Origin of the sequence: Shewanella inventionis, assembly GCF_014641855.1 — a bacterium.
Taxonomy (GTDB): Bacteria; Pseudomonadota; Gammaproteobacteria; order Enterobacterales; family Shewanellaceae; genus Shewanella; species Shewanella inventionis.
In genome coordinates, this window is the sequence record NZ_BMII01000003.1 from 124571 (window position 1) to 182241 (window position 57671).

General features: G+C 41.1%; 42 protein-coding genes (1 of these 42 cut by a window edge). 19 read left to right on the forward strand and 23 right to left on the reverse strand.

The genetic code is table 11. From position 1 onward, the window contains the following. Window positions 1-260, reverse strand: partial view of a M61 family metallopeptidase gene (locus tag IEW93_RS02825; protein ID WP_188736708.1) — the 5' end (the start) only. 1573 nt of this gene lie to the left of the window's left edge; only the first 260 of its 1833 coding nucleotides appear in the window; its start codon is at window positions 258-260; the stop codon falls past the left edge of the window. Between the two features lie 199 nt (window positions 261-459). Here IEW93_RS02825 and IEW93_RS02830 point away from each other — a divergent pair, with 199 nt between their 5' ends. From IEW93_RS02830 to xni, 4 genes are all read left to right on the forward strand, one after another. After that, window positions 460-2616, forward strand: coding sequence for a tetratricopeptide repeat protein (locus IEW93_RS02830; protein WP_188736710.1), 2157 nt, complete (start codon window positions 460-462; stop codon window positions 2614-2616). 177 nt (window positions 2617-2793) lie between these two features. Next, entirely contained in the window at window positions 2794-4350 is a 1557-nt protein-coding gene (locus tag IEW93_RS02835; protein WP_188736713.1) for a sensor domain-containing diguanylate cyclase, read from the forward strand. Window positions 4351-4412: 62 nt separating this feature from the next. Continuing rightward, window positions 4413-5777: a nucleotide 5'-monophosphate nucleosidase PpnN gene (ppnN, locus tag IEW93_RS02840; RefSeq protein ID WP_188736715.1), complete on the forward strand. Its 1365-nt coding sequence runs from the start codon at window positions 4413-4415 to the stop codon at window positions 5775-5777. Beyond that, window positions 5770-6534 carry a flap endonuclease Xni gene (xni, locus tag IEW93_RS02845; RefSeq protein WP_188736718.1) on the forward strand — a complete coding sequence of 255 codons (765 nt, stop codon included), beginning with the start codon at window positions 5770-5772 and terminating at the stop codon, window positions 6532-6534. The genes ppnN and xni overlap by 8 nt, the downstream gene beginning before the upstream one ends. Window positions 6535-6672: 138 nt before the next feature. Here xni and IEW93_RS02850 read toward each other — a convergent pair whose 3' ends face one another. Continuing rightward, entirely contained in the window at window positions 6673-9465 is a 2793-nt protein-coding gene (locus IEW93_RS02850; RefSeq protein WP_188736720.1) for a S9 family peptidase, read from the reverse strand. A gap of 355 nt (window positions 9466-9820) precedes the next feature. Between IEW93_RS02850 and IEW93_RS02855 the strand changes: the two genes are divergently transcribed. Further along, window positions 9821-10831, forward strand: coding sequence for an isocitrate dehydrogenase (locus tag IEW93_RS02855; protein WP_188736722.1), 1011 nt, complete (start codon window positions 9821-9823; stop codon window positions 10829-10831). A gap of 88 nt (window positions 10832-10919) precedes the next feature. Here the strand turns inward: IEW93_RS02855 and rlmM are convergent, their stop codons facing one another. The 4 genes from rlmM to IEW93_RS02875 all read right to left on the reverse strand — a co-directional run bounded on the left by rlmM (window position 10920) and on the right by IEW93_RS02875 (window position 14102). After that, window positions 10920-12008, reverse strand: coding sequence for a 23S rRNA (cytidine(2498)-2'-O)-methyltransferase RlmM (gene rlmM / locus IEW93_RS02860; protein WP_188736724.1), 1089 nt, complete (start codon window positions 12006-12008; stop codon window positions 10920-10922). An 86-nt stretch (window positions 12009-12094) separates the two neighbouring features. Further along, window positions 12095-12475 (reverse strand): DUF423 domain-containing protein, encoded by a 381-nt coding sequence (locus IEW93_RS02865; RefSeq protein ID WP_188736726.1) that lies wholly within the window; start codon window positions 12473-12475, stop codon window positions 12095-12097. After that, a complete protein-coding gene (locus tag IEW93_RS02870; RefSeq protein ID WP_188736728.1) occupies window positions 12476-13210 on the reverse strand; it encodes an alpha/beta family hydrolase in 735 nt (244 codons plus the stop codon). Next, window positions 13191-14102, reverse strand: a complete 912-nt coding sequence (locus tag IEW93_RS02875) for a transcriptional regulator GcvA (protein ID WP_188736731.1) — start codon at window positions 14100-14102, stop codon at window positions 13191-13193. The genes IEW93_RS02870 and IEW93_RS02875 overlap by 20 nt, the downstream gene beginning before the upstream one ends. 179 nt (window positions 14103-14281) lie before the next feature. Here IEW93_RS02875 and IEW93_RS02880 point away from each other — a divergent pair, with 179 nt between their 5' ends. After that, a complete protein-coding gene (locus tag IEW93_RS02880; RefSeq protein WP_188736733.1) occupies window positions 14282-14506 on the forward strand; it encodes a hypothetical protein in 225 nt (74 codons plus the stop codon). Window positions 14507-14619: 113 nt separating this feature from the next. Here the strand turns inward: IEW93_RS02880 and thiI are convergent, their stop codons facing one another. The 3 genes from thiI to pomA form a co-directional block, all read right to left on the reverse strand. Continuing rightward, complete coding sequence (gene thiI, locus IEW93_RS02885) at window positions 14620-16074, reverse strand: tRNA uracil 4-sulfurtransferase ThiI (RefSeq protein ID WP_188736735.1); 1455 nt, start codon at window positions 16072-16074, stop codon at window positions 14620-14622. 297 nt (window positions 16075-16371) lie between these two features. Further along, window positions 16372-17298 carry a flagellar motor protein MotB gene (locus IEW93_RS02890; RefSeq protein ID WP_188736737.1) on the reverse strand — a complete coding sequence of 309 codons (927 nt, stop codon included), beginning with the start codon at window positions 17296-17298 and terminating at the stop codon, window positions 16372-16374. 3 nt (window positions 17299-17301) lie between these two features. Next, window positions 17302-18069, reverse strand: a complete 768-nt coding sequence (gene pomA, locus IEW93_RS02895) for a flagellar motor protein PomA (RefSeq protein WP_188736739.1) — start codon at window positions 18067-18069, stop codon at window positions 17302-17304. Window positions 18070-18428: 359 nt separating this feature from the next. Between pomA and xseB the strand changes: the two genes are divergently transcribed. Genes xseB through dxs form a run of 3 tightly spaced genes read left to right on the forward strand, consistent with a single transcriptional unit; the run spans window position 18429 to window position 21472 of the window. Continuing rightward, complete coding sequence (gene xseB, locus IEW93_RS02900) at window positions 18429-18665, forward strand: exodeoxyribonuclease VII small subunit (protein WP_188736741.1); 237 nt, start codon at window positions 18429-18431, stop codon at window positions 18663-18665. A gap of 37 nt (window positions 18666-18702) precedes the next feature. Beyond that, window positions 18703-19584, forward strand: coding sequence for a (2E,6E)-farnesyl diphosphate synthase (gene ispA / locus IEW93_RS02905; protein ID WP_188736743.1), 882 nt, complete (start codon window positions 18703-18705; stop codon window positions 19582-19584). Window positions 19585-19606: 22 nt separating this feature from the next. Further along, on the forward strand, window positions 19607-21472 hold the full coding sequence (gene dxs, locus IEW93_RS02910; RefSeq protein ID WP_188736745.1) for a 1-deoxy-D-xylulose-5-phosphate synthase: 1866 nt from the start codon (window positions 19607-19609) through the stop codon (window positions 21470-21472). A gap of 96 nt (window positions 21473-21568) precedes the next feature. Here dxs and grpE read toward each other — a convergent pair whose 3' ends face one another. Next, a complete protein-coding gene (gene grpE / locus IEW93_RS02915; protein WP_188736747.1) occupies window positions 21569-22174 on the reverse strand; it encodes a nucleotide exchange factor GrpE in 606 nt (201 codons plus the stop codon). A 154-nt stretch (window positions 22175-22328) separates the two neighbouring features. On the opposite strand from grpE, the gene nadK reads away from it, so the two are divergent. The 3 genes from nadK to IEW93_RS02930 all read left to right on the forward strand — a co-directional run bounded on the left by nadK (window position 22329) and on the right by IEW93_RS02930 (window position 28135). Further along, window positions 22329-23207 (forward strand): NAD(+) kinase, encoded by an 879-nt coding sequence (nadK, locus tag IEW93_RS02920; RefSeq protein WP_188736749.1) that lies wholly within the window; start codon window positions 22329-22331, stop codon window positions 23205-23207. A 337-nt stretch (window positions 23208-23544) separates the two neighbouring features. Beyond that, on the forward strand, window positions 23545-25197 hold the full coding sequence (locus tag IEW93_RS02925; RefSeq protein ID WP_188736751.1) for an L-lactate permease: 1653 nt from the start codon (window positions 23545-23547) through the stop codon (window positions 25195-25197). A 133-nt stretch (window positions 25198-25330) separates the two neighbouring features. After that, a complete protein-coding gene (locus IEW93_RS02930) occupies window positions 25331-28135 on the forward strand; it encodes an FAD-binding and (Fe-S)-binding domain-containing protein (protein ID WP_188736753.1) in 2805 nt (934 codons plus the stop codon). 83 nt (window positions 28136-28218) lie between these two features. Here the strand turns inward: IEW93_RS02930 and IEW93_RS02935 are convergent, their stop codons facing one another. From IEW93_RS02935 to IEW93_RS02945, 3 genes are all read right to left on the reverse strand, one after another. Next, window positions 28219-29283 carry a CobW family GTP-binding protein gene (locus tag IEW93_RS02935; RefSeq protein ID WP_188736755.1) on the reverse strand — a complete coding sequence of 355 codons (1065 nt, stop codon included), beginning with the start codon at window positions 29281-29283 and terminating at the stop codon, window positions 28219-28221. After that, entirely contained in the window at window positions 29280-30554 is a 1275-nt protein-coding gene (locus tag IEW93_RS02940; RefSeq protein WP_188736757.1) for a DEAD/DEAH box helicase, read from the reverse strand. The genes IEW93_RS02935 and IEW93_RS02940 overlap by 4 nt, the downstream gene beginning before the upstream one ends. Before the next feature lie 527 nt (window positions 30555-31081). After that, window positions 31082-34150 carry an EAL domain-containing protein gene (locus tag IEW93_RS02945; RefSeq protein WP_188736759.1) on the reverse strand — a complete coding sequence of 1023 codons (3069 nt, stop codon included), beginning with the start codon at window positions 34148-34150 and terminating at the stop codon, window positions 31082-31084. 577 nt (window positions 34151-34727) lie between these two features. Here IEW93_RS02945 and yiaY point away from each other — a divergent pair. After that, window positions 34728-35876 carry an L-threonine dehydrogenase gene (yiaY, locus tag IEW93_RS02950; protein WP_188736761.1) on the forward strand — a complete coding sequence of 383 codons (1149 nt, stop codon included), beginning with the start codon at window positions 34728-34730 and terminating at the stop codon, window positions 35874-35876. Window positions 35877-36115: 239 nt separating this feature from the next. Continuing rightward, a complete protein-coding gene (locus IEW93_RS02955) occupies window positions 36116-36481 on the forward strand; it encodes a cytoplasmic protein (RefSeq protein WP_188736763.1) in 366 nt (121 codons plus the stop codon). Between the two features lie 79 nt (window positions 36482-36560). Here IEW93_RS02955 and IEW93_RS02960 read toward each other — a convergent pair whose 3' ends face one another. The 5 genes from IEW93_RS02960 to IEW93_RS02980 form a co-directional block, all read right to left on the reverse strand. Further along, window positions 36561-36929, reverse strand: coding sequence for an acyl-CoA thioesterase (locus IEW93_RS02960; RefSeq protein ID WP_188736765.1), 369 nt, complete (start codon window positions 36927-36929; stop codon window positions 36561-36563). A gap of 215 nt (window positions 36930-37144) precedes the next feature. Then, window positions 37145-38164, reverse strand: coding sequence for a low-specificity L-threonine aldolase (gene ltaE, locus IEW93_RS02965; RefSeq protein ID WP_188736767.1), 1020 nt, complete (start codon window positions 38162-38164; stop codon window positions 37145-37147). An 18-nt stretch (window positions 38165-38182) separates the two neighbouring features. Beyond that, a complete protein-coding gene (tpx, locus tag IEW93_RS02970; RefSeq protein WP_188736769.1) occupies window positions 38183-38764 on the reverse strand; it encodes a thiol peroxidase in 582 nt (193 codons plus the stop codon). A 115-nt stretch (window positions 38765-38879) separates the two neighbouring features. Next, window positions 38880-39713: a mechanosensitive ion channel family protein gene (locus tag IEW93_RS02975; RefSeq protein ID WP_188736772.1), complete on the reverse strand. Its 834-nt coding sequence runs from the start codon at window positions 39711-39713 to the stop codon at window positions 38880-38882. A 25-nt stretch (window positions 39714-39738) separates the two neighbouring features. Next, window positions 39739-40386, reverse strand: a complete 648-nt coding sequence (locus IEW93_RS02980; protein WP_188736774.1) for an OmpA family protein — start codon at window positions 40384-40386, stop codon at window positions 39739-39741. A 532-nt stretch (window positions 40387-40918) separates the two neighbouring features. Between IEW93_RS02980 and IEW93_RS02985 the strand changes: the two genes are divergently transcribed. Then, window positions 40919-42388, forward strand: coding sequence for a peptide MFS transporter (locus tag IEW93_RS02985; RefSeq protein ID WP_188736776.1), 1470 nt, complete (start codon window positions 40919-40921; stop codon window positions 42386-42388). 317 nt (window positions 42389-42705) lie between these two features. Here the strand turns inward: IEW93_RS02985 and IEW93_RS02990 are convergent, their stop codons facing one another. After that, window positions 42706-43827, reverse strand: coding sequence for a response regulator (locus tag IEW93_RS02990; RefSeq protein WP_188736778.1), 1122 nt, complete (start codon window positions 43825-43827; stop codon window positions 42706-42708). Between the two features lie 46 nt (window positions 43828-43873). After that, window positions 43874-44653, reverse strand: coding sequence for an MlaA family lipoprotein (locus IEW93_RS02995; protein ID WP_188736780.1), 780 nt, complete (start codon window positions 44651-44653; stop codon window positions 43874-43876). A gap of 340 nt (window positions 44654-44993) precedes the next feature. Here IEW93_RS02995 and IEW93_RS03000 point away from each other — a divergent pair, with 340 nt between their 5' ends. After that, entirely contained in the window at window positions 44994-47084 is a 2091-nt protein-coding gene (locus IEW93_RS03000; RefSeq protein ID WP_188736782.1) for a hypothetical protein, read from the forward strand. Window positions 47085-47087: 3 nt separating this feature from the next. Then, window positions 47088-47399 (forward strand): EscU/YscU/HrcU family type III secretion system export apparatus switch protein, encoded by a 312-nt coding sequence (locus tag IEW93_RS03005; protein ID WP_188736784.1) that lies wholly within the window; start codon window positions 47088-47090, stop codon window positions 47397-47399. A 25-nt stretch (window positions 47400-47424) separates the two neighbouring features. On the opposite strand, the gene IEW93_RS03010 is transcribed toward IEW93_RS03005, so the two are convergent. Continuing rightward, entirely contained in the window at window positions 47425-47763 is a 339-nt protein-coding gene (locus IEW93_RS03010) for a hypothetical protein (protein ID WP_188736786.1), read from the reverse strand. A 597-nt stretch (window positions 47764-48360) separates the two neighbouring features. Here IEW93_RS03010 and IEW93_RS03015 point away from each other — a divergent pair. Next, window positions 48361-49335 carry a DUF3187 family protein gene (locus tag IEW93_RS03015; RefSeq protein ID WP_229706558.1) on the forward strand — a complete coding sequence of 325 codons (975 nt, stop codon included), beginning with the start codon at window positions 48361-48363 and terminating at the stop codon, window positions 49333-49335. A gap of 211 nt (window positions 49336-49546) precedes the next feature. Here IEW93_RS03015 and IEW93_RS03020 read toward each other — a convergent pair whose 3' ends face one another. Then, the gene (locus IEW93_RS03020; RefSeq protein WP_188736788.1) at window positions 49547-50506 is read right to left on the reverse strand and encodes a GGDEF domain-containing response regulator; all 960 of its coding nucleotides are present in this window, start codon (window positions 50504-50506) and stop codon (window positions 49547-49549) included. Between the two features lie 3 nt (window positions 50507-50509). Next, window positions 50510-55399 (reverse strand): PAS domain S-box protein, encoded by a 4890-nt coding sequence (locus tag IEW93_RS03025; RefSeq protein WP_188736790.1) that lies wholly within the window; start codon window positions 55397-55399, stop codon window positions 50510-50512. A 330-nt stretch (window positions 55400-55729) separates the two neighbouring features. Here IEW93_RS03025 and IEW93_RS03030 point away from each other — a divergent pair, with 330 nt between their 5' ends. After that, window positions 55730-57352 carry a methyl-accepting chemotaxis protein gene (locus tag IEW93_RS03030; protein WP_188736792.1) on the forward strand — a complete coding sequence of 541 codons (1623 nt, stop codon included), beginning with the start codon at window positions 55730-55732 and terminating at the stop codon, window positions 57350-57352. Window positions 57353-57671 lie beyond the last annotated feature (319 nt).

Sequence of the window (57671 nt, forward strand, 5' to 3'; positions counted from 1 at the left end):
CGCCCTTTAGCGTCAGTGGCCTCAAACAACCTAACACCATCCGCAACGGGGAGTACTTGATATCGTCCTGTTCGCCACACAGGGAGGTTGACCTTAAATTGTGTAGCCTCTGTTTTAGGAAATGAAACGCTAACTTGCGCTAAATGATGAACAGGCTGATTGATATCAATATGGTAATCAACATCAGCCATCAACTGAGTCGAAAAACACATTGAAAAAAAGGCGCTTGAAATTAAAAAGGCAAGATTAGTAGGTTTCACTCTAGGTTCCTTCTGGTATGATTCGAGTTGTTTTTATTTTAAATTACGAACAATTATAACAAGCTACGCTTATTTACAAAGTGCCCATTAACGACTCATTACAAAAAGCATTAGAGAGTCGATAAACAAAATGGGATTTGTATACCGTTACCGCCCGAACAGCGTTAATTTAAGAAACACATTAAAAGGTTTAATTGCTATGCTGCGACTCGCTCAACTTATCATGATCATCTCATTATTTATCAGCGTTGCCGTTGCCGCAAAAGATCTTCAACAACAAGAAATTGAATTTAAAGAAGACCCAGGCAAACTGTTAGTTAAACTCTCAAAATCGACAGAGTTTCCACTGCATTTCACCAGTAAAGAAGAATTTATCCAAGTCGCCAACGACCTAGGTTTTGAACCGGTTGAATTACAACGAGACTTAGAAGTACTCGCACGAGTCAACCTTGAAACCAATTTATCGTCCACAACAAAATATGAAGATGCAAAATTGCTAATCGAGCAACTTGATTTAATTGCCAATACGGCTTTTGATCAAGCCATGGTGACTATGCTAAAAGCCAGGTTAAGAGGACGTGAAAATAAAGAGTATCAACCAATTGTTGCTCAATATATGGATGCATTAAACAGAATCAATACTGACATGAGCCCCCAGGCAACCTTGTTCAAATACATTCTCCACGAACACCTAGGTGGCCTTAATATGATGTTGCTGCAAAGTGCGCCAGCATTATCTCACTTCAATCGTTATCGAGAAATTGCTTACCAATTGCACAATGACTATTTTATTGCAGAAGCCGAAACCGCGCTGGGTAAATACTATAATCGCAATGGTGATAAAGCCAAATCATTACAGCATTTTAGTGAAGCATTTAGATTAGCAAACAGTATTCATTATCCTCAATTAAAATCACAAACACTGATAAACCTTGCCCGCACATATCGTGACTTAGAACAATGGGATGACGCGTTAAAATATGCCCATGAAGCGGCCGAAATCCAGCAGGAATTAGGATTAGACACCTACCTAGCAGAAACCTTAAACGTGATAGCTATGGTGTACGAAGGGCAAGAAAATTGGAACAAAGCCGTTGATTATTATTTAAATGCACAACAAGTTAACGAGCGTGTAGGCAACATTATTGCCGTTGGTATCAATTTTCATAATCTGGGGGGGATCTATTCAAAACTGAACAACATTCCTTCTGCGCTCAATGCATTACAAGGGGCAAACGAGATTTTTCGCTCATTAAAAACCCACCATTATCTGGTTCATAATGAATTACTCTTTACCAAAATTTATCTAGAGCAAGGTAAATGGGCGGAAACCATAGATCACGCCAACAAAACCTTAGAGCTTGCTAAAAAACTTAAACAAACAGACATAGAAATTGAAACTCTGGGTTATTTGTCTACCGCTTACCGAAAAACCAATGACCTCAACGCGGCAATTAATAGTGTTGATGCGATCATTGCACTAACAAAAGACAACGAAGATACCCCAAAAGAATCAGATAATTATTCTGAATTCACTCAACAAAAGCTCAAATTTGAATTAACACTTGTCAATAACAAACTCGAACAACAAGTTAGTAAAAACAAACATAATCAATTGGTGATGATTTTATTGGGGCTAATGCTCGCGTTTACGCTAGCCATTATCATATTCATTTGGCGTAAATTAGTCTTAAAGAAAAAATTACACCTTGAGTCAACGGCCTTAAATCGTATCGAGCCCATCAGCCAAACGCCAGGATACAGAGCGTTTATTGAAACATTAGAGTCAATGGATCCGACACAGCCTAAAACACTGGCATTGATTAACATCAATGAGCTTAACAATATTGATATACAGCTGGGCCTCACCGAAGCTCAAACCTTGATGCAACAGCTGACAACACAAATGAGCCAAAATTTAGATACAGAAGTCTTTATAATCCGCTCGGGTTTGTTTGCCTGTTATTTTAATCAACAGCATGACGCTGAATATATTTATGATGCAGTAGTAAAATGTCTTGAAAAATTAAAGACAATAAAAACAGCTATTCCACATTTTGCCAATTTACACGATGCCCACCAGGCTAGCATTGGCCACATCAACCTACCGCTATTGGCTAATCCAGATGTTAATATCAGTGCTCAGTTGCATTTTGAAACATTACAGTACGCATTAGCGGCGGCAATCGGCATTAACGAAAAACCCAATTATGTGTCATTAAGGCCACTTAATTTTGCACCCGCAGCTATTTTTATGCCGCCGTTATATTTAAACCTGACTCAAGCATTAAATAGAGGCATTATTCGTGCGGAGAGTAATCGTAATACCTTAGATATCAATTGGCCAAAATGCTAATTGATGAATAAACTAGCAGTTATGACTGAAATATTCGACTTTCATCGCAATTCGATTTGTTGAACAACATTAATGCGATAACATCACTATACTAAACAGGTTACGAGTTCATCCTTACCACTTGGTTATGGCACGAGATAGTGAATAGCTATCAAAATAATAGTAGGCAATGCAATAATGAAAGAGTCAGATACCGCAATTTCGCAAATAACCTTAATGAAGCAAAAGCTTCATGCGGCGAAGCTTGCTCTGGATGAAATAACCACAGATCGTAACGACAAATTAAAAACGCTGATCCAATTTATTAGCCACTTAAGCCTTGCTTGCAAAGGCCAAAATATCGAACTCGACAACAAATTAGCTAAGTTACGTCATCATATGCATAACTTTGAGCAAATTGATGACGCATTGCCAGAATTAATCGATATTGAACGTTTACTAAAAGCGCAATATAGCCACACCATGAGCCGCCTTGAAGACAGCCGATTAGGCCTAACAAGAGTAATTCGTCAAATACAGCGCATTAATTCAGCACCAGACAAACTCAAAAAAGAAATCACCTACTTTAAACAAGATCTGGGCAAACCTTTTCATACCGTTTGGGAATACATTCCTAAGGTTGAAAAACTTATCTTTTTTTATGAAGAAATTTTAAAACAAGAAATTTCAGGTGCCGATCATTACGATATCTTGCCTCAACACATACAATTGGCCAGAGAATTAGCGGCAAAAATTGCTGAAGTTGAGTTCAGAAAAGATCAACGAGATCAAATACTCGTCATCAAAGAAGTATTGTTAGGTGACATTAATGTTGATGGTTTACTTGAGGCCTACCAAACTATTTTGAGTTTACTGCTCGACAATATCGCCCGAGAAAAAACCGCCTCACAAGACTTTTTATTTGCGTTAAATGATGCACTCACTATTGTTAGAGATGTTGTGAACAACACCTACAATAACAGCCAACGCAGCGAACAATTAAAAGGCCAATTAAACAAAGAGATAAACCTGCGCGTCAATAATGCTGACGCCATAGTGGTCGATATCGATAATATTACAGAACTTAAAACTCAACTTACGGTGCAATTATCTTCGCTTCGAGATGCACTCTCTCGCAAAGAAGCACTTGAACAACGCGAGCAGGCAATCCTTCGTAAGTCCATTGACTCAATGCGCAAAGAGCTAAACGCAATGAGTAACGAAGCCAATACCTACAAAGAAAAACTATTTGAGCACCAAAAACTTAACTTGCTAGACCCATTAACTCAACTGTCTAACCGCACAGCGCTAGAAGATAGAATGGAGCAAGAATATCGCAATCATATGCGCTATAAAACACCATTATGGATTGCCATAACAGATATAGATCATTTTAAATCCATTAACGATAATTTTGGTCACAGCACCGGTGATAAAACATTACAAGTTATCGCAATGGCACTTAAAAACTCATTACGAGACAGCGAGTTTGTTGCAAGGTATGGTGGAGAAGAGTTTGTTTTACTCTTGCCCGACATTACCGATGAGCACATCTCACTCATGCTTAATCGTGTAAGAGAAAAAATCAAAAATATTCCGTTTAAGTTTAAAAATCAGAGAATTACAGTTACATTATCTATAGGTGCTGCTCAAGTAATGGAAAATGAGACGCTCGAAGAGGCATTCGAACGAGCCGACGCAGCATTATACCAAGCAAAAAACAACGGCAGAGACCGAGTCGTTATTGATATCTAATCCACTGCGTAAGCAATGCTTTTGGACTTGATATCACACACTCGAGTCCAAAGGAGTTGCTTATGATAGTAAAAATTAGCCCACGCGGTAGCCTAGATCAACTTTCTCAATTAGAAGTCGAACGCCTAAGACAAGGCGCAAAAAGTGACCTTTATCAGCTTTATCGAAACTGCTCGCTGGCCGTATTAGCCTCCGGCTTAATTAGCGATAGCTCCGAAGAATTATTTGCTCGTTATGAGTCTTTTAATATCAATATTCTTCAGCGTGAGCGTGGCATTCAAATCGAACTCATCAATCCACCAACTCAGGCCTTTGTCGATGGTGAAATCATTGTCGGTATTCAAGAGCACTTATTTGCGGTACTTAGAGACATTATTTACATCAGTAATAAATATGAAAACCTAAAGCACATCGATTTTACCAATGCTAATCACATTACCAATGTTGTGTTTGATATTTTACGCAATGCTCAGGCCATCTCACCAATGAAAGACCCCAATGTTGTCGTTTGTTGGGGCGGCCACAGTATTAATCCTGTCGAGTATCAATACACACGAGATGTTGGCTATCAGTTAGGGCTTAGAGGTGTTGATATTTGCACTGGTTGTGGCCCTGGAGCCATGGAGGGCCCCATGAAAGGCGCCACCATAGGCCATGCAAAACAACGAGTCTTAAATGCACGATACATTGGCTTAACAGAGCCTAGTATTATCGCCGCAGAGCCGCCCAATCAAATTGTCAATGAGCTGGTTATTTTACCCGATATAGAAAAACGTCTAGAAGCGTTTGTTCGCATAGGCCACGGTATTGTGATTTTCCCTGGTGGTGCAGGTACAGCAGAAGAGCTACTGTATTTATTAGGTATTTTGCTTCATAAAGACAACAGTCACACACCGTTCCCGTTGGTGTTAACCGGCCCAGCTGAAAGTGCCGAGTACTTTACTGAAATAGATGCCTTTATCGGTGCAACACTTGGTGAACAGGCCCAAAGTAAATATCAAATCGTCATTGCCAATCCTGAAAAAGTCGGCCAAATCATGAAACAAGGCATGAGTGAGGTAAAAAGTTACCGTAAAAACAAAGGTGACGCCTACCAGTACCAATGGTCACTCAAAATTGAACCAGAATTTCAATTACCCTTTGATCCAACCCATGAAATTATGGCAAATTTAAACTTATACTTTCAGGATAACAAAGCAGAACTTGCCGCTAATTTACGTAAGGCATTTTCGGGCATAGTTGCAGGTAATGTAAAAAGTGACACCATTAAACTTATCCAGCAACATGGACCTTTTAACATCCAAGGCGATGAGCAATTGATGCACATGATGGATAAAGTGTTAACGGCATTTGTTAAGCAACAACGGATGAAATTACCAGGTAGCGCATATGTGCCCTGCTACAACATAATAAAAAACAATGAATAAACTGCTGATAATTGATGGATTAAACCTAGTTCGCCGTATTCATGCGGCGCTGCCAGACGAAAACGACATAACAAGCGTGCAGCAACGCACGCTAGCTGCGTCACAAAAAATGTTACTTCAGCATCAACCAACCCACGTTATCGTAGTGTGGGATGGCAATCAGACCTCTTGGCGCAAAGTACTGTATCAAGACTATAAAAAAGGCCGTAAACCTATGCCCCCGGCATTAAGTGAGGGGCTGGCGCAAATTAAAGCCACATTAGCAACCAATGACATTCATTCTTTTGATGCGCAATCAGAAGCAGACGATGTGATCGCCACTATCGCCACAAAAGTGATTAACAATCAAGGTGAAGTCGTCATTGTGTCAACTGACAAAGGGTTTAGCCAATTACCAAGTAAAAACCTGACATTGTGGGATCACTTTAACCAACAAACATTCGATATTCACCAATATGAGAAAAAACTGGGTGTTGAGCAATACCAACTCCTCGATTTTATTGCACTAGCGGGCGACAGTGGCAACAAAATCCCAGGCATTGCCGGTATTGGGCCTAAATCAGCCGCTGACTTACTCAACAAGTTCAGAACATTAGCCAACTTATACCGTTCACTTGATAACCTCGGTGCTAAACAGGCGCAAAAGCTTGCACAAGGCAAAGAAATGGCGCGCATAAGCTATAAACTGGCACAACTACAAACCGACATTCCACTCAACGTAAACTTAAAACAATTTAGGGTAAAACACGCTGAGTAAAGCGCTTAACGGTTACAAAAAGGCCTCAGCATCAATGATACCGAGGCCTTTAATTTTTAAACTTAGCTAACCGCCATTAACCTGAATTAGTCTGAGTTAACCTAAACAATTCACCTTAAAACGCATTGTCGCTGCTGTTTATTCGGCTTTTTTATACTCCTGATAGGCCTCACCCTGTGTTAGCCATTGTGGTGCAGGCTCGCCTTTTAAATAATGGTCAAAGTATTGTTTCATTTTAATACTGTAGTCCAACTTATTAGGGTATTTTTTCAAGTGATGAGGCTCATCTTGATACTGTAAAAACACCACGTCTTTACCAGCACGGCGCATAGCCAAATACAGCTCAACACCTTGCTCCCAAGGCACCGCATCATCTTTATCACCAAACATAATCATCATAGGAGTTTGAATACGATCAGCATAAAAAATAGGTGAGTTTTCAACGTACTTTTGTGGCGCAGCAAATAAACTGGCCCCAATCCGGCTTTGGCCTGTTTCGTATTGAAACTGACGAGCCAAACCTGAACCATGACGAATACCGCTATAAGCACTGGTCATATTAGACACAGGCGCACCAGTTACCACGGCCTTAAATATATTGGTTTGTGTCACGGCATAAGCACTTTGATAACCACCCCAAGAGTGCCCCTGGATCCCAACTGCATTTGGATCCGCCACGCCCATCTCAATAATCTTTTGCACGCCCGCCGTTAATGCTTTTACTGACGAAATCCCCGGATAACCTATCTCAAAACGAATATCGGGTAAAAATATGGCGTAGCCATTATCAGCATACCAAGCAAAATTAGGGCGATGATTAAGCTTCATATCTGGAAATGCATGCAATCTGTCGCTCATAAAGCGATAAAAATACACCATGGTGGGGTACGTTTTACCAGCTTGGTAGTTAGCAGGTTTAATCAATACACCGTCCATTTTAACGCCATCACCATCACGCCAATGAACCAGCTCAGCATTACCCCAAGCAAAGTCATTACGCTGTGCATCAAGTTCAGTTAACTGAATAGCATTTGACACATTATCGATATCTGCGCTGTACAGATCTGGGTACAAGTCATAACGCTGCATAGAAAACAGCACAGTGTCAGCATCTTTTGCTCTGGCAAGTAACGTCAGCTTGCTGTCACCTTTAGTCAGCGCCGTCACGCCTTTTTTACCTACTGTCGCGCGATAAAAAATATCAGCTTTCGTGCGGTGACTATAACCTTGCAGCAGTATATCTTGGCCATCAGAAATCACCGCAGGTAAACGCTTTTCTTTTGCTAACCCAACAACTCTAAATTGAGTGGCGGTGTTACGCCCTTTGCCGTCAGTTAACATCAACCCTTTATGTGATCTTGTATCAAATTGCCACATATCGTATTTATCATAAACAGTGAGTCCGCTATCATCAGCTAACCAAGGCCCAAAACCATATCCAGGGGCCTCAATAGGATAATCATGGTCTTCATCAGCAAATGGAGTACTGATTTTTTGGGTTAAATTAACGTTACGCCCTGATTTGATATCGAATAAATACACCCCGCCATGCCTGTAATAGGCTAAATACTTAGCATTAGGTGATAAGGTTGGCATGGCATCACTTGGTTGCTGGGTGAGAATGTGTTGCTTATTTCCCGTTTTAAGATCAACAAGATATACATCACGGTAGAAACCAGCCCAAGTGATCATTTTTTGATACGGCACATCAGAACTCGCCACTAAATAATCGCTTTGTTCGCCATAAGCTACATCGGGTACGCGCTCATCAGCTAATTGGACTATTTTGTTGCTTTGCAAATGAAGCACTGCAAGATAGGTACGTTTTAATTCATCAGCGTACTCTTTCACTTCCTGTGGCTTAATTTTAGGATCGTCACCATGCCAAATTCGTAATTGTTTTTGAGCTGTAATAATCTCAGGATTTAACACATCAGCAGCATCATTGAATGCTGGCAGCTGAGCTTGCTGAGCCACACTTGCAACGCGGCCAACAAATAAACGTTGGTTATCTTTTGAAAACTGCAAACTTGAATATTGATTGTAACTCCAACCATTATCTTGGCCGAAGGTTTGCGACTGTTTAGTCGTGGTATCTAACAATAGCAGCGTGTGTTCGCGCCCATAACGCTCAACCGATGCATCACCTTTAGTCAATGCCACAAAACGTCCATCAGCACTGATAGCTAATGACTCAAGTTGCTCACTGTCACTATTAAATAGCGTCTCAATGTTGAGCGAATCGAGTTTAACTAAAGACAGTTGGTGCACTGCTGCCTGCGGCTGATTTTGCAGTACTGCTAAATAATTACCTGCTTTGTCAAAGGCAAATTGAGTCACATTGTTTAGCGTAATTTGCTCATTGGTGGACAGTTTGATTAACGATACATCGGTACCAACATCTTTTTCATCAACATCATTTTTTGTCTTTTCTTTAGTTGACGCTTTATCTGTTTGCGTTAACGGCGCCTTGGCATCCTCATCCTCGTTAATCGGTTTATATTTAATCAGTAAATATGCACCATTTTCGCTAAAACGAGTCGACTCAACATTATCAAACTCTTGTTGCGTGCCGCTCTGTGTGGCTAACAACACTACTTGATGAGGCAAGTCATCTTTTTTTTCAGTTTCGCGTTTAAATAAAGGCGCTTCAATGTCGGCAACAACAAAGCGGCCGTCCGCACTCACTTTAACATTGCTACCATGGTCAATTTGGTATTGTTTGCTGTTATCTGTAAAGTGCACCAATGCACGGCTATTACCGCGATCAGGCTTGGCTTGCACAGCCATGACTTTACCATTATCTGAAATTACAGGCTGTTGCAGCGTTTCAAACTGCATAATGTCATCAATAGTTAATGCCCTTTGCTCAACAGCAGATGCACTAAAAGACAGGCACAACGCCAGTGGTATTAGGTTAATTACTTTCACAGTTCCCTCTAATTATTATCATTATGGATGTTCTGTTGTTTCAAAGGCAGGCAAGCTGCACTGTTAGGCTGATGCTCATTCGGTCAATATTCATTCGACCAAAGTCGTCTATATAAAAAAACCTCAGAGAATAAGCTAGCTCAATCAAACTTATCGAAGGTTTATAGTAAAACAATCGGATTAGGATTGACTTAAAAATATCGAAAATAATGTGATAACTTTCACTATTTTCTGTAAATAAACATTAAAAGTCGTTAAAATGCGCCGCAGAAAAACGACGGGGTTTATCGTCGTCTGACCGTAGCAAAAATGCGGTTCAACTCTTGCACTAACCACAATCGTGGAAGGACTATTCATGTCAAAACGTACAATTACCGTAATCCCAGGAGATGGGATTGGACCTAGCATTATCGATTCAGCCTTAAAAATCCTCGACAAAGCAGGATGTGACTTTGAATACGAATTCGCTGATGCAGGATTAACAGCGCTAGAAAAACACGGTGAATTATTACCACAACGCACCTTAGACCTTATCGAAAAAAACCGTATTACCTTAAAAGGTCCATTAACTACACCCGTAGGTGAAGGCTTTACTTCGATTAACGTCAGCCTGCGTAAAAAATTCAGCCTTTATGCAAACGTTCGCCCGGTGAATTCATTTAAAGGCACTCAAGCGCGCTACGAAAATATCGACATTATTACCGTTCGTGAAAACACCGAAGGTATGTACTCAGGCTTAGGCCAAAAAGTGTCTGATGATGGCCAAACTGCAGAAGCAACTAGTATTATTACGCGTCTAGGTGCTGAACAAATTACCACGTTTGCTTACGAATTAGCGCGTAAAGAAAACCGTAAAAAAGTGACCATTGTTCATAAAGCCAACATCATGAAATCAACTTCAGGTTTATTTTTGAAAGTGGCACGTGAAGTGAGCCAACGTTACCCAGATATCACCACAGAAGAAATGATTGTTGATGCAACGTGCATGAAATTAGTCATGAACCCTGAAAACTTCGACGTAATCGTAACCACCAACTTATTTGGTGACATCTTATCAGACTTATGTGCAGGTCTAGTTGGCGGTTTAGGCATGGCGCCAGGTGCAAACATTGGTCGTGATGCCGCTATTTTTGAAGCCGTACACGGCAGTGCCCCAGACATTGCAGGTAAAAACCTTGCCAACCCAACATCCGTTATTTTAGCCTCAATTCAAATGCTTGAATATTTAGGCATGTCAGACAAAGCTGAAATGATCCGCAATGCGGTTTCAGCCGTGATAGAAGAAGGCGACCGCACCACTCGCGATTTAGGCGGCACGCATGGCACAACCGACTTCACCCAGGCGGTACTTGACCGTTTAGGTTAAACACGGTTTTTACAAGCTTTCGAGCTTAACAAAAAGCCCGCTGATGGTGACATCAGCGGGCTTTTTATATTAATCAATACTGGGATAATTAAGCGTAACTGACGCCTTTTTCTGGAAATAACCACAAATGTACAGTCACTTCATCACGGTCGTGATACAGGTGCTTACACTGCATTTTAAAGTCGATTTCGTTCTCAGTTAAAATGGTGGTCATGGTTTCTAAAATGGTGCTCACTTCTTTGTAGCGGCTCTTCATCGGTAATTTAAGGTTAAAGATGGCTTCTTTAAACCAACCATTAATCGCCCAAGCTTCCATTAGTTCGGCAACGCGCGCTGGTTTTTCTACCATGTCACACACTAACCAATAAATGTTTTTACGCGGTGGTTCAAAACGAAACCCATCGGCGCGATAATGTTTAACCTGCCCAGTTTCCATTAATTTAGGATCCATCGGGCCATTATCAATTGCAGCTACCATCATACCGCGGCGCACTAACTGATATGTCCAGCCACCTGGGCAAGCGCCTAAATCGACAGCGTTTAAGCCACTGCGGCAGCGTGTTTCTTGCTCTTCTTTAGTTAAGAATACCCCAAAAGCTTCATCAAGTTTTAAACTTGAACGACTCGGTGCATCTGCGGCCATTTTTAAACGTGGAATACCCATAAAGTGAGGTGAGCTATTGTTACTCAACGAATAACCCGCATAGGCTTTACCAGGTCCAATAAAACACACATGTATAATTGGACGGCGGTCGTTTTCAGCACCAAGCAAAGCGCCACTCTTTTTTAACCCTTGGCGCAGCGGTACCGTAAATTTACGGCAAAAAGCTGACAGTTCTTTTGACTCGTTGGTGTCAGGTGTTTCAACTCGTAATTCACCACACTTAGACAATTCAGATAATGCAGCAACAATTGGACTCACCCGATCTTGCTCTGGCAAATCCACCAATAACTCACTGGCAGCAAACATTTGCCGAGTAAAAATTAACGAACTTAATGCTAGCTCTTTGGCTAAGGTGTCGGCACCGTCTTCTTCAAAACATTGATAAATCACATAAGCATCGTTGGTATTGGTTTTAACAAAACCACCGACATTAAGCTCTGCTGCACGTTGTTGAATTTCTGCCGCACAGTCTTTTTCGTAGCCTGAACGACAAAATAAGAATAGGTTTTTCATTTGAAGCCTTAACGTAAGGAGGGTCGCATACAATAGCGAGACAATATTCCCGCTATTATAACCAAAAAAACATAAGAAAGGAGAATTTAGCCGCGCGCTTTTGATTGCCAAATGGCTATTGCAAATAACAACCATCCCATTAGCAAACACAAACCACCTAAAGGCGTGATAGGTCCAATCCATTTCGCCCCCGTAAAGGCATACAAATAAAGCGAACCTGAAAACAACACCATCCCGGCGATAAAACTGTAGGCCGCCCAGCTCAGTAGTTTTGAGCTAATCCATTGTCCAGAAAAGGCTAACGCAATAAGGGCAAAGGTATGATAAAACTGATAGTCGACCCCAAGCTTAAAAATACTCACTAGCTCTGGTGGGGCAATCGATTTAAGCCCGTGGGCAGCAAAAGCCCCTAACGACACAGCTAAAAAACCGCTTATTGCTGCGATAAGTAATATACCCTTATTCATTTATTCAGCCTTTTGCAAAAAACATACATCTTGAGTGTTAATAAAATCACTAATGCTGCAAACAGCCAATTGTAAATGACCTTCTAAGGTGTGCCCTGAAGATTTTCTCGGTTGTAAGCTGTGATCGCCATCATTCATCCAGCACAATTGAGTCTTTTCTGATAGTGTCCAATGATGAACCTGTTCACGGCCGCCAAACTTATCCCGTTCACCTTGAACGATAAGTATTGGTAATGGGTTAGTCTGGATCGGCGACAATCTCGGCTCGCCCCCTTTAAGGGGCACAAACGGATACCCCAAACAAACAACCGCGCTAATTTTTGATGCAATATTTTTTGCCACAGATGACACAAAACAATATTCATTACTGGTTATTATTGCCGACATCCGGGCGCCCATTGATTTTCCCATCAACACAATGCGTTTAGGGTTAATCAAACCTTGATCGATTTTTTCGCCAACATCTATCAATACCTGCTCAAAATGATTGAGTAATTTAGAGGCACGATCAGGTGGGCGACGTTTGCCATCTTGCATATTGACTTGCATGTACAAAAAATTAAATCGATACACTTGAAAGCCTGCATCGACCAACTTATTGCTCATACTCACCATAAAGTCATGGTGCATATTCGCACCCGCACCATGAGCAAAAACAATTAAGGTATCGCTAATATCGCCCTGGAGAATATAATCTTGCGCCAGTGCATCTTGATTATCCGGTAAGCAGCTCACTGCGTGACTCCTCAGCAAACATGTCTACCATCCATTCCCTAAAAGCGGAGATTTTACCTATTTCAGAGTGATTTTGTTGGCACACCAAATAATAAGCATCTTTACTCACCAGCACTTCAGAAAACGGACAAACTAACCGCCCTGCTTTAATGTCTGGCCTTGCCAATACACTGTATCCTAAAGCGACACCTTGTCCGTGAGCTGCTGCCTGCAACACTAATGACGAATGACTAAAAATGGGACCTTGATTAACATTAATGTCTGTTACCCCACATTGCCTAAACCATGCCTGCCAATCCTGGCGGCTCGAATCATGTAATAAGGTATGAAATTTTAAATCGCTCGGCTGAGACAAGGGTTTAGGGCCGTTGAGTAATAAGGGAGAGCAAACGGGGATCAACACTTCATTGCGCAGCTTATCAGCCCGTAAACCGGGCCAATTACCTTGGCCGTAGTAAATCGCTACATCGACATCATCGGTTAATGAACTTGCGTCGCTGTCTACGGCTTTAATGCGTACGTCGATATCAGGGTTTTTCTCGCTAAATTTTGCTAAACGAGGCACTAACCACTGAATAGCAAAACTTGGCGACATGCTCACCGTTAACGAGCCAACTGCACTGCGTGCAAGTAAACGATTAGTGGCTTCACCAAGCTCAATAAAAATATCTTTAATATCGAGAAAGTAGCTTTGCCCCTCTTCTGTTAACAATAATGATCTATTCTTACGCCTAAACAGCTTTAGCCCTAAAAAATCTTCTAATGCTTTGATCTGATGACTTACGGCAGCTTGAGTGACGAACAACTCTTCTGCGGCGCGGGTAAAGCTCAGATGCCTTGCTGCGGCCTCAAATGCTTTAATGGCATTTAAGGGAGGCAATCGTCTAGACATAGTGATCAATCTCTCATTTTATGATTAGTTTTTCTAATGATTATCGTTATTTTTTGTCGTTTGTAAAGAACACTGTGTTTGGTTAAATTAGCATCATTGAAAATACAGTTGGACAATCTCTACGACGTAAACGGGATAGTCCGGCAAATGTGAAAAATTAGCCTGGAGGCTCACCCCTTATGTTCAATCTAAAAACGGTTATTGCATTAACCCTAACATCGATTATTAGTGTTGTTTCTGCCCAAGCAACAGAGCTTGAGCCAATCAATATGACAGATTTACACGCCGAGCTTTCTCAAAGCATTGAAGAAATGCAAATTGACATTAATGACGATGTTAACAGCATTTTAGTTGCAGACAATGAAGAAGCACAACAAACTTCTAAAGCAACTCAAGCAAACTGATGCAAACTCAGTATTCAGGCATAAAAAAACCGCATTAATGCGGTTTTTTTATGTTTGTAAATCATAGGCTAACCCAAAAAATTAATTGAAGGTTAGCCTATATAGCCTCACGCTTACGGACGATAAACTTTAACGTTTGTGTAGCCTTGCTCAATTAAGTATAGCGCTTGCAATTTACTCATTACACCACGATCACAATACAACAAGTACGTTTTACTCTTGTCTAAATCGGCAAACTGAGTCGAAAGCTTAAAAAATGGAATGGTTTTAACCATCACGTTCTCGATTTCTAACGGCGCACGTTCTTCTTCTTCCGGTGCGCGCACGTCAATCACAACTTCACCCGAGCTGACCTCTTTTACGGTTTCAGTTTCAGTCACCTGCTTGTTCATTTCGGCTTCGATATCACGGATATCCATAACAACGGCAGCATCAACGACGCGATCAATTAAGTCTTCAGAGAATTTAAGCTCTTCTTTTTCAACTTTTGACAAAATAGCTTTAACTGTTGGCTTTTGCGAAATCACCCCACAATACTCTGGAATTGACTTGGCAAAATCTTCAGTGCCAATCACACGGCTTTGATTAATAATATCTTGCTTGTCCATAGCAATAAGTGGACGCAAAATTAATAAATCAGTACTGCGATCAATTACATTTAAGTTGGTTAGCGTCTGGCTAGACACCTGCCCTAAGCTTTCTCCGGTAACTAAAGCTTGAATACCATACTTGTCAGCAATACGTGTAGCAGCGCGCATCATCATACGTTTTAACACAACGCCCATTTGACCATTATCAATACGCTCTAAAATTTCAGCGACAACTGGCTCAAATGGCACAGAAACAAAACGTACCTTATGTGACTCACCGTACTTTTGCCACAAATGGAAAGCCACCTGCTTTACACCGATTTCGTGCTGAGCACCACCGAGATTAAAGAAACAGTAATGGGTACGAGCGCCCTTTTTAATAAACTGAAAACTTGATACGCCAGAGTCAAACCCCCCCGATATCAACGACAACACATCTTCTTGAGTCGCCATCGGAAAACCACCTAAACCAGGAATACGGCGCTCTACCATATACAGTTTATCTTGGTCTATCTCCAGATTAACGGTGACCTCAGGGTTTTTAAGTCTAACGCCCAATGCATCTGTGTGCTGGTTTAACCCACCGCCAACATAACGTTCAACGTCAATCGAGTTAAAATCATGTTTACCAGAGCGTTTAACACGCACGCAAAATGTTTTACCCGCTATTTCGTCACGGTATTTTGGCAGAACTTGCTGATAAATATGATCTATCGATTCAAAGCTGTGTTCACTTACCTGTACAACGTGAGCAATACCTGGAATGCAGGCTAAACGCTCTGCAAAAGCGTCACCTAACTCAGGTTTATCGGCTGGTACTTTCACTAAAATACGATCATATAAACGTTGTACTTTCGCCTCTTCATCGACTTTTTTAAGTACGTTACGAATATTCGTCTCGAGCATTTTGGTAAAACGCATTCTTACCGACTTGCTCTTCATCATTATTTCAGGGTACAGCTTTACAATAAACTTCATGGGGCGTCCGCAGGCATAACTCATCCATTAGCACAGCGTTAACCAGCTAAAAGGAGTTGTAATACATTGATTATATAATTGAAAAACAGCTTACAGGGTTTATCAAACTCAGCCTTATCTACAAAGCTGAGTAAAAACGTAAGCAATAATTGGCGGATTATACCAAAAGCTGACTATTTACCAAACATATTCACTTGTAATCATGCAATTTGTGAGGGAAATACGGTTAAGTAACAAGTTAACAACAAAAAACGCGCAATCTGTTTAGATTGCGCGTTAAAAGGTAAAATGAATAACTTACTGAGACACGGTTATCTCATTGGACTCTTTTGCTTTACCTTGTTCAATCGAAATTTCAACTCGGCGATTACGCGCCTGGTTTTCATTTGTATTATTAGGAACTAATGGCCTATTTGACGCTTCACCCACGACTTTCATTCGGGTTTCATCAAAACCAGGCACACGCCTTAACTCATCAGCCACAGCAACAGCACGTTGGCTAGATAGCTCCCAATTTGAACTGTAAAGTTCATTACTAATGTGCGCGCCATCAGTGTGACCAGACACAGTTACAATGCCTGGTACATCTTTTAAAAGCGACCCAATTGAGCGCACAATAGGCTTAAATTTTGGTTGTAAAAAACCAGAACCAGAGGCAAACGAGCCTTTTTCACGGATCCTAATAATGATTTGTTGCCCTAGAGACTCAATTTCAATGGCACCATCAACGATTTCTTCGTTGAGTTTTTCGGCCATTTTTTTCACTTGTTCATTAATATTTTCTTGAGCTGAGGCGGCATCTTTTTTCAATGATTCTGCTTCTTGCTGTGCCGTTGCAGCAGCATTACCGCCACGTTGTTCGCCACTTTGCTTTTGCGTACCACCTGCACTGTCTTCTTCGCCCGCTTGATATTCAATCGTCTGCTGAGTCATTTCATTCGTTTGCTGATTAATAATTTCAATCGGCGTTGGATCGGGACGACCCGGGCGAAATTCAAGCGCAATCACAGAGGTCCCTTTCGGGATATCTTTGACTTCTACTTTGTTTTGCACACCAAAAGCGTACTTCATCGAGCCCGCAATTTGCTTAAACTTCATCACGTCCATTTCAGAAAACGCTAACAATAAAACAAAGAAGCACATCAGTAATGACATTAAGTCAGCAAAGGTTGCCAGCCACATAGGTGCACCAGCCGGTGGACAATCACACTTGGCCTTAGCCATGAGTTACTCTCCGTCCGTTGTATCAATTTTGCGCTGTTTTTCCGCAAGGTAGTTCTTTAAAAAGCCTTCAATAACCCGAGGGTTTTGACCATCTTGAATGGCCAACACGGCATCCATAATTAAATTACGGTTTAATAATTCCTCGTTCATACGCAGTGACAGTTTATCGGCCATAGGCAGTGCAATCATATTGGCGATAACAGCACCATATAGTGTGGTCAACAAGGCAACAGCCATAGAAGGCCCAATCGATTTTGGGTCATCCATGTTTGACAGCATTGCCACTAGCCCCACAAGCGTACCAATCATTCCCATTGCCGGTGCAACATCACCCATGGCTTTAAAGATACTAATACCTGTTTTATGGCGCTCTTCTGTTAAAGCTATGTCTTTTTCCAGCGCATTGCGTACCACATCACCATCGTGGCCATCCACTAACATATCTACCGCTTTTTGCATAAAGGTATTGGTAATAACGGCTTCTTCTAAGGCTAAAAACCCCCCTTTACGCGCTGCATCCGCCATGGTGACAGATTGCTCAATCAAATCCTCGGGTTTATCAATTTTAAAAATAAAGGTTTTCATGCCAATTTTAATCGAACCTAAAAATTGCTTTAGGTTAAACTTCATCATTACAACAAACAAAGAACCCATGATAACAATCAAAATTGATGGCACATCGATAAATAAACCGATACCACCACTGGTTACCATTGCGCCAATAATAAACGCAAAAGCACCGATAATACCTATTAGGGTAGCTAAATCCACAACCTCTCCTCAATCGCAGCGATGATCCTGCTTATTTATGTATGTGCTTTGTTAATGCTATCGATGATGACGTTTTAGCATAATTCTGTCGACACAATTCACAACTATGACAATACTGTAAAAGTAATCATGAAATTTGCCAACAAGATGTTAGTCGAAATTACGCTACCAATATTGCTATCTTTTGAAACTCATAACTGATTATCGGACAAACTCGGTCCAAGTTTAGCCTGTTTTTAAGGTTTCTAAAAAAAATTCAACAACAAAGCGTGCTGTCGAGCAAATAATAGACGACTGTATTTGACCGATGCGTTAGCCTGATATACCTTGTCACTCGCGCCAAAAGAGGAATATGAATCGTGGCTAAAAAACCAGAAAATCTCAGTTTCGAACAATCCTTAACAGAACTCGAAACAATTGTTGCTAATTTAGAACAAGGTGAGGTCTCACTAGATGATGCGCTCAAACAATTTGAACGCGGGATTACCTTAGTGCGTCAAAGCCAAGCTAAGCTAGAGCAAGCCCAACAAAAAGTGTCTATTTTATTAAATGAAAATGATGTTGAGTTAACGCCATTTTCTGTCGAAAGTGAATAATCATCAATCATTTAGGTTGAATTATAGGTCTTGATACGTGTTAGCTGAAGCAATAAAAACTTACCAAAAACGAGTCGATGCGGTACTGAGCGAGCATTTAAACCAACTTGACGAAGCCGCACCTCAACTAAAAGCGGCCATGCAACACGGTGCACTACTGGGCGGTAAGCGTATCCGTCCTTTTTTGGTTTACAGTGTAGGCGACATGTTTGGGGTTGACGTTAACGTCCTTGATAAAGCCGCGGCTGCCATTGAATGCATTCATGCTTATTCTTTAATACACGACGATTTACCGGCAATGGACGATGACGCGTTGCGCCGTGGGCAACCCACAGTACATATTGCTTTTGATGAAGCCACCGCCATTTTAGCAGGCGACGCCCTGCAAACTTTGGCCTTTGAAATCATCACATCGCCATATGAAGGATTAACCCCCAGCCAACAATTAGCCATGGTCAACGTGTTAGCTAAAGCTTCGGGTTATCAGGGGATGTGTGGTGGGCAGGCAATTGATCTCAGCGCGACTAATCACAGTATAGATTTACAACGCTTAACCGAATTACACAATAAAAAAACCGGGGCATTAATTAGCTGCGCCGTAGAAATGGCGTTAATAGCAGCTAATGCACCCGCAGAACAATATCTGCTGATGATGCAATACGCTAAAACTTTAGGGTTAGCGTTTCAAGTTCAGGACGATATTTTAGATATAACATCAAGTACACAAGAGCTTGGAAAACCTCAAGGCAGTGATGAGCAATCCAATAAAAGCACCTTCCCTAAACTCCTAGGTCTACCTGGTGCAAAGGCCTGTGCAGAACAACTAATACAAGATGCACTATCAGCGCTGACTAAATTGCCATACAATAGCCAGTTAATTGCAGACTTCGCCCGCTACATTATTGAGCGAAGATTATAATAAAGAGTCAGAAAATCTCGCTATGAGTTTCGATATTTCTAAATTCCCAGTACTAGCGCAAGCTAATACGCCTGAAGAATTAAGGAAGTTACCGCAAGGATTACTTCCGCAAGTGTCTGATGAACTTAGACAATTCTTACTTCAGTCTGTTGGTATTTCCAGCGGACATTTTGCGTCTGGCTTAGGCACGGTTGAATTAACCGTGGCGCTTCACTACGTGTACAACACGCCAGTTGACCGTTTGATTTGGGATGTTGGCCACCAGGCATATCCACATAAAATATTAACCGGTCGTCGAGAGCGCATGCACACCATTAGGCAAAAAAATGGTTTGCACCCCTTCCCTTGGCGTGAAGAAAGCCAATACGACACTTTTAGTGTTGGCCATTCTGGCACTTCAGTTAGCGCTGCGTTAGCGATGGCTGTTGCTGCTGAGAAAGAAGCGGCTGGCCGTAAAGTGGTCGCGGTTATTGGCGACGGTGCAATGACCGGCGGTATGGTGTTTGAAGCGATGAACCACGCGGGTGACCTCCATAAAGACATGTTAGTTGTATTGAATGACAACGAAATGTCTATTTCAGAAAACGTCGGCGCGTTAAATAATCATCTTGCTCAGTTAATGTCTGGTCGCTTTTACACCACCATCCGCGAAAACAGCAAAAAAGTGCTTAAAGGCATGCCTGTGATTAAAGAAATGGCAAAGCGCACCGAAGAACACCTTAAAGGTATGGTTGTGCCTGCAACCTTATTTGAAGAGTTAGGTTTTAATTACATTGGTCCAATTGATGGCCACGACGTAGACTCGCTTGTTGAAACCATGCGCAATATGCGCAACCTAAAAGGCCCGCAAATCCTGCATATCATGACCAAAAAAGGTCGTGGTTATGAACCTGCAGAAAAAGATCCTATTGGTTGGCATGCCGTACCTAAATTTGATCCAAGCCAATTTAAAAAACCTGCAACTAAGCCTGGTTTACCGACTTTTTCACAAGTATTTGGTAAATGGTTATGCGATGTCGCCGCTCAAGATGACAAACTAATGGCAATAACACCCGCCATGCGTGAAGGCTCAGGTATGGTTGAGTTTTCACAACGATTCCCGAAACAGTATTTTGATGCAGCTATTGCCGAGCAACATGCTGTGACACTCGGTGCAGGTTTTGCGTGTGAAGGCCTTAAACCAGTTGTGGCCATCTATTCAACCTTTTTACAGCGCGGATATGATCAATTAATTCATGATGTTGCCTTGCAACGCTTGCCTGTACTCTTTGCTATAGACCGAGGCGGCATTGTGGGCGCGGATGGCCCAACACACCAAGGAGCGTTTGATTTAAGCTTTATGCGCTGCATCCCTAATATGGTGATTATGGCGCCGTCAGACGAAAACGAATGCCGGCAAATGCTTTACACGGGCTACTGCTACCAAGACGGCCCAACAGCCGTTCGATACCCTCGAGGTAGTGCAACTGGTGCAGAGCAGGTTGAAGAAATGACAGCAATGCCGATAGGCAAAGGGGTACTAAAACGCCAAGGCAAAAAGATTGCCATCGTTAACTTTGGTACCACATTAGCGGCAACGCTTGAAGCTGCTGAACAACTCGATGCCACAGTGGCAGACATGCGATTTATTAAACCACTTGATGTAGATTTACTCGTCGAACTGGCAAACAGCCATGATTATATCGTCACGGTTGAAGAAAATGCCATTATGGGCGGCGCTGGCTCTGGCGTGCTCGAAGCCTTACAAAAGATGCGAATTGTGAAGCCTGTATTATTGATAGGCTTGCCTGATGAGTTTATTAAGCATGGGGCACCCGATGAAATTACAGCAGAGTTACAACTTGATGCTGCCGGAATTTTGTCGCAAATCAATGCGTTTGTGTCTTAAAGTGGCATATTGTTACGGTTAATGAACATAAAAAAAGGACTGAAAATTCAGTCCTTTTTTTTATCTATAATTTCGTAACGTTTACGCTTTTATGGTCTACGCTTCTACGTCTACGCTATTACCGCCTTGCGAAACCATCACCATTGCAGGGCGTAATAAACGGTCATTTAGCAAGTAACCTTTCTGCATTACCATCATCACGGTGTTAGCAGCAAACTCGGCACTCGGTTGCATGCCAATAGCTTGATGATGCTCAGGGTTAAATGCATCACCTTGAGGGTTAATTTGCGTTACACCAAACTTCTCAACAGAAGTCAAAAAGCCCTTCATGGTTAACTCAACACCCTCATAAATGGCCTTAGTGGCTTCATTTTCAGGATCGGTTCCTTGTAAAGCACGCTCCATATTGTCAATCACTGGCAATAATTCGTTAGCGAACTTTTCTAATGCAAACTTACGCGCTTGTTCTACATCTTTTGCAGCACGAGTACGAATATTTTGTGTTTCTGCCGCTGCACGAATTTCAACATCTTTACGTTCGGCCAACTCTGCTTGAGTTTCTGCTAATTGTTGCTCTAATTCTTCAATGCGAAAATTTGCTTGGGTCAATTCATCCATCAAACTTGCTTCATCAGCCACGACTTCAGGTGTTACCACTTCTTCCACTTGATCTTGCGGTGCGTTGTTCGATTCGTTGCTCATTTTCACTCCAGCTAAAAAATGCAATATTGGATATGCTAATAATGTGACTATTTACTGATTAATTAACAGCAAATAGCACACTTTTAATAAGTTTGAGTATATTATGGGGATCAATTCTTATGTTTCAAGTCCTAAAGGCACAACAAACTCGAATATGACTAAATTGTTCAACACAATCGGACTCATCGGCAAACCGCATCATCAAGGGACAAATCAAACCCTAAGGCGATTGCATCATTGGCTCAGTGTTCAGGGCTTTAATGTGATTGTTGAAGAACGTGTCGCAGCCGAGTTAGGCCCTGAGGTTTGCTCAATGGACCTGCTCGAAATGGGTGAACATTGCGACTTAGCGATTGTGGTCGGCGGCGATGGCAATATGCTAGGGGCGGCAAGAGTATTAGCTCGATTTGACGTGGCAGTAATTGGAGTAAACCGAGGAAACCTTGGTTTTTTAACGGATTTACCACCCGATAATTTTGAAGATGCATTATCTAAAGTCTTAGACGGGGAGTTTGAAACAGAACACCGATTTTTACTTGAAGCAGAAGTCCATCGTCACGGTAAGATCACCTCAAGTAATACCGCAGTTAATGAAGCGGTACTGCATCCTGGCAAAATTGCTCATATGATCCAATTTGAGGTGTATATTGACGAGCAATTTATGTATAGCCAGCGCGCCGACGGCATGATTGTCTCGACACCAACAGGCTCAACGGCATATTCATTATCTGCTGGCGGCTCTATTTTAACCCCTAACTTACAAGCGCTAATATTAGTGCCTATGTTTCCGCATACCCTGTCATGCAGGCCCATCGTGGTCGATGCTTGCAGTACGATTAAGTTAGTCGTTTCACCCAATAACGGTGAAAACCTTGAGGTCAGTTGCGATGGCCATGTGCATTTAGCCGTGTTACCTGGCGATGAAATTTTTATTCGCCGATCTAATGAACGCTTACGCTTAATCCACCCCAAAGGTCATAATTACTTCCATGTCCTGCGCAATAAATTAGGCTGGGGCAGTAAACTTTTTTAACTTATGACCCCTGTCACATACCTTAACGCCCATGCGTGAAACGCTTCACATTAACACTCACTAATACACGTTATCTTAAAGCCATTCGTTTCTCCAAATGACATGGCTTTTTTTATACTTTTATACATCCCCAAAAAACGTGATCTAAAACCAATATCTAAAATACTGCTACAGGATGTGGATCCCACTTCTTTAAGCGAACTTGCTTTCTCGAGTTTTAGATGATCTCGATCAACTCTTTTAACACTTAAATAACGTCTATTACGCCCTAGTTAGCCAGAAGCTAACACAAATAATAACAACTCAATACCCACTAAATAGTGATACAGAGGTATGCATGACAATATTACAGTTACTCGCAAGCTTAACGCCCATTATTAGCGTAATGGTATTTTTAGTACTAATGCGCTTACCGGCATCAAAAGCAATGCCCATATCAATGATTGCAACAGGTCTGGCAGCAATCTTTATATGGCAAATGGACACGCAATTACTTGCTGCGTCTGTTGTTGAAGGTCTTCTATCTGCACTAACACCGCTTACCATTATTTTTGGTGCGGTGTTTTTGTTAAACACCCTAAAATTCTCTGGTGCCATGGATACCATACGTTCAGGTTTTACTAACATCAGCGCAGATGCACGCGTGCAAGTTGTCATTATTTGTTGGTTATTTGGCTCATTTATTGAAGGTTCAGCAGGCTTTGGTACGCCAGCAGCAATTGGTGCACCATTACTTGTATTACTCGGTGTCCCTCCGATTGCAGCAGCGGTTGTTGCCTTAATAGGTGACTCAACTGCAGTATCGTTTGGCGCAATTGGTCTGCCAGTATTATTTGGTATGGAGCAAGGTCTAACCGAAGGTGGCGTTAACATGGCTGCTGCGCAATTTGCAGAACATGGCGGCACATTTGTTGGTTACGCACAGTTCATTGCTAAGCACATGATCACTATCGATTTAGTTACCGGCTCACTCATTCCATTGGTTATGGTGTGTGTATTAACGGGCTTTTTTGGTCGTAACAAATCAATCAAAGAAGGTTTACAAATCTGGAAATTCGCTATTTTTGCAGGTTTAGCCTTTACCGTACCAGCATGGTTAATTAACTATTTTGCTGGTCCAGAGTTTCCATCAGTGATTGGTTCTCTTGTAGGTATGGCGTTGGTTATCCCTGTTGCAAGAAAAGGTTGGTTATTACCTTCTCAACCTTGGTGTGACTTTAGCGAAAATGACAACAAGTCAGATGATGAGTTAGCCATTGATCAAACCCCCGTTAAATTCTCACAAATCGCAGCTTGGTCTCCTTACATCATCATGGCAGCCTTGTTAGTACTGTCTCGCGTGGTGGGTCCATTTAAGAGTTGGTTAACAAGCTTTAACATCAGCTGGACCGGCTTGCTAGGAACCGATCTTAAGGCCAGTTTTGCTACCTTCTATGCCCCTGGCATTTTCTTTGTTGCCGTGTGTTTGTTCGGTTTTGTGTTATTCAAAATGAAACCTAAAGCAATGAAGCAATCATTTACTGTGTCTTGCAAATCAATGCTACCTACCATCATTTCATTAGGTGCTTCTGTACCTATGGTGAAAATCTTCCTTAACTCAGGCGACAACGGGGCCGGTCTTGCTTCAATGCCTGTTGCACTTGCAGATTTACTGGCAAATAGCATGGGTGCGGTATGGGCTTGGGTGTCTCCTGTTGTCGGTATTTTTGGTGCATTCCTATCAGGATCTGCCACCTTCTCTAACATGATGTTCTCAGGCTTACAGTATTCAGTGGCAGACAACATTGGTATGAACCACGCGTTAGTATTAGCACTTCAAGGTATTGGTGCTAACGCCGGTAACATGATGTGTGTGATGAACGTTGTGGCTGCAGCAACTGTTGTTGGTATGGCAGGACGTGAATCAGAAATTATTCGTAAAACAATGCCTATCGCATTAGGTTATGCCCTTGTTGCCGGTACCATTGCAACAATTTGGGGCGGTTTTTAATTACAACGGATATCAATAACGAAATACCCAATATCATGGAGTTGCTGGCAGTAACGGCAACTCCATAAACAAGGGTATAACCGATTGTAGGCATAGCAGCCTACAAAACATTACAGTGTTAAGAGAGCATGTTATGACTATAAACTATCAAGCGGTAATGGATATTTTAACGTCTCAATTGGGCAGTAAATTTGTTACCAATGATCCTGTACGTCGTTTTGCTTGGTCCACTGATGCGAGTTACTTTCGTATCGTACCTGAAATTGTGGTTCACGCAGACACGTTAGATCAAGTCAAAATCACCTTAAACGTTGCTAGAGCGAATAATGTACCTGTCACCTTTCGTGCGGCTGGCACTAGCTTATCTGGACAAGCAATTGGCGAAGGTATTTTATTAATACTTGGCCACGATGGATTTAGAACCATTGACATCAGCGAAGATAAATCGTCTATCTCATTGGGTGCAGCGGTGATCGGTTCAGATGCTAACGCAGCATTAAAACCTTTTAACAAGAAAATAGGCCCCGACCCTGCAACTTTAGCCTCAGCACAAATTGGCGGTATGGTTGCCAATAACGCTTCTGGTATGTGTTGTGGTACAGCGCAAAATAGTTACCAAACCATTAAGTCAGCTAAATTAATGTTTGTTGATGGTACAGAACTCGACACCGGTTGCCCAAATTCTAAAGCCGCATTTAGCCAATCACATTCAACACTTATTGCCGCATTATGCGATTTAGCCGAGTTAACTCAAAATAATCCAACACTCGCTGCACGAATTCGTAAAAAATTCTCGATTAAAAATACCACAGGTTACAGTATTAATGCGTTGGTGGATTTTTCTGATCCGTTTGACATCATTAACCACTTGATTGTTGGCTCTGAAGGCACATTGGCTTTTGTTAATGAAATCACTTACCACACGGTAGAAGAAGCGAAATTTAAAGCCTCTGCCATGGCGGTATTTTTTAATATGGAAGATGCCGCTAGCGCCATCCCTTTAATTAAAGGTGACAGTGTTGCCGCTGCAGAGCTTCTTGACTGGGCGTCAATTAAGTCAGTAACAGGTAAAACCGGCATGCCAGAATGGCTAAGCCAATTACCTGAAGGCTCGGCAATTCTGTTGATTGAATCACGTGCTAATGACGCTCAAACTCTCGATACATACACCAACGATGTTATCCAAAAAATTGCCCACATAAAAACCGAACGTCCAATTGAGTTCAGTAAAGATCCGGCAGTGTTTGGCCAATATTGGGCCATGCGTTCAGGCTTATTCCCTATTATTGGTGGCGCGCGCCCTAAAGGCACGTCAGTGATTATTGAAGACGTGGCATTTGAGCTTGAACACCTTGCCAGTGCTGCGGCAGATTTAACTGCACTATTTCATAAACATGGTTATCCTGAAGGGGTCATTTACGGCCATGCATTAGCAGGTAACTTCCACTTTATCATCACCCCAACGTTCGCTTCACAAGAAGATATCGATCGTTTCCATGCCTTCATGCAAGACGTGGCCGACATGGTGATAAATAAATACGATGGTTCAATGAAAGCGGAACATGGTACTGGGCGTGCTGTAGCGCCATTTGTGGAAATGGAATGGGGTAGCGATGCTTACACCCTAATGAAACAAATTAAACAAATTTTTGACCCTAATGGCTTACTCAACCCTGGTGTTATTTTAAATAATGACCAACAAGTCCACGTTAAAAATATTAAGCCATGCCCAGTGGTGGATGATTTTGTCGATAAATGTATTGAATGTGGTTTCTGTGAAAAAACCTGCCCAACATCAGCTCTAAACTTCTCGCCACGTCAACGTATTGCTGTTTTACGTGAGATTGAACGTTTAGAGCAATCTGGTGATAAACAAGCGGCTGCAGAAATGCGCGCCAGTGCGAAGTACGATGTTGTTGATACCTGTGCGGCCTGTCAGCTTTGTACTATCGCCTGCCCGGTTGATAACAGTATGGGACAGTTAGTGCGTAAATTGCGTACCCCTTACATTACCACCACAGAACAAAAAGTGCTCGACTTCCAGGCCAAGCACTTTGGCGCGGTAAACCAAGTCATTAGTACAGGATTTGATATTCTAGGCATTATTCATAAAGTAACGGGTGACACTATAACCAATTCAATGATGAATGCCGGTCGTATGATCACCAAAGAAGTGCCTTACTGGAATCCAGATTTCCCTAAAGGGGGTAAAGTTGCTAAGCCATCGGCGCATAAGCCTGGCCAACAAACAGTACTTTACTTCCCAGCGTGCGGTGGCAGAACCTTTGGCCCGACACCAAAAGATCCCGATAACCGTACACTGCCTGAAGTGGTTATCACACTACTAGAGCGTGCCGGTTACAATGTGATTGTGCCAGACAATACTCGCCATTTGTGTTGTGGCCAGATGTGGGAATCTAAAGGTGATTTTAAAAATGCCGATGCAAAACGTGATGAACTCATCGATGCACTCAGCAAATTGTCTGACAACGGTAAAGTGCCAGTCGTCGTTGATGCCTTGTCTTGTACATACCGTACATTAACAGGCAACCCGAAAGTTGCGATTACTGATCTAGTTGAGTTTATGCACGATAACTTGCTACCAAACATGAAAATCACCAAAAAATCTAATGTCACCTTACACCAAGGCTGTAGTGCCCGTAAGATGAAGTTAGAGCCAAAACAACAGGCCATTGCAGATGCATGTGCCAACCATGTTGTATTGCCTGCTGGGATTACCTGTTGTGGATATGCGGGTGAAAAAGGCTTGTACAAACCTGAAATCAACGCAAGCGCACTGCGTAATATCAAAAAACTCATTCCGGCTGAAACCAAAGAAGGTTATTACGCTAACAGAATGTGTGAAGTTGGCTTAACCCAACATAGCGGTATTTCGTATCGTCACCTTGCTTATTTATTAGAAGAGTGTACTCGCTAACCGCGTAAGCCTTTGTTAAAAAGCACAAAGCAAAATGGGCATTGATGTTATATCAATGCCCATTTTTTATTGCGCTAATCACATCAATAAAAACTAAAAAGCTGTTGTTGAAGCAGATCTCCATCGAGCGGTTTATCGCTGATAATTTCAATGCGCGAGTCAAGCGCGTCATCTAATTCATCCAGGGTTAGCTTATCATCCACCATATTAACACTCAAAATACCGTCAAAGGTGATGACAATGGCTTTTAACCTCAGTACGGCTAGCGATTTAACCGAGTCAACCCAGTCCATAAACAGTTCAAAATCAAAATGTTGCTGACTATCGATAATCCAGCCATAACTGTAGCAGCCTTCGCCTTGATTGGTTTTGTAAACATAACCCTGCACGGCAAGCTGTTGTTGCAGTTCATTATCAAGCAAGGTGGCGCCCACCTGTGGCATAAACCATGGCTCAGCAGAACGCGCAAGCATACTGGGAGGCTTAGCGGCTGCAACCTGCATTTGAGCGCGGTGGCTGGGCTGATTAAGCAAAGCGACAATTTGCTCGACTTGCGAGGCGTGAATAAAGTGATTATCGCTAAGCATAATGGCAGTGTCTGCCCGGCCTAACGCCGTCATAAAGTTCACTAAATTTGGCAGATTTTGCTCATCATAATGTTGAGCTTTGTTAGCTATCACAGTGTCAGCAATCTGCAACTGTTGTATAAATATGTCATGGTTGCAATAACGGCTATCACTGACTTTACGGGCATCCACCAGACAAAGACTGGTTTGCAATGTGATGATATTTTGCAAATGTGGCGCTTGTAACAGCTTTACAATTTCAGCAGGATGGCCAAGCCCTGTTGGCTCAATCAATAATCTATCAGGTTTAGCCTGTTGAATAATTTGATTAATCGCCACTTGCGTTGGCACACCTGCTGCACAACAAAGGCAACCACCTGGCACTTCTTTAATCACCACGCTGGCTGCATCTGAGGCGCTATTTAATAAGCCACCATCTATCCCTATTTCACCAAATTCATTCACTAACACAGCCCAAACTTCATTGTTGGGTTTATGGGCCAATAGGGCTTTAATAAGCGTGGTTTTACCAACGCCTAAAAATCCAGTAATAATGTTGGTCTTTATCGGTTTTGTTATCATTTTTTCGCTTTAGCGTATTTGCCTTTACGGCTCGGTTTCACATCGCCTTGTGATGGTTTTCCTCGGCGATGTTTAAATACTTTTTTCGGTTTATCTGGGCTAATGTCACGGTATCTTGCCGGTAAAGGGGCGCCTTCTTCATAGCCATTAGGAACTTGCATAGCTAAAGATTGGCCAATCAATTGTTCAATTTGACTTAATAACTCAAGTTCTTGTGGGCTGACTAATGAAATGGCCTCACCAGCAAGCCCTGCTCTGCCGGTTCTGCCAACTCGGTGAACATAATCCTCACACTCTTCAGGCAATTCAAAATTGATTACCCGAGGCAAGGCTTGAATATCTAAGCCACGTGCGGCCAAATCGGTAGCAATCAACACACGCAGCTGACCTGCTTTAAACTCTTCAAGCGCGCGATTACGAGCCCCCTGGCTCTTATCTCCGTGAAATACAGCAGATTTAATACCATCTAAAGACAATTCACGAAACAAATGTTCAGCGGTTTCTTTGCGGCTGGTAAATACCATCACTTGCTGCCAGTTATGCTTTCCAATCAACTCAGAAAGTAATTCGGCCTTACGACGAGTGTCTACTTTATAAACTTGTTGAGCCACATTCGCGGCTGTAGTTTGCGTTTCAACGTGAATATATTCAGGTTCGATAAGCATTTTTGCAGCAAGGCTTTTTACCTCTTCAGAAAAGGTGGCCGAAAACATCATGGTTTGATGTTGCTTGGCAATTAAGCGTTTTACTTTTTCAATATCTTTAACAAACCCCAAATCAAGCATGCGGTCAGCTTCATCAATCACCAAATGGGTCACAAACGAAAGATCTAATTCATGCTGTCCAATAATGTCAAATAAGCGCCCAGGCGTGGCAACTAGCAAATCAACACCTTGCTCTAATGCTTTACGTTGCGGATTAATACTGGCGCCGCCATAAATCGCTAAACTCGTTACATCGCAAAATTGGCCATACTGAATAAGATTTTGTTCAATTTGAATAGCAAGCTCACGTGTGGGCGTCATAATAAGCACCCGCAACCTTGCTACAGGGCTTAAGGCTTGCGCCGATTGTGATGCTATTAATTGGTGTAACAATGGCAGCGCAAACGCTGCTGTTTTGCCGGTGCCTGTTTCTGCACTGGCTAAAATATCGCGCCCGTTGAGCGCTAGGGGGATAACCGCTTGTTGAACAGGAGTCGCTGTATGATAACCTAATGGTTCAACAGCATTTAACAGTAATGGCGATAACCCTAGCGAAGAAAATGACATAACAGACTCAATAAACAATAAAATAGACCACTATTGTATACTAGGGCGGTTTGATCTTTGTTTATTTTTTATGTTCAGAGCAAAAATGGCTTTAGGCAAGACACATTGCTGTGGGCATAGCCGTGAGCTTTTTGGTGAGCACAGCCGAGCTTAGCCTGGGCATGTTGATGAGCATAGCCGTGCTCATAATTGTAGGGCTCGTTATGGGCTTAGTGATGGGCTTAGTGATGAGCATAGCTTTAAGAATAGCGCTAGGCATAATTGCCCTACATCGAGATTATTCAACGCGGTATAAAACAACGTTAGCCTTAACTCGACGGGCTGAGGCTATTTTCAAGCCATACTGCACACTAATTTACTTATTTAGCCAGCTAAATGGCGTTCATTTGCAATTGTCTGACAGAAAAAACCAACTGCATAATTTTCAACAAAGATAAAAATGCCCTAGTTTTTATTGTAAACGAGCAATGCAGTTAGAATCACAAAGAATTGTTAAAAGACGCTTGTTATCCAGAAGTTCAGGTAAATTAATGCGTAACCAAATCAGTTAAGAGCATGGGCTTAATGACTGAGCGGATAAATTGTTGTTCAAATTCATCGCTACACAAGGCAGGTGAAAACAAATAACCTTGGCCATAATCACAACCTGCAAACTCAAGTAAATTTCGCTGCTGCTCAGTTTCAATACCCTCAGCAATGACTTTTATGCCCAGTTTATGTGCCATGACAATAATGGCTTCACACAAACTTAAATCATTGCTATCAGGAGTAAGGTTATTAACAAAAGACTTGTCAATTTTAAGGTAATCTATACTGAATTTACGCAAGTAAGATAAAGATGAATATCCAGTACCAAAATCATCTAACGACACTTCAAGCCCTGCATCGCGATAAGCCAACAACTTGGCTTCCACATTTTGTTCTTTTTCCAGTAATAACCCCTCAGTAATTTCAATACAGATATTTTTGGCATCCACCTGAAGCTCAGCCATTTGCGACAACCAGTCGTTAACATCTGTCGTTTCATCCCTAAACTGTATCGGCGATTTATTGATACTGATTTGAATATCCATATTAAATTGTTTTTTCCATTTGGCCGATTGAGCAACAGCCTCTGCAAATACCCAATTACCAATTTCGATAATCATTCCGGTTTCTTCAGCAATTGGAATAAACTCCGCTGGAGGCACAAACCCCATAGTGGGATGTTTCCAGCGGATAAGCGCTTCCGCCTTTACAACGCGATCAGTACTAAACTCAATAATAGGCTGATAATATAATTCAAATTGCCCCTGCAACACGGCGTTTTTAAGATCTTGGACTAATTGCATGCGTTTTTGCGCATCATTTTGCATTGCTGGTGTAAAATAATTAAACCGATTACGCCCGTGTGCTTTCGCTGAATACATCGCCTGATCTGCATTTTTCAGTAACGCTTCTGTGGTGATGGCATCATCAGGAAACAAGGTAATACCAATACTGCCACTAATATAGGCAGTATGTTCACCTAGCGTGTAAGGTTCGGCTAAACGTTTAAGAATGTGAGTAGCAACTCGTTCAACACCATGATTATCATCAAGATTGGTTAACACTATGGTAAATTCATCCCCACCTAAACGTGCCACAACGTCAGACTCGCGCACGCAGGCTTTAAGGCGCTCAGCGGTTTCTAATAACAACACATCCCCCATATCGTGGCCTAATGTGTCGTTAATTTCTTTAAAGTAATCCAAATCTAAAAACATTAAAGCAAAGTGATTGTGCTGTCGGTCACTGTGGAGCACTTCTTTACTTAAAAATTCGAGCAACATTCTTCGGTTTGGCAAGCCTGTAAGTGCGTCATAGTTTGCCTGCCGCCAAATTAATTCTTCTGTTTGTTTTTTCTCGGTAATATCAGAAAATAATGCCACAAACCGAGCAGACTTGGCCCTTGTTTGAAAAACGGAGTTAATGGTTAACAAAATAAGGTAGTTTTCACCATTTTTACGGCGCATCCACACTTCGCCTTGCCAACGGCCAAGTTGTTTAAGCTTTTTATCTAGTTGTGCGTAAAACGTTTGCGACTGCAACTCAGATTGAAACACCCGTAAATTTTTGCCTTTAATTTCTTCTTTATTAAATCCTGTGATCAACGAAAATGCCGGATTAGAATCAATAATTGTACCGTCTGAAGTAAAGACGCTCATTGCCTCACTGGAGTTTTGATATACCGATGCGGCAACGCTTAGTGTCTCCTCCGCTTGCTTAATATCGGTAATGTCATTCAAGGTGCCACACACGCGAAGCGGTTTACCCTTTTCGTCAATATCAACCACTTTACCCGTTTGTAAAATCCATCGGGTTTCACCAAATAAGTTAGTCAGTTGATATTCAATCCTTTGGCTAATACATCGCCCCTTGCGGATATTGCTTATTGAGCGCAAAAACCTAAATTTGTCTCCTGGATGAATGGCATCTAGCCAAGTTTTAGGAGATTGATTCAATGTCGCCATCGAACAGCACAAAATATCTGCACTGTAACGGTTGATTTTCATGGTTTGGTTGTCAATATTCCAATCCCATACACCTAATTCACTGCTATCAAGTACTAAATCTAGCTGCTCTTTACTTTGCAGCAAAGCCTGTTCTGCCTTCTTTTGTTTAGTAATATCAAGAAAACCGGCAATCACTAAAAAACCGTTGTCTTCGACATTGCGCTTACAAGCTATGGTGATGTGGGTGTAAACAATAGAGCCGTCTTTAGCCACAAATCGCTTGTCCATTTCGTACTCATCAATTTCGCCTTTAACCATCTTGTCGAATAAAAGTAGTTCTTTATTTAAATCGTCTGGGTAAGTTAGTTCTGCCCAAGTCAGGGTTTTTAATTCACTCTCACTGTATCCAAACATTTGGCATAAATATGGGTTAACTTTGAGCCAGTACTTAGCTTTTGACGTGATAGAAATGCCAATGTTACCAATATCATATTGATTTCTATAAAGTAAATCTTCCTGCAATTTAAGTTGGGCATCGCGTTCTCTAAACACTATTTGAGTCAATAGATGCCCTACTACCATGGTCAAAAATGGGAATATAATGAGCATGGGTAAAGCAATACTCAAAAGGGCATCGATTGCTTGTTCTCGCGGCAAAAACACCAGAGATAATAATAAAAAAGCGTGTACACAAATGCCGAAAACATAAAAGGCTAAGAGACTAATTTGATCAAGCTGGTTTTTACGATAATGACGCCAAATAACACCGATCATACCGCTACAAAACAGCATAGCGATACCAACGAGCGCGCCTATACCACCGAGACTATAACGGTATAAAGCCATACAAATTGCAGCAATAGTAGTGGGAATAAAGCCAAAAAAAAGCCCAGATAAACACAATAAAACGGAGCGGGTATCAAACTGCAGCCCTTGCTGGAAAACCAATGGATTCATCATAATAATCACGCCAATGACACCAATGATCACCCCCATACTAACCCGCCAAAGTAGCAAATGAGCATGACGTTGTTGAGCTGGAAACAGTGAATAAAGGTACACCAGCGCTAATAACAGCACTGCATTTTCGAAAAAAGAGAACAACACATTCAGATTTAGCATCTACACATTTCCTTAGGCTTCCTTGACATACTTATTTGCATCCAAGCGGTCATTAATTAGTGTAGCAGAATCAAACAAATGACATGATTCTTTTGCTATTTATACCGTATGAAGAAATATAAATAAATCCCATTAAAGACCTAAACGTTACAAGAGCGTATTTATGTTACGCCATTACATTATGTTCAAATTAAAAAAGCACCTTATCAAAGTGCTTATGCACAGTGCAGGGTTGATGCAAATAAGCCAAAGCAAAACATTTGTGTAAACGCCCCTTTCAAGCATACGGCTTTGCCAGTAGGTGTAATAATAAGCCCCATTTAAAATAACTGTTGTTCGCTTTATATAACTTGTCATAACACTAGCTAAACGAATCGACAAAAATAAATACGCCCTATTACGCCCATCACAGCTGCTTGAGATCACAAATCAACGGCTAAATATCGAATGTGTAGTAAAAACACCTACATTACGTGCGTTGCAGATCTATCTTTAGAGGTATATCACACAATACTCTCTGCCATATTGGTATTTTTACTACAGAAAAATTTAAAATTAACATACAGGGGTACAACTTATGGCGACTAAATTCTTTATACCAAGCGTCAATATTCTTGGCCAAGGCAGCGTGGATGAGGCAATCAATGACATTAAAGCACTCGGCTTTACAAAAGCATTAATCGTTACTGATAAACCATTAGTCAATATTGGGCTTGTAGCAAGGGTACAAGATAAGCTTAACACCCAGGGAATTGACGTGGTTATTTTTGACGGCGTACAACCTAACCCAACAATGGGCAATGTCGAAGCAGGCTTAGCATTACTTAACACTCACCAATGTGATTTTATCATTTCACTCGGTGGCGGTTCACCTCATGATTGCGCAAAGGGCATTGCACTCGTGGCGACCAATGGTGGACAGATTAAAGATTATGAAGGTGTAGATGTTTCTAAAAAACCACAAATGCCGCTTGTAGCAATTAATACAACTGCAGGTACTGCAAGTGAAATGACTCGTTTTTGTATTATTACAGACGAAGCAAGACACATTAAAATGGCGATTGTAGATAAAAACACCACACCTATTTTGTCAGTTAACGATCCTGAACTGATGCTAGAAAAACCGGCATCATTAACTGCTGCTACAGGAATGGACGCGCTCACCCATGCAATAGAAGCTTATGTTTCTATCGCAGCCAACCCGATTACCGATGCTTGCGCCATTAAAGCAATAGAGCTAATTAACGCAAACCTGGTTAATGCCGTTAAACAAGGCGACGATATAACCGCACGTGAAAATATGGCATATGCACAGTTTTTAGCTGGCATGGCATTTAATAATGCTAGCCTCGGTTATGTGCATGCTATGGCTCATCAATTAGGTGGGTTTTATGATTTACCACATGGTGTATGTAACGCATTACTGTTACCTCATGTGCAAACCTACAACGCAAAAGTTGTACCTCAACGCTTAAGTGATGTTGCAAAAGCAATGGGAGTAAACGTTAGCACTATGACCCCAGAGCAAGGAGCTAATGCAGCGATTGATGCAATTAAAGCGTTATCTTGTGCAGTGAATATTCCAGCAAATTTAACAGAGCTTGGTGTAAAAGCTGAAGATATCCCAACGCTTGCTGAAAACGCCCTAAAAGATGCTTGTGGATTTACTAATCCTAAGCAAGCAACCCATGAAGAGATCTGTCAAATTTTTACCAATGCACTATAAAGACATAGGTTTAGTATGATTAACCGCGCTATCAACAACCTGATAGCGCGGTTATTTTTTATCGTTGATGATGTCGACAACCACTCAAGCTTTAAAGCAAATATTCAATACTGACAATAGGTTATTTATAATTTAGTAAAAAGTGATGCATAGGTCTAAGTTCTTGAAATAAGCATTGACCAACATAAAAAATAAGGACTATGATGAAGTCACTTAGATAGCGAATAGGTAGGTAAATAATGACAGCAATTACTCATGTATATAATTACACCGTTCGATGCCCGCACTATAAAGAAAATGAACAACCTGCAACATGGCTTAACCACATAGAAGTAAACCAGTCTTGTGAAATCGCTTTAAACCGCATCACCAAATGGCACAACCTTTCAGGGACAAAATCGTTTGAACTCGATGATTTTGTTGTCAGAAAAGCCGATAACGAAGAAGCATATTTTGCGATGCAAAGCAGCCGCTTAAAGCACGATGGACATGCATTAGTTACGTTCAAAATATTTCTAGACAACTGCTGCCAAGAAGCATCACCCAACGCAATCATGCAGCATTTAATTGAAGACTATCAACATCGAATTGCAAAAGTAGAATAAACATCACTTTGGGGAAATGCCCAAATTTAAGTCTTTAAAGGAGCAAATAAGTCACTTTATTTGCTCCTTTTTTGTCGGTTTAAGCCGCATTAGCACGCATTCCGTGGGGAATTGGTAAACCATTTTCGTTGATATTTACAAACACCATTTTATCAATAAATGCGATGGGAGCATGGTTGACTTTATTACGGATTTTGCAACGAACAGTAACCGAACTTTGCCCTAAACTGACCAACTCAAAACCAAATTCAATAATGTCACCAACATAGGCTGGCGCCATAAAGTTAATTTCTGAAATCACTTTTGCAATGTGAAATTGGCTACGCATCTGGCAACTGGCAAAAATAGACGCCTCTTCATTGACCCAGCTTAACAATTGACCACAACATAAACTTTGACTGCTGTTTAAGTTAATTGGCATAACCATATGACGTGTAAAATATTTCATGATGACCTCGTGTGTTAATCCATTAATTTTATGCCACCAGGCATATACCACTTAATGGGTAGCAACGTTTAGGCCAACTATTTTAAATAAATAATACAATAACTTATAATTACACCTTTTTTATAAAACCCCAAATTGCCCGAATAAAATGCAATTACGCACCAAAAAAAGACAAAGACGCCATCAGCATCTTTGTCATCTTGGTATATACAATTTTACTTAACGCTTACGATAGCGTGCTTGAGTTGTTGCACAAAAGTGGTGATATCTTGTTTACTGATATCATTATGAGTTACAAGACGAAGTTGTTGGCTAGCACTGATCAAAATTCCCTTTGTAAATAATGCGTCTGCGAGGCGTTTAGGATTGATATTATCGGCAAGCTTGGCAAACACCATATTGGTTTGAACTTGCTCAACGTCAACGTCTATCTCATCGACTTGGGTCAGCAGCATGGCTAACCTTTTTGCATTGTCGTGATCATCAGCCAAACGCTCGACTTGATCGGTTATTGCAAGTGTTGCGGCAGCAGCAATAATCCCAGCCTGTCTCATACCACCACCAAGCATTTTCCGCCAGCGGATTGCCTTTGCAATCAAGCGCTCATCACCTAACAAAATTGAGCCAATTGGCGCGCACAAGCCTTTTGATAAACAAATAGATACAGAATCAAAATACTGAGTAATATCAGCAATCGCTATGCCCTGAGCAACAGCAGCATTTGCAACACGCGCACCATCAAGGTGAATTTTAAGACCACGGTTAAAAGCCAATGTCTGCGCCTTTGCTAAATAGTCTTGGCTAAGTACTTTACCACCAATGGTGTTTTCTAAACTTAGCAAACGTGTTCGGGCAAAGTGAATATCATCGGGTTTAATTGCTGCCTCAATGTCGCTGAGTAAAATACTGCCATCCATTTGATTAGGCAAAGGTTGAGGCTGAATGCTGCCCAAAACTGCAGCGCCACCACCTTCAAACTTATAATTATGAGCTTGTTGACCACATAAGTACTCATCGCCACGTTCACAATGAGCCATTAACGCCAATAAGTTTGCTTGTGTTCCAGAGCTGACAAACAACGCACTGTCAAAACCAAACATGTCAGCAGCCATATCTTGCAAACGATTAACCGTAGGATCATCGCCATACACATCATCGCCTACTTCAGCCTTTGCCATCGCCGCACGCATCGCAGGTGTCGGTTTGGTTACGGTATCACTTCGAAAATCTATCATTGTATACTCAGCTAGTTGTTAATTTGCAGCTATCTCAGTCAGCGCATTAAGTGCGGCATCGTAATCGGGATGCTCACTCACTTCTTTAACAAGCTCGTGGTACTGTAAAATACCTTGCGCATCAATAATAAATATTGAGCGAGCAAGTAAACCACGATCTTTGATTAACAAACCATACTTTTCACCAAAATCACGCCATACAGAATCAGACAACACTCTGATTTTGTCCACATTTTCTGTCTGGCAAAACCGTTTTTGTGCAAAAGGTAAATCTTCACTTATGGTAAGCATCACAACATCTGCACTAAATTGAGCAAACTCTTTATTAAAACGTTTAGTCTGTAAGGCACAAACGCCGGTATCTAGGCTAGGAACAGCGCTAATTAAAACCGTTTTGCCTTTAAAGTCACTTAAACTAATCGGGGTAAACTTCTCATCAACCACTTTAAATAAAGGAGCCGGTGTTCCAACGCTTGGGATTTGGCCTTCAAGGGCAACAGGATTGCCTCCCATAGTGATCATGGTTCGCTCACCTGCATACACGTTCGCTGCAGAGGTAGACAACAGCGCTAACGCTGCAAGAGTAGAAAGTAGTTTCATACACACTCCTTAAACTATTCAAATTATGTTTTGTACACCTAAGTGACAAAATAGATTGGGTAGAATATAAAAAAACCAGCAAATGCTGGTTTTTTTATAAAAACGTGGCTGCAAATTATTTTGCTGGAACTTCTTTTACATGTAAATCCATTTGTGGGAATGGAATTTCAATGTTTGCAGCGTCTAAAGCATTCTTGATTTGTTCTAGCAATTCAAAGCGCACTGGCCAATAGTCTGCGGTGCTCACCCAAGGACGAACCACAAAGTTAATTGACGAGTCAGCAAGCTCCGCTAAACCAATTGTGTAACCAGGATCTTTTAATACTGATGCATTGTTATCAAGCACATCTGCGATCACTTTTTTGGTTGTTGCAATATCAGCGGTATAAGACACACCAATCGTTAAATCGATACGACGCTTTTCTAACGCAGAATAGTTAGTGATAGTACCGTTCATAATTGATGAGTTAGGCGCAATAATCACTTTGTTGTCGCCGGTACGTAAACGCGTAGAGAAAATAGTAATTTCATCCACCACACCCGCTATGCCTGCAGCTTCAATAAAGTCACCTACACGACATGGACGGAACAACACCATCAATACGCCAGAGGCAAAGTTTGATAACGAGCCTTGAAGTGCTAAACCAACGGCTAAACCTGCAGCACCAATAACAGCAACAAGCGATGCGGTTTGTACGCCAACTTGGCCAAGTGTAGCGATAATAGTAAATACAAACACTAGCGCCCAGGCTAGGTTAGCAACAAATGATACGACTGTTGCATCAACTTTACGACTTTCAAGCAATTTCACGGTTAAACGTTTTGCAACTCCAGCAAAATATTTACCAATAATAAAGATTACAATCGCAGCTAACGCTTTAAGACCATAAGTCATAAAAAACTCTGGTGCTTGCTCGATAAGACCATCTAAACCTTCTAGGTTTTCCATTTTTTTCTCCCTTAAATAAGCAGAATCATTCTGCCGTAATGATAAACTCCACACGCCTATTACGTTGTCGCCCTTCTACTGTGGCATTATCCGCTGCAGGCTTTTTGTTACTCATTCCAACAACTTCAATAGAGGTTGGTTGAAATTGATAATCATTTATCAACAAATCTTTAATTGCCACCGCGCGCTTAAGTGATAACGCCATATTGATCGCTTCGCTACCAATAATATCGGTGTGCCCTTCTAAACGAACTTTCACTTGAGGATGCTGTGCAATATATTGCTGAACTCTAACAAGTGTAGGGCGCTGAGTTAACAGCACGTTGGCTTTGTCAAAATCAAAATACACTGGCTGAAGAATCGAACCAAAACAATCTGCTGCAACGGTAACATCTGGCTGAAGTCGACATTGCTCTGCAATTAACGCAGCATTGTTGGTAACTGTTGCACCCACTTCGCCTTCATCAAACTCGTCGTCATCGTCACCATCTTCATCAACAACTAAAATGTCAGTATCAACACATCCGTTTGCCATCACAATGGTATTAATTGGTGTATCTTTACAGGCATCTTTTTTATCTGGCACGCCATCAAAATCGGTATCAACCCACGCAAAAGCACTGGGGATAAATAAACTGAGTATGACCAATGTCAAAGTACGAACGATAGTCATAAGAACCCCTTCGACATAGTATCGAGAACTGTTAATAAAGCGTATTTTAACTGGTTACCGACAAAATTAAAAGACAATACTTAATAATCAATACCTTGCATTACTGTCATTAAACAATTGTTATTAAGCCGCTACATTATTATCGGCCACGATTCAAAAAACCTAACCTACTTAGCGTCTACTTTACACACAAAATATTACAACTTACTAACATAAAAGCCTTTTTATTTTTTACTCAGACACACTTTCTAACAGGGTAAAGACCGCGGATCCCCGCATTAACATTGACTTTATCGCCTCTAAAAGGGTATATAAGGTTAGCTTTTTGGTGTTTGGTCAGTGTTTAGCATCAAAATGACATAATCTCTTATAAAAATTAACCAATTTAAGTCGCTCAGCGGTGTTTTTCTTTAATTACTCTTTCTTTGTAGAGGGTTAATATTAATGGCACTGCAAGGCGATTAATGCAAACAAATAATTTCTGTGTCGACAATTTCGCACAGGCAATCACAAGCTTAAGGTGGAACACTTAATGAGTGAAGCAAAACAAGAAGGAACCATGTTTGGACACCCAAAAGGGTTGTTCTTACTTTTTACAACGGAATTATGGGAACGCTTTAGTTACTATGCTATGCGCGCCATTTTGGTACTTTATCTTGTTGATAAAGTGCAAAGTGAAGGCGGACATGGTCTTGGTTGGTCACAAGCTGATGCCATTTCACTTTATGGTACATTTACAGGTCTGGTCTATTTAACCCCTCTTTTAGGTGGCTGGTTGGCTGACACCTATTTAGGTCAGCGTAAAGCTATCTACATAGGCGGCTTTTTGATGGCTGCTGGTCAATTCTTATTAGGTACGCCACATGCTTGGGTACCAGGTATGGAAATTGAGATGTTTTATCTAGGCCTAGGTACCTTAATCTTAGGTAACGGTCTATTTAAGCCAAACATTTCAACCATGGTGGGTGATTTGTACCAAGAAGGCGATCATCGTCGTGACGGTGCTTTTACAATCTTCTACATGGGTATCAACGTTGGCGCATTTTTGTCAGGTATTGTAGTAGGTTCTGTTGTTGCGGCCTACGATGGTAACTTCCAAGCAGGCTTTATATGTGCTGGTATTGGTATGATTGCCTCGTTAATTATCCAATTCCTATTTGCACAAAAGCTACTTGGCAATATCGGTACTGTACCTGCAGCTAAACTTGAACAAAGCAAGAACGAAGCTAAAGGTGAAACTCGTAAAGAACCATTAACCAAAATTGAACGTGACCGCATTAAAGTGATCATGGTGATGGGTCTGTTCACGATTATTTTCTGGGCTGGGTTTGAACAAGCCGGTGGTTTAATGAACTTGTTCACCGACGACTTCACCGATCGTATGATTGGCTCATGGGAAGTCCCAACAACCTGGTTCCAATCGCTTAACGCCATGTTTATTGTATTATTTGCTCCAGTCATCGCTTCAATTTGGGTCAAGCTGGGTAAAAATGAACCAAACTCTCCAGTTAAGTTTGCCCTCGGTTTGTTCTTTTTAGCCGTTGGCTTCTTGTTTATGATTGGTGCGGTTTTAGAAATGGGCGGTGACGCATCAGCTAAATCAAGCATGTGGTGGTTAGTGGGAGCTTACTTTTTCCACACCATGGGCGAACTATGTTTATCACCTATTGGTTTATCAATGGTGACTAAGCTTGCTCCACTGCGTATCGCTTCATTAATGATGGGTGCTTGGTTCCTATTTATTGCTGCTGCAAACAAAATTGGCGGCTTAGTAGGTTCGTTAATTGGCCATGGCGGCGCAGTTGAAGAGCAGCTCGCAAACGCTATGGCTATCTTCGCGGGTATCGCAATCACTGCTGTTATCTCTGGTATTATCTTATATTTAATGTCAGACAAATTGGTTGACTGGATGCACGGCGCAGAAAGCAAGCATGACAGTGAAGAGCAAGCACTTGAAGAAGAAATTGCCGTTACTGCTGAACATGAAGCAATAAAACGTTAATAGTATAGCAACTTACTTGATGGGCCATTGAGCTCATCAACAAAAATCCCCTGCCATTTTGCAGGGGATTTTTTAGCTTGAAATATTAATACTCGTTTGAAATATTAAAAATACCCACGACATACTTTTAAAGATTAGCGTTAATACCAATCAGAATAAATAAGTGAGTCAGAGATTGCATAGGAAAATCGCTTAGAATAAGGCAGAAATTGCAGCGAGCGAGTTGTTCTACCTTCAACATATCTAACGACGTTATAAGCGATGTTAACCAGTAAGCAGGATGATTGGTAAAATATAAATCAATATAACAAATATGTTTAGCCACACGACAACTGCATAAAACCACCGGCATGAATATCGGGTTGGTAAATCAAGCCAGTAAAGCGATTATTTAGCAACTGTTGCTTATGCTGTTGATGATACGTACCAATACACAGCTTTTCACCCATTAGTAACGTTCGTCGTTGCAATCCTGCCTGATGCCAATTTATATCTCCAAGTTGCAGTGCATGCGGAAGCACTAAAGGCATTAAATGATTATCTTGCCTTAAATAGCAACGTAACCCATTGCCAGCCTGCCCTACAGATACAATATGCTGATGTAAATCAATCGACACATAAATAATGTCAGTCAAAATATGTAGCCCAGATCTCACCATACGCTTATGTAAATACGTGAGCATGTTGCCAGGTTCAATCAATGTGGTGCTTAATCCGTTTCTGAACAATTTCAGTTTTTGATTCACAAAACTTCGAAGTAATACGCAGCCAAAAGCAGCACTGTTATCTTCAGGATCAAAATGTGCCATGTACATAACCAAATGGTTGTCTCCGACCATGGTCGAGTCAATAAAGTAAGCACTTACATCATTATTTTTAAACAAACTGTAATCAATCGCCGCTTTAGGGTAATGCACATGCGATGCAGGAAACAATTGTTGTTGAACACTTTTGGCCGCTTGCGCGTTTTGCTCAAGCAAATATAAATTATCCGTCAACTCTTGATAGGATAACTCATTCATTTCATGCAGATGTGATTGCCCTGCAGCATTCATTGTTGTAGTTGCAGTCAATATGGCCTGAACAACAGCTTGCTCAATAATAAATAAATCAGCAATCGGTTTTGTGAGGTAGTCACTGGCACCAATACGCAATGCCTCAACTACATCAGACATAATATCGTTACCCGATATTACAATAGAAGGTATAGCAGGATTAATACTTTGCATTTGCCTCAGCATGGGCAGTCCGCCCAGAATGGGCAAGCCAAGATCAGCAATCACAATGTCGAATGTGGTTTGGGAAAAAAGCGTAATGCCTTCAGGGCCATCGCAAGCCTGTTGAACACAAGCCCCTTGCCCTTGCAAAAAATCGACAACAACTTGACGAAATATAGGATCATCCTCAACAACGAGAATTTTCACATCAGTTAACGCCATTCTACAACCCCGCAGATGTGCTGTCGGGGTTGTTACATACCCCGAACTATTCTAGTTCATCTAGATATTCATCAAGTAACTCGTCATCAGCCTGATTTACAGGTACATCACCATCATACACTTTGTAATCCATATGCTGTAAATAAGCATCTTTAGCAAACGCATAAGGATCCAGAGCATTGTCTAATAGTCTTTCTTGATCAATCGCTTCAGCTCGCGAATGCAGGCCTTTGAGGCCCCACTTCAGTACAGATTGCCAAAAGGTCAGTTCAGACAAAGGAAAGTATAGACCATCAACCCAATCAGAGGCGATCTCTCTTGTCACAAAAGGACCATAAAAAGGGGCCATAAAATAAGGGCCATTTGGTACGCCGTAGTAGCCTAAGACTTCGTTAAAGTTATCTTGCTTACGTGGCATTCCCATCATTTCGGCCACATCAATCACCCCAAGTAAACCAATTGTAGTGTTAACGGTAAAACGGCCACCAGCATTGGCAGCCCACAGCCATTTGCCTTGCAGAGTGTTATTCACTAGTGAACTGGGCTCTTCAAGATTATAGACAAAATTAATCACCCCGGTTCTTACTGGGTTAGGCACATATTCCTTATACCCATGAGCAACTGGCCTGGCGATGTATTTATCTAAAAATAAATAGTTAAAGTCCCACATGGTGCGGTTAAATTCTTCAAACGGATCTCGAGGATCGTTATAGGTGATCTCAATCGCAGGTTGGGATTTTGTGGCAACTTGAGGCACATCACTCTCGGCATACGCAGGTACACTAAAAGCAACAAGTACCTGAAGTAATATCCATTTATACTTCATAACACTCTCTTAAAAATGACAAAAGGGGCTACTCAACAAACTGCTAATTTTGTCTTTTTATTAAAGCAATTTTTGTTCAAGTCGATATAATTTAACGAGCTACTGAAAGGCTTTGCCTCAAAGTGTTTATTTGTAGCGCATTAAGCTTGTTCTTATTACTAGCAATCATTGTCAACATTAGATGTTGATATCATTAATTGCCCCAATATGAGTAACAAGAACGCTAAGGATACTGCGGCTGTTGACAATATCAATCAAAAATTTGTAAATGATGTTTATTTCGTTAATCCAATGATTGAATATCACCGACATATTGTCTTGTTCGCTTAATAGGATTGATATGGTTTTGCCAACAACAACCTCTACATCGGTGAGCTCAACAACCTCAAAACCTGCTAGCGCAAGTCAACCAAACACATCAGAAAATCAGCAGGTTCAAAGCACGTCTGAATCACAAAAATCCCTACAAGCAAAAGTAAAGTCAGATCTTTCAAGCTTACTTTTACCGGTTCAGATACAACAAAAACAGACGCCTGCTAACGCCCAGGTCAATATCACTATTCAAGAACAACAATATCAATTGAGTAAGACCGCTGAACTGCAAAAAATATTACATCAAGCAACTCAAATTGTGATATCTCACGACCAAGCCAAACAGCTAGCCGCCACAGCCAGATTAACATCAGCAGTTGAACTTGCACCCGCAACATCTAGCACAACGCCAACATCTAGCACAGCGCAAGCATCAGGCATCAATATTAAACCAATTTCAACCCAACTGATCTTATTGGCTCAAACAGTACAATTTGCTTTACCACAACCGTTAACTGATTTAGCCACTCAAAATGGCGTATCGACCACGCAATTAGCCGCCTTAGCCTCTCGTACTCAAGGCTACCCATTACCCACGGCCCAAATATCACAGGGGCAATTAACATTTACTGATGGTCCGAGCCTTAAGTTACCCATTAAGACCGTTCTCAATGATGGCCAATATCTAGCTAAAGTCGTGCTCAATCAACAGCAATTACAACTGGCCTTAACACCAGTAATCGGTGAAATAAAAGTCGATCTCCTAAAACAAGCGCCAATACTGACACCACAGCAACAGGCAAATATTGTGGTCACCAAAAACGAACCCGCGCAAATTTTGAGTCAATTTTTAAAAAAATTAGAATCAATCCCCTTGCCAAACACAAACACTCCCACCACAAACGACATCGGCAAATTACACACGCAAACAACACTACCAAACTCTACAGCGGCGGGCAGTTCATTTGGAGATAAAAATGCCAATATACCGGCATCAAATATAAATCTTACTGAATCAAGTAAAACAAAAATACAAAACCCGCTCAGTGCCCGCTCGCCAATCGCCCCCCAGCAAGAGGTTAGCAACACAAAAAGCGAACAGCATGGGGTTAATCTCAAAACTGATGGTGTTAATATTGCCGGGGCTAAGCACGCTGTAAACCATGCAACTTCGCCGTCTGTATTGCCTGCAGGCTCATCAACAAGCCACAAGCCCAATGCTGAGTTTTCATCACAACAAACCGTGAGCGTTAATAAAGACCCTCAACCAATAGAAGTGTTAAATAAGGCATTATCGAAAGCTGGAGCTATGCCGATAAAACAACAACATTCGTTGCAATTACCCAACAGCCTTGCTAGCGAATTATTGAAACATCTACCGCAGATAAGCCCTCACCCTCTGAGCGCATTAAGTGATCCTCATTTACTCAGCCAAGAACTGCTCAGTCTTGCAGGATTAAATCTCACACAATCCCAAGTACAATCAAACAGTACGATGACATCAACACTGTATTCTGGTGGAGCCATCACGACCCTATTTCAATTGCTGTTAGGTGTTAAAGCCAACACGAGCGGTTTAGGTATGAGTGCAAAATTGCAAGAACATCTCAATCAATTACAACAGCGCACACTCGCCAAATTAACAGGAAACGCAGGCTTACTCAGTGCATTGGATAAACTAGGGGGCGCAGACTCTTTAGCACAATTGGCTAGTAGTATTGCAATGTACCAACAAGCGAGCACAGATCCTAATCAATCAATGACCTGGTATTTTGCCCTTCCCTATTCAATCAATCAGCGCGATGAGCAATTTGAGGGGAAATTTGAACAAGAAAACCCACAAGATAAAGACAATAATAATGGGTGGAAATTACAATTAAAATTTAACCTTGCCCAAGGGTCGTTGCTGATCTGCGCGCACAAAAAAGACGACAAGCTGGATATACAATTTAAAGGGAACAGCCAAGCACTGTTAGCTAAGGTCAATAGCTTCAATGGCTCTTTAGCGAACAAAATAAGCCAAATTGGATTGACTCCTGGGACATTTAGCACCCAACTGACTCAAATTCCAGCAACCTTATTACCAGGTGACCACTACCTAGTTAAAACGAGAGCCTAAGTAATGAAAGATGAATCGAAAAAAATTCAACAAGCTGTAGCACTTAGCTTTGATGGTAAAACTGCGCCAAAAATTACCGCAACAGGCAAGGATTTAGTGGCAGAAGAAATCATCGCTATTGCTAAAAGCGCTGGAATACACATTCATCAAGACCCTCATTTAAGTGAGTTTTTGCAGTTACTTGAACTGGGTGAAGAGGTGCCCAAAGAGCTGTACTTGCTGATTGCCGAGCTTATTGCATTTGTTTATATGCTTGATGGTAAATTTCCAGAGCAATGGAACAACCTGCACCAAAAAATTGTAGCCCAAGCTTAAGCAAAGCAATAGCAATTTAGGCAAACTAACTCAAAAAGAGATAGGTCACTTTTGCAATAATAAATAAGCCGCCGAGGCCAAGCCCACCAAGACACAACCCCGCGAGCCTTTCTTGATCAAATTCGAGCCAGTCATTAAATGCTGCATAAAAACGTAAAGAAATGCCATACAGCACAATCACCGCAAGAGAAAGAAAACTATAAAGATAATGTTCAGGATAAAAGAAGGTTAATAGTGGAGTAAACGCTAACAGATAGTCGCCACCTTTATGTGTAAAATCGGTTTTTGCTTCAACAATAATATCCAATAAAATTTGCAGCGGGATCACAATCACCAGCAAACCAAGCAATACGATAAAATCCATTATCACCCCTTATAGGCATAGCAAAGGTTAATGGTATTTAGCGACAAAACCGCATTCGGTTTAGGGGATGTGGCACGAGTCATTGCAAAGGGGTCAGTCGCCACATAATGGCGAAAATGATAAGTAAACCTGAACGGAAAGAAACACAGGGATGTGTGTACATCACTCAATAGCGATGACACCCTAAAGAAAAAACGTGAAAACAAGGCAATATAATCCATTATAAATTCCATTTATCAAGCGTTGTCCATGACCCATTTTGGCTTCCAAATTAAATGCTAAACGGGGTTTTAACCGTTATCTTATACCGTACTAATAAAATATAATCAATGTGTTACATTACAAAATTAATGTCAGTAACCACATGATGATAACAAATTTGTGATATGTCACAAAATAATGACAAGTCGCTGGATATAATGATTTTGCATACTATGTTCACAATTTGCATTTTAAATTTAGATTGCGTGCAATCATAATGCAGCCCTGAAACTAACAGCTAATCGATGCTGACAAATAACTTTAGTACACCACGCCATTTTATCTGCTATATCGCTAGCTCAGGGTCATTGGCGGCCCAGCAAATGAAACGAGAAAATGATGCTTACCAAACATAATCTATTGTTCACTTTTATCACAATGATCTTTGCAGCCTCTGCACAGGCACAAATGATTGACTTTGACGATTACGGTCCATTGAGGGTTTATGCTCAATCCCCTATGCAATCCATAAACCACAGCCCATTGCTTCGCTCAGGATTCGCTTTACCCAATAACCAGAAAGAATGGTATATCACGGGCAATATCGGGAGCATGTGGTCTGAGTCAGATGTATTGCTGGCTGATTACTATCAAAATACGGTCACAGGTGGCGTAAAATGGCAGATGTCCGATGCGTTAATGCTAGATGTCAATTACCGCTGGGGATTTAGTGCAGATAACCATTTAGATTCGCTCACGATGTGGTTTCATGACGCTTTTGGGTTTGATCAAAACGGTCGCCAAGATCAAGCCAAGCATCAGAACCAAATTCGGTCAGATGAATATGATATTCACATTGATGATTTAAGCGGGGAAACACTTGAAAACGCCTTAACGGCATACTTAGGTTACCAGTTAGTACAAAGTGAACATCATGGGTTATCTGTTGGCGCTAGTCTCTATTTCAAAGCTGTCGATAGTGGGCCATTTGCTGAAGATTCATTCGCGCAGAGCATCCAAATAAACTACAGCTATAAAAATGGTCAACATCATGTAAATTCAAGCTTTGGGATCAGCTTTATTGAAGACACAGAATCGATATCAACCAATAATTATGACGCACGTTTCACCACGTTTGGTATTGGTTATGAATATCGCAGCGGGCGTCATGGTTGGTTAGCAGAAATCCATCGATATGACGGATTAGTAAGCTGGGATGAAAACTTCTCGGACGCGTCTCATGAGGCGTTATTAGGCTACCGTTATTATTTCGACAGCAGCGCAATTGAATTCACCCTGGTTGAAAATTTTCTTAACATGGACAATAGCGCAGATATTGCTTACACACTCGGCTATCGCCATAAATTTTAAATCAATGTGTCATCAAAACGATCGCTCAAAACAAGTGCTCAAAACGCAACCCGACAAGCATGGTTAAAAATAATTGGCTGGTTTTCTTGGGGTTAACTAAAAGCGCATAGACTTGCAATAACCATTGCAAGTCCTAACACCGTTAGCAAAATTAAGCACCTTAGGTTTTAATCATCTGTCGTAACAACACCGCTTTATTCGCCACGGTTAACTAACTTGGCACACTGTCTTCTGTTAATACTTGTGCACCAAGCACTCTATTTCGGCCACGTTCTTTGGCTAAATACAGCTGTTTGTCTGCGGCCTCAATTAATACTTTTTCAGAAATATGTCTTGCCGGTACTATCGTGGCCACGCCAGCACTTAAAGTGACATATTGAGATACTTTCGAGGTCTCGTGTGTAATTTTTAATGACACAATGCTGTCGACGATTTGCTGAGCAACATAAGTACCACCAAGTAAGTCAGTATTAGGTAAAATACAAATAAACTCTTCGCCGCCAAAACGCGCAACCAAGTCATAAGGCCGATTAACGGTATCTTGTATTTGTTGTGCAACCCGCTTTAGGCAAGTATCGCCTTCAGTGTGTCCATAGGTATCATTAAATAACTTAAAAAAATCAATATCTAATAAAATAATGGTTAACGGCTGCTGTTCACGGCTGCATTGTAGCCAGCTCACTGGTAATGTTTGTTCAAATTTACGTCGGTTTGCAACGCCTGTAAGCCCATCAAACAACGCAATTGAGCGCAATAAATCAGATTGAGACTTTAACGTTAACTGGTTTTTAATTCGGGCTTTAGTAATGATTGGATTTATGGGCTTATGAATAAAATCGACAGCCCCTAACGTAAATCCTTTCACTTCTTTATCTTCATCAAAATGACCACTGATAAAAATAACCGCAATATCTCGTGTCGTCGCATCCTTTTTGAGGTGGGCACACACATCAAAACCATTAAGAATGGGCATTTCAATATCAAGCAAAACCAGATCTGGATTTACTTTTTTGCACATATCAATAGCTTGATGACCATCTCGGGCCATATAAATATCGTAATCATTTTGCAGTAGTTGATGCAAAATTTTTATGTTGACGACTTGATCATCAACTAACAATATTTTGCCTCTCACAGGAGCAACACCAGAAATATACTCATCTATGAACACACATCACTCCTTCATTATCGACGTTAATGTATCAATCGCATCAACAAACTCTAGTTGACCTACCTGAGTTTTCAATCTTGACCAATGAGTATCTATGGCGACGTTCTCCAACAATTGCTCAAGATAACTTATCGCATCTAGATTTTGCTCAACTAATAATGCCATTAACTCTTCTATTTTATCGGTCGTTATACTGGTTATCGGCAATAACGCCGTTTTATCCAATCCATTTGCTAAATGTTGTGTATTTTCATCAGGAAATAACGTCTCAAGCATATGCAAACTATCGTTAATTTGCCCTTGTAATTGGGTTAAAACCACTTCGGATTCAATATTAACCTTTTGTTTAATTTTTTGTTCGAGTTGCTCTGCAAAAACAGCAAGCCGTTTAGCACCAATATTACTGGCAGTGCCTTTTATCGTATGGGCAATAATACTCATTTTATGATTATCTTGTTGCTTAACCGCTTCTGTTAACGCGGTAAGTTGCTCAGACATCTCCGCAGAAAAGTGATGTTTTACATCAAGAAAGAAATCACGTTCGCCACCAAAACGTCTTAAAATTGATTCGGGATCTTCAATAATGGCATCGTCATCATCGGGGTGCTCATCACTGCTCATTGCTGGTGAATGCTCGTAATATTCATTACCTGTTGAATGACTCTCTTTGCCCAATAACCTGAGCATACAAGGTAGTAAAAGCGTCATATCTATCGGCTTACCAATATGCTCATTCATACCTGCCTCTAAACACAAGGTTTTATCAGCCATGGATGCATTCGCTGTCATGGCAAGAATAACCAAGTCATTGAATCGTCCATCTGCACGTATGAGTCTTGTCGCTTCTAACCCATCCATGTCGGGCATTTGCATATCCATAATCACGATATCAAATTGATTTTTTGATTGCGTTACCCACGCAACGCCTTCAACACCGCCTGAGGCCAATGTCACTATCGCACCCTGTAATCTAAGTAATTCATCAATCACTTGGCGATTTAACTGGTTATCTTCAACTACCAGCACTTTTACGCCCTGCAACGCTAAATGAGTCACTTTTTTAGTTTCTAATGCGCGACGCTCACCAGAAATTGCATTACTCACAGCTTCCAACATTAAATTAGCCGTAATCGGTTTGGTTAGCATATTGATAAAAGGTTGCTGGCTATAGAGCTTGGTTTGCTGCATCACCTCAGCACCATAAGCCGTTAACATAATTATTGCAGGTGCTTGGCCTTCAGAAAACATTGACTGAATGTGTTGAGCGGTTTCTAAACCGTCCATTTCAGGCATACGCCAATCCATAATAATCACATCATAATGATTGGTTGCCTGTAAACTTTGCTCAATCAAGCTAATAGCCTGCTTACTGTTACTTGCTTCATTAACATAGGCACCATGGGCCTTTAAGGTTTTTGATAAAATTCTTCGGCTCATCTTACTGTCATCAACAATAAGGATGTTTCGCCCTTGTAAATCAATATCAAGATGGGCATTTTTCATTTCTACTACATTTAATCTCAAGTCAAAACCAAAATGGCTTCCTTTGCCAAGTTCACTACTTAACACTAACTCCCCACCCATTAATTCAACCAAACGCTTAGTAATGGCTAGCCCAAGACCCGTTCCACCAAATCGTCGTGAAGTAGATGACTCTGCTTGCACAAATCCTTGAAATATTTTGCTTGCTTGCTCTTCGCTGATCCCAATCCCTGTATCTTGTACAGAAATATTAAGCTTCACCAAATCTTGAGCAAGTTTTTTACAATGAACACCAATAATAACATGGCCATTTGAAGTAAATTTTATTGCATTCCCCGCCAAATTGAGTAGCACTTGACGTAACCGCAGTTCGTCCCCTTCTATGAGGTAAGGCACGTCAGGATCAAGATCAAAAATCACCTCAATATTTTTACTGTGCACATTGGTTGCTAACATTACAGCCAATTCACGCATTAAGGTTTCCATTTGAAATGGATGCAGATCAAGTTCAAGTTTGCCAGCATCTATTTTAGAAAAATCCAATATGTCATTTAATAATCCCAACAAAGATTTTGCGGCAATTTCAGCTTTTGTCACATAATCAAGTTGTTGCTGGGTCATTTCAGAATGCTGCACTATTTGCAACATGCCTAACACGGCATTCATTGGGGTGCGGATTTCATGGCTCATATTGGCCAAAAATGCTGACTTAGCGGCATTAGCTGCATCGGCAGATTGCTTTGCAAGCCTTAAGGAGTGCTCTAATTCACGTTGCTCGGTAATGTCGCGGTTAATCCCAACGATACGCACAGCTTTACCTTTATTGTCGTAACTAATTTGAGCGCCAGCCTGGATATAACGAATTTTATTTGAGCGGGTTATAATCCTAAAATTGGGTTCATAGGTCGTTTTATGTAAAATGGCTTGCTGTAAACATTGATCCGCCATGTCAATATCATCTGGATGAACTCGCGCCTGCCAGTGGCGGTAAGTCAGCCCTTGCTCTTTCATTTCAATGGGGTAGTCATAAATAGCAAACATCTGGTCGTTCCAAATCAACGCATCTGTCTGTAAATCTAAATTCCAAATACCTAGCTCAGCAACCTCTGCGGCTTTAACTAACTGATTTGTCGCAGACACCAGTTCATCTTGCTGTTTAAGCATGGTATCAATGTTAACACCAACACCTAAATAACCGACAAGCTCTCCACTGTCATTACGCATTGCAGATACAGACAATGACACAGTACATTGACTGTAGTCTTTACGCACATAAGTCCATTTGCGAGTTTCGGGTCCAATATTTCTCGCTTTATACACAAACACGTCAAACGCACTAATGTCTTCACCAAACTCTTCGCTTAACTCTTTGCCACGCTGCCTCACCTCTGATGGTACATGAAATATCGCCGGGCTCATTTTACCAACAACCTCTTCAGCACTATATCCAAGTAACAACTCTGCACCACGGTTAAAAATGGTGAGAATGCCGTTATTATCGGTTGCAATAATGCCTATTTCAGAGGCTGCAGCTAACACATTAGTGAGCAAAGAAGTGAGTTTATTATTTTCAAACTCAATGTACTTACGATCCGTTATGTCGATCCTCAAGGCAATACAACGCTCGAGCTGCCCTGCACTGTTCAAAATGGGAGTAATCACAGTATCAAACCATTTAGCATTACCTTGCTTGTCGTGATTACACACTTCACCTTGCCAAGTTTTACCCTGGGTGATGGTTTCCCACATGGTTTTCCAAAATGCATCATCATGCTGATTTGATTTTAAAATTGAATGCTTCTGACCAAGCATTTGCTCACGAGTAAACCCAGATGCAATACAAAAATAGTCGTTTACCGCTAAAATAACGCCATCGCCATCTGTTTCAGAATACAGCAATTGCTGGTTGATGTTTTCAAGTAAGGTTTTATTTTCAGATAAGGCCTCTTGCAGGGCTTGTGTTCGCTCAGTCACTTTACGCTCGAGACTGGCATTTAAACGTAAAATTTGTTTTTCAGCATTTTGTTGCGCGGTTATATCACGAATGGTTTGGCTGACACCTGTTATCACACCAAACTCATTATAAATGGCTAATGATGTCATGGTGGTGATAAGCAATTCATTATCTTTTCGTTTATGTTGGCCAATTAAATTTAACAGCGGCTTACCTTCTAACACTTGTTCAAACTGTGCTTGCTCAGCCTGTAGGTTTTCACTGTCGGCGGCAATAAAGGTATAGTTTTTAAGGCCCACCACTTCGTCATTAACATAGCCAAAAGTTGATTCAGCCCCCTTATTCCACCCGGTAATAATGCCATTACAGTCGTAACTGATAATAGCATCTTGCGAATGCTCTAAAATATTTGCTCGTCTTTCATTATCGGCCAACACAAGACGCTTACGCCCTAAGGTATAACCGTAAAAACCGATAAACGAGCCCAATAATAAGCTCACAACAAAACCATAAACAAAAACAATATGAGGTGACGTTAAATGTAACTCGCTAACAAAATTAGGGTAAGCCGATACCGATATTTGCCATTTTCTGCCAAACACTTCACGTTCAACAATGGCACTATACTGAGATAAAGGGGAAGCATCATCGGTATGCGTTTCATAGAATGTCACTGAGTTATCATTGTCGGTAATATCTGTAATCGATAACTTTGTATTGGCACGAGACAAAGACAAATCGTCAAAGACTTCATTAGCAACCAAAGGCGCGTAACTCCAACCAAAAGCATATTGCTCCCTTAATGCGGGGGTAAGCGGGGTGTCACTTGTTTGGTAAATGGGCATTAAAATTAAAAAGGCTTGTAGCGGATTACCAGTAGCTTGCACGAGTGTGATGGGGCCCGTCAGCCTTACCTCACCGCTAAGGTAAGCCTCTTTGGCGGCTGTTTTACGGTTATTTTCTGAGGCAATGTCTAATCCAATCGCGGAGTAGTTTCGCTCAACTGGCTCTACATATTGAATGACGTAACGCTCATCGTCATGCGGGGTAAGCTGTCTAATGCTAAAATTTGGCCAATCATCTTGCTTTGCTGACTCAATAAACAAAGCTTCATCATGGGGTTTTACCCGTCGAATAAATCCAAAGCCACGCGCGCCAGGAAACTCTCGATCTAAATCGCGAGTAAAACTGTATTTAATAAATTGGGCGCGCGAAATGCCTTCTGAACCAACGGTGTATATAACACCGCGAGCGCTGCGCAACCCATATTGATACAACTTAAATCTATTGGTGATGTTGTTGGTGACTTGCTCTGTAACCTCTTGAAGAGATTTATTCACAATTTGATTATTTTTATTTTTTACCCCTAAAGCAACACCAACACTAATGACTAAGCCAAAAGCGAATACTCCAACTCCCAATTTAAGCGCATTTTTATAACTAGCAAATTTGGTCATTTTTATAATTAGTTTAGAGTTACAGAGAGTTAACTTTGGACGATAAAACAAATTTTTACAAGCTAGACATTGAAAAACATAGTATTTCTACAATTAATCATGTCATTAAATTCATTTGAATCAAAAAGATTATCTAAAGCAACATTAGCATTAGCCGATAAACATTGTCGACATCACTCAATCTACAAGGTTTATAGACCGCTTTGTCTTCTTTTCATCATACTCGCACTCATTTTTTGGCGATGATGAATTAAGTTAACTATGCTCAATGCATATACCCAATCAAGCCATCTTAACGTTAATTAATTATCACCTACATCGAGGATTGAAATGAGAGATATCAAAATTGGCAAGTTGTTATTGTTGGGGTTTTCAGTTCCCGTTATTGCCATTATTGGATTGATGCTGTTGTCATTATCACAAATGAATACTATCAACCAACAATCAACCGAAATATCGAGCAACTGGCTTCCCTCGGTACAATTAATTGAACGTATTAATACTCAAACAGCCGATCTTCGTAATGATGAAGCCGTACACATTATTTCAACTGACGCACAAACCATTCAACAAGTCACCAATACAATTCATCAAAAAAAACAACAAATTGAAAAAACCATTAACGACTATCGAGTGCTTATATCAAGCCCTGAAGAACAAGCACTTGTTGATGAGTTTGATGGCCTATATCGTCAATATTTAGCGGTGCAAGTTGATCTGCTACGCCTGTCTGAAAACAATAACAATGACGAAGCAAAAGCCCTATTTCTGGGAAACTCCTTAGCCGCCTATAATAAGTATTCAGCAACCCTAGTTGAATTATCAGATTTAAATGAACGAAGTGCTCTTGCCGCCAGTGAGTACGGCGACATCATTTATGACCGCTCGATGAACATTATGATTATCGCTGTGATTGTGGTGACCATTATTATTATTTTGATGGCACTGCGCATTTCAACCCTTTTGGTCAGCTCCATTTCGATTATTCAACATGCGATGATAAAAATGTCTCAGGGCGACTTAAGTGTTCATATAGACAATCAGGGCGAAAACGAACTGGGCGTATTGTCAGAATGCTTAAACAAAACAGCAGAGCAATTTGCTAAATTAACTCAGCAGTTAATCTCTGTTGCCGACACTGTCGATAATTCTTCGCAAACACTGGCTTCAACCATGGAACAAGCAGACAGCAACTCACAAAACATGTTAATGCAAGTGGAACAAGTTGCCACAGCCGTCAATGAAATGTCGAGCACCGCCATGGATATTAGTCGCAATGCTACAGAAGCCGAATCGTCAGCCATTGAGGCAAACCAAAGTGTCGATAAAGGCCACCATGCGTTGCAAGAATCAAACAAAATCTCAGATAAAATTAACAACTCTATTAAAGAATCAACTGAAATCGTCAATCAGTTAAAAAGTTACTCAAACGAAATTGGCGCTGTTATTGAAGTCATTAATGGTATTTCTGAACAAACCAATCTATTAGCACTTAATGCTGCAATTGAAGCCGCACGCGCCGGTGAGCAAGGCAGAGGTTTTGCCGTAGTAGCTGATGAAGTAAGAACATTAGCAGGCAAAACACAGAGCTCAACCATTAACATTCAGGAAATCATCACAAAACTGCAAAATCAGGCCTCTAAAGCCGACGAATACATGCAATCAAATGCGTATTTAATTGATGAAGCACAAAAAATTGCACAAGAAGTTCGCGACGCGTTCTCTGACATAGCTCAATCTGTCTCTCGCATTTCAGAAATGAACTCTTTAGTGGCAACGGCTTCTACAGAGCAATCTAGTGTTACTGATGATATCTCTAAAAACATAACCCAAATGGTTGATATGGTTAATCAAAATGTAGCCGGCATTAGCTACAGCTCAAAAGCCAGTGTTGATTTGTCTAAGCAATCTGCGAATCAGAAAAAAATATTATCCTTTTTCACCCTAAATTAACCGCTTCGCCTCAACGCCAAAGGCTACTATTTAGTAGCCTTTGCTTTATTTGACCATAACTTAAAGCTGCAAGAGTAAACTTGGGTTTCTGGTTTACCGACAACTTCAATTGGATTAATGCCAGTTCCATTATGTTGCATTGCCTTAAAAGGTATAACCAGTTAAAAACAATGTACCTTTAACTAAAAAATCTTCGCGCCATCATAGAATCGATGAGGTGGAGTTAAACCAGAGAAAAAAAGAAGCAGCTTAGGCGACAACTACCTTGAAAAACGCCGATAAAGACTCATTATCGTATTAACAACAATGGCTTTCAGGT

Excerpts from the sequence above, each read along its gene's own strand:
- IEW93_RS02830 (WP_188736710.1), top strand. The coding sequence starts at position 460 with ATGCTGCGACTCGCTCAACTTATCATGATCATCTCATTATTTATCAGC.
- IEW93_RS02835 (WP_188736713.1), top strand. The coding sequence starts at position 2,794 with ATGAAAGAGTCAGATACCGCAATTTCGCAAATAACCTTAATGAAGCAA.
- ppnN (WP_188736715.1), top strand. The coding sequence starts at position 4,413 with ATGATAGTAAAAATTAGCCCACGCGGTAGCCTAGATCAACTTTCTCAA.
- xni (WP_188736718.1), top strand. The coding sequence starts at position 5,770 with ATGAATAAACTGCTGATAATTGATGGATTAAACCTAGTTCGCCGTATT.
- IEW93_RS02855 (WP_188736722.1), top strand. The coding sequence starts at position 9,821 with ATGTCAAAACGTACAATTACCGTAATCCCAGGAGATGGGATTGGACCT.
- rlmM (WP_188736724.1), bottom strand. The coding sequence starts at position 12,008 with ATGAAAAACCTATTCTTATTTTGTCGTTCAGGCTACGAAAAAGACTGT.
- IEW93_RS02865 (WP_188736726.1), bottom strand. The coding sequence starts at position 12,475 with ATGAATAAGGGTATATTACTTATCGCAGCAATAAGCGGTTTTTTAGCT.
- IEW93_RS02875 (WP_188736731.1), bottom strand. The coding sequence starts at position 14,102 with ATGTCTAGACGATTGCCTCCCTTAAATGCCATTAAAGCATTTGAGGCC.
- IEW93_RS02880 (WP_188736733.1), top strand. The coding sequence starts at position 14,282 with ATGTTCAATCTAAAAACGGTTATTGCATTAACCCTAACATCGATTATT.
- thiI (WP_188736735.1), bottom strand. The coding sequence starts at position 16,074 with ATGAAGTTTATTGTAAAGCTGTACCCTGAAATAATGATGAAGAGCAAG.
- IEW93_RS02890 (WP_188736737.1), bottom strand. The coding sequence starts at position 17,298 with ATGGCTAAGGCCAAGTGTGATTGTCCACCGGCTGGTGCACCTATGTGG.
- dxs (WP_188736745.1), top strand. The coding sequence starts at position 19,607 with ATGAGTTTCGATATTTCTAAATTCCCAGTACTAGCGCAAGCTAATACG.
- grpE (WP_188736747.1), bottom strand. The coding sequence starts at position 22,174 with ATGAGCAACGAATCGAACAACGCACCGCAAGATCAAGTGGAAGAAGTG.
- nadK (WP_188736749.1), top strand. The coding sequence starts at position 22,329 with ATGACTAAATTGTTCAACACAATCGGACTCATCGGCAAACCGCATCAT.
- IEW93_RS02925 (WP_188736751.1), top strand. The coding sequence starts at position 23,545 with ATGACAATATTACAGTTACTCGCAAGCTTAACGCCCATTATTAGCGTA.
- IEW93_RS02930 (WP_188736753.1), top strand. The coding sequence starts at position 25,331 with ATGACTATAAACTATCAAGCGGTAATGGATATTTTAACGTCTCAATTG.
- IEW93_RS02935 (WP_188736755.1), bottom strand. The coding sequence starts at position 29,283 with ATGATAACAAAACCGATAAAGACCAACATTATTACTGGATTTTTAGGC.
- IEW93_RS02940 (WP_188736757.1), bottom strand. The coding sequence starts at position 30,554 with ATGTCATTTTCTTCGCTAGGGTTATCGCCATTACTGTTAAATGCTGTT.
- IEW93_RS02945 (WP_188736759.1), bottom strand. The coding sequence starts at position 34,150 with ATGCTAAATCTGAATGTGTTGTTCTCTTTTTTCGAAAATGCAGTGCTG.
- yiaY (WP_188736761.1), top strand. The coding sequence starts at position 34,728 with ATGGCGACTAAATTCTTTATACCAAGCGTCAATATTCTTGGCCAAGGC.
- IEW93_RS02955 (WP_188736763.1), top strand. The coding sequence starts at position 36,116 with ATGACAGCAATTACTCATGTATATAATTACACCGTTCGATGCCCGCAC.
- IEW93_RS02960 (WP_188736765.1), bottom strand. The coding sequence starts at position 36,929 with ATGAAATATTTTACACGTCATATGGTTATGCCAATTAACTTAAACAGC.
- ltaE (WP_188736767.1), bottom strand. The coding sequence starts at position 38,164 with ATGATAGATTTTCGAAGTGATACCGTAACCAAACCGACACCTGCGATG.
- tpx (WP_188736769.1), bottom strand. The coding sequence starts at position 38,764 with ATGAAACTACTTTCTACTCTTGCAGCGTTAGCGCTGTTGTCTACCTCT.
- IEW93_RS02975 (WP_188736772.1), bottom strand. The coding sequence starts at position 39,713 with ATGGAAAACCTAGAAGGTTTAGATGGTCTTATCGAGCAAGCACCAGAG.
- IEW93_RS02980 (WP_188736774.1), bottom strand. The coding sequence starts at position 40,386 with ATGACTATCGTTCGTACTTTGACATTGGTCATACTCAGTTTATTTATC.
- IEW93_RS02985 (WP_188736776.1), top strand. The coding sequence starts at position 40,919 with ATGAGTGAAGCAAAACAAGAAGGAACCATGTTTGGACACCCAAAAGGG.
- IEW93_RS02990 (WP_188736778.1), bottom strand. The coding sequence starts at position 43,827 with ATGGCGTTAACTGATGTGAAAATTCTCGTTGTTGAGGATGATCCTATA.
- IEW93_RS02995 (WP_188736780.1), bottom strand. The coding sequence starts at position 44,653 with ATGAAGTATAAATGGATATTACTTCAGGTACTTGTTGCTTTTAGTGTA.
- IEW93_RS03000 (WP_188736782.1), top strand. The coding sequence starts at position 44,994 with ATGGTTTTGCCAACAACAACCTCTACATCGGTGAGCTCAACAACCTCA.
- IEW93_RS03005 (WP_188736784.1), top strand. The coding sequence starts at position 47,088 with ATGAAAGATGAATCGAAAAAAATTCAACAAGCTGTAGCACTTAGCTTT.
- IEW93_RS03010 (WP_188736786.1), bottom strand. The coding sequence starts at position 47,763 with ATGGATTTTATCGTATTGCTTGGTTTGCTGGTGATTGTGATCCCGCTG.
- IEW93_RS03015 (WP_229706558.1), top strand. The coding sequence starts at position 48,361 with ATGATGCTTACCAAACATAATCTATTGTTCACTTTTATCACAATGATC.
- IEW93_RS03025 (WP_188736790.1), bottom strand. The coding sequence starts at position 55,399 with ATGACCAAATTTGCTAGTTATAAAAATGCGCTTAAATTGGGAGTTGGA.
- IEW93_RS03030 (WP_188736792.1), top strand. The coding sequence starts at position 55,730 with ATGAGAGATATCAAAATTGGCAAGTTGTTATTGTTGGGGTTTTCAGTT.